General features: G+C 66.1%; 50 protein-coding genes (1 of these 50 running past the window's edge). 27 read left to right on the top strand and 23 right to left on the bottom strand.

The annotated features are described in order from the left end of the window. The 3 genes from ACYCAX_RS06860 to ACYCAX_RS06850 form a co-directional block, all read left to right on the top strand. A protein-coding gene (locus ACYCAX_RS06860) for an NIPSNAP family protein (protein WP_294978731.1) crosses the window boundary here: on the top strand, positions 1-493 show its 3' portion. The gene continues 209 nt to the left of window position 1, outside the view; 493 of the gene's 702 nt are visible here — the last part of the coding sequence; its start codon lies off the left edge, out of view; the stop codon is at positions 491-493. 87 nt (positions 494-580) lie between these two features. Then, positions 581-1477, top strand: a complete 897-nt coding sequence (locus ACYCAX_RS06855; RefSeq protein WP_015476950.1) for a SphA family protein — start codon at positions 581-583, stop codon at positions 1475-1477. Between the two features lie 47 nt (positions 1478-1524). Next, complete coding sequence (locus tag ACYCAX_RS06850; protein WP_460247664.1) at positions 1525-2034, top strand: antibiotic biosynthesis monooxygenase; 510 nt, start codon at positions 1525-1527, stop codon at positions 2032-2034. A 160-nt stretch (positions 2035-2194) separates the two neighbouring features. Here ACYCAX_RS06850 and zapE read toward each other — a convergent pair whose 3' ends face one another. The 5 genes from zapE to ACYCAX_RS06825 all read right to left on the bottom strand — a co-directional run bounded on the left by zapE (position 2195) and on the right by ACYCAX_RS06825 (position 6530). Continuing rightward, positions 2195-3280: a cell division protein ZapE gene (gene zapE, locus ACYCAX_RS06845; RefSeq protein ID WP_041711915.1), complete on the bottom strand. Its 1086-nt coding sequence runs from the start codon at positions 3278-3280 to the stop codon at positions 2195-2197. After that, complete coding sequence (pcaG, locus tag ACYCAX_RS06840; protein WP_015476947.1) at positions 3270-3875, bottom strand: protocatechuate 3,4-dioxygenase subunit alpha; 606 nt, start codon at positions 3873-3875, stop codon at positions 3270-3272. The genes zapE and pcaG overlap by 11 nt, the downstream gene beginning before the upstream one ends. A 12-nt stretch (positions 3876-3887) precedes the next feature. After that, the gene (gene pcaH, locus ACYCAX_RS06835; protein WP_460247663.1) at positions 3888-4607 is read right to left on the bottom strand and encodes a protocatechuate 3,4-dioxygenase subunit beta; all 720 of its coding nucleotides are present in this window, start codon (positions 4605-4607) and stop codon (positions 3888-3890) included. Between the two features lie 117 nt (positions 4608-4724). Continuing rightward, complete coding sequence (pcaQ, locus tag ACYCAX_RS06830) at positions 4725-5654, bottom strand: pca operon transcription factor PcaQ (RefSeq protein WP_015476945.1); 930 nt, start codon at positions 5652-5654, stop codon at positions 4725-4727. Positions 5655-5660: 6 nt separating this feature from the next. Next, a complete protein-coding gene (locus tag ACYCAX_RS06825) occupies positions 5661-6530 on the bottom strand; it encodes a helix-turn-helix domain-containing protein (RefSeq protein WP_041712547.1) in 870 nt (289 codons plus the stop codon). A gap of 120 nt (positions 6531-6650) precedes the next feature. On the opposite strand from ACYCAX_RS06825, the gene pobA reads away from it, so the two are divergent. The 4 genes from pobA to ACYCAX_RS06805 all read left to right on the top strand — a co-directional run bounded on the left by pobA (position 6651) and on the right by ACYCAX_RS06805 (position 12033). Further along, a complete protein-coding gene (gene pobA / locus ACYCAX_RS06820; RefSeq protein WP_015476943.1) occupies positions 6651-7835 on the top strand; it encodes a 4-hydroxybenzoate 3-monooxygenase in 1185 nt (394 codons plus the stop codon). Between the two features lie 315 nt (positions 7836-8150). Beyond that, positions 8151-8549 carry a sigma-70 family RNA polymerase sigma factor gene (locus ACYCAX_RS06815; protein ID WP_015476942.1) on the top strand — a complete coding sequence of 133 codons (399 nt, stop codon included), beginning with the start codon at positions 8151-8153 and terminating at the stop codon, positions 8547-8549. A gap of 147 nt (positions 8550-8696) precedes the next feature. After that, positions 8697-10604 carry a di-heme-cytochrome C peroxidase gene (locus ACYCAX_RS06810; RefSeq protein ID WP_015476941.1) on the top strand — a complete coding sequence of 636 codons (1908 nt, stop codon included), beginning with the start codon at positions 8697-8699 and terminating at the stop codon, positions 10602-10604. Positions 10605-10878: 274 nt separating this feature from the next. Further along, entirely contained in the window at positions 10879-12033 is a 1155-nt protein-coding gene (locus ACYCAX_RS06805) for a catalase family protein (RefSeq protein ID WP_294980834.1), read from the top strand. 76 nt (positions 12034-12109) lie between these two features. Here ACYCAX_RS06805 and ACYCAX_RS06800 read toward each other — a convergent pair whose 3' ends face one another. Further along, positions 12110-13120: an AraC family transcriptional regulator gene (locus tag ACYCAX_RS06800; RefSeq protein WP_294980837.1), complete on the bottom strand. Its 1011-nt coding sequence runs from the start codon at positions 13118-13120 to the stop codon at positions 12110-12112. 133 nt (positions 13121-13253) lie between these two features. On the opposite strand from ACYCAX_RS06800, the gene ACYCAX_RS06795 reads away from it, so the two are divergent. The 3 genes from ACYCAX_RS06795 to ACYCAX_RS06785 are packed head-to-tail and all read left to right on the top strand — an operon-like array spanning position 13254 to position 17737. Continuing rightward, complete coding sequence (locus ACYCAX_RS06795) at positions 13254-14861, top strand: FAD-dependent oxidoreductase (RefSeq protein ID WP_294980840.1); 1608 nt, start codon at positions 13254-13256, stop codon at positions 14859-14861. 21 nt (positions 14862-14882) lie between these two features. Further along, the gene (locus tag ACYCAX_RS06790) at positions 14883-16055 is read left to right on the top strand and encodes an L-lactate dehydrogenase (RefSeq protein WP_294980843.1); all 1173 of its coding nucleotides are present in this window, start codon (positions 14883-14885) and stop codon (positions 16053-16055) included. Between the two features lie 23 nt (positions 16056-16078). Then, positions 16079-17737, top strand: coding sequence for an acetolactate synthase large subunit (locus tag ACYCAX_RS06785; protein ID WP_460247662.1), 1659 nt, complete (start codon positions 16079-16081; stop codon positions 17735-17737). Between the two features lie 148 nt (positions 17738-17885). On the opposite strand, the gene ppk2 is transcribed toward ACYCAX_RS06785, so the two are convergent. The 5 genes from ppk2 to ACYCAX_RS06760 form a co-directional block, all read right to left on the bottom strand. Further along, entirely contained in the window at positions 17886-18803 is a 918-nt protein-coding gene (ppk2, locus tag ACYCAX_RS06780; RefSeq protein WP_294979444.1) for a polyphosphate kinase 2, read from the bottom strand. Between the two features lie 418 nt (positions 18804-19221). Further along, a complete protein-coding gene (locus ACYCAX_RS06775; RefSeq protein ID WP_460247661.1) occupies positions 19222-19674 on the bottom strand; it encodes a PaaI family thioesterase in 453 nt (150 codons plus the stop codon). Positions 19675-19825: 151 nt separating this feature from the next. After that, complete coding sequence (locus ACYCAX_RS06770) at positions 19826-20215, bottom strand: hypothetical protein (RefSeq protein WP_015476933.1); 390 nt, start codon at positions 20213-20215, stop codon at positions 19826-19828. A gap of 546 nt (positions 20216-20761) precedes the next feature. Then, on the bottom strand, positions 20762-20920 hold the full coding sequence (locus tag ACYCAX_RS06765; RefSeq protein ID WP_015476932.1) for a hypothetical protein: 159 nt from the start codon (positions 20918-20920) through the stop codon (positions 20762-20764). 283 nt (positions 20921-21203) lie between these two features. Beyond that, on the bottom strand, positions 21204-22325 hold the full coding sequence (locus ACYCAX_RS06760; RefSeq protein ID WP_460247660.1) for a M14 family metallopeptidase: 1122 nt from the start codon (positions 22323-22325) through the stop codon (positions 21204-21206). A gap of 209 nt (positions 22326-22534) precedes the next feature. On the opposite strand from ACYCAX_RS06760, the gene lpdA reads away from it, so the two are divergent. The 4 genes from lpdA (at position 22535) to ACYCAX_RS06740 (ending at position 25894) form a co-directional block, all read left to right on the top strand. Continuing rightward, positions 22535-23935 carry a dihydrolipoyl dehydrogenase gene (gene lpdA, locus ACYCAX_RS06755; RefSeq protein WP_460247659.1) on the top strand — a complete coding sequence of 467 codons (1401 nt, stop codon included), beginning with the start codon at positions 22535-22537 and terminating at the stop codon, positions 23933-23935. Positions 23936-24180: 245 nt separating this feature from the next. Continuing rightward, on the top strand, positions 24181-24450 hold the full coding sequence (locus ACYCAX_RS06750; protein WP_015476929.1) for a hypothetical protein: 270 nt from the start codon (positions 24181-24183) through the stop codon (positions 24448-24450). A 174-nt stretch (positions 24451-24624) separates the two neighbouring features. Next, positions 24625-25629 (top strand): GlxA family transcriptional regulator, encoded by a 1005-nt coding sequence (locus tag ACYCAX_RS06745; RefSeq protein WP_460247658.1) that lies wholly within the window; start codon positions 24625-24627, stop codon positions 25627-25629. Between the two features lie 22 nt (positions 25630-25651). Then, positions 25652-25894, top strand: a complete 243-nt coding sequence (locus ACYCAX_RS06740; RefSeq protein ID WP_294979425.1) for a DUF1272 domain-containing protein — start codon at positions 25652-25654, stop codon at positions 25892-25894. A 118-nt stretch (positions 25895-26012) separates the two neighbouring features. On the opposite strand, the gene nfuA is transcribed toward ACYCAX_RS06740, so the two are convergent. Together nfuA and ACYCAX_RS06730 are read right to left on the bottom strand one after the other, a co-directional pair. Next, positions 26013-26597 (bottom strand): Fe-S biogenesis protein NfuA, encoded by a 585-nt coding sequence (gene nfuA, locus ACYCAX_RS06735; protein WP_015476926.1) that lies wholly within the window; start codon positions 26595-26597, stop codon positions 26013-26015. Between the two features lie 198 nt (positions 26598-26795). Then, positions 26796-29084, bottom strand: a complete 2289-nt coding sequence (locus tag ACYCAX_RS06730) for a fatty acid cis/trans isomerase (protein WP_294979422.1) — start codon at positions 29082-29084, stop codon at positions 26796-26798. Positions 29085-29254: 170 nt separating this feature from the next. Between ACYCAX_RS06730 and metH the strand changes: the two genes are divergently transcribed. The 7 genes from metH (at position 29255) to ACYCAX_RS06695 (ending at position 38636) form a co-directional block, all read left to right on the top strand. Then, positions 29255-32947, top strand: a complete 3693-nt coding sequence (gene metH, locus ACYCAX_RS06725) for a methionine synthase (RefSeq protein ID WP_460247657.1) — start codon at positions 29255-29257, stop codon at positions 32945-32947. 263 nt (positions 32948-33210) lie between these two features. Further along, positions 33211-33561: a YggL 50S ribosome-binding family protein gene (locus ACYCAX_RS06720; protein WP_015476923.1), complete on the top strand. Its 351-nt coding sequence runs from the start codon at positions 33211-33213 to the stop codon at positions 33559-33561. A 283-nt stretch (positions 33562-33844) separates the two neighbouring features. Continuing rightward, entirely contained in the window at positions 33845-35170 is a 1326-nt protein-coding gene (locus tag ACYCAX_RS06715; RefSeq protein ID WP_460247656.1) for an MATE family efflux transporter, read from the top strand. 45 nt (positions 35171-35215) lie between these two features. Then, positions 35216-35431 (top strand): DUF2970 domain-containing protein, encoded by a 216-nt coding sequence (locus tag ACYCAX_RS06710; RefSeq protein WP_015476921.1) that lies wholly within the window; start codon positions 35216-35218, stop codon positions 35429-35431. Positions 35432-35745: 314 nt separating this feature from the next. Next, complete coding sequence (locus ACYCAX_RS06705) at positions 35746-36240, top strand: PaaI family thioesterase (protein WP_015476919.1); 495 nt, start codon at positions 35746-35748, stop codon at positions 36238-36240. Positions 36241-36490: 250 nt separating this feature from the next. Continuing rightward, entirely contained in the window at positions 36491-38149 is a 1659-nt protein-coding gene (locus ACYCAX_RS06700) for a nitrite/sulfite reductase (RefSeq protein WP_460247655.1), read from the top strand. Further along, positions 38133-38636, top strand: a complete 504-nt coding sequence (locus ACYCAX_RS06695; protein WP_015476917.1) for a DUF934 domain-containing protein — start codon at positions 38133-38135, stop codon at positions 38634-38636. The genes ACYCAX_RS06700 and ACYCAX_RS06695 overlap by 17 nt, the downstream gene beginning before the upstream one ends. A 174-nt stretch (positions 38637-38810) precedes the next feature. On the opposite strand, the gene ACYCAX_RS06690 is transcribed toward ACYCAX_RS06695, so the two are convergent. Further along, complete coding sequence (locus ACYCAX_RS06690) at positions 38811-39389, bottom strand: TetR/AcrR family transcriptional regulator (protein ID WP_015476916.1); 579 nt, start codon at positions 39387-39389, stop codon at positions 38811-38813. Between the two features lie 140 nt (positions 39390-39529). Between ACYCAX_RS06690 and ACYCAX_RS06685 the strand changes: the two genes are divergently transcribed. Further along, positions 39530-40384 (top strand): alpha/beta hydrolase family protein, encoded by an 855-nt coding sequence (locus tag ACYCAX_RS06685; protein WP_460247654.1) that lies wholly within the window; start codon positions 39530-39532, stop codon positions 40382-40384. Positions 40385-40405: 21 nt separating this feature from the next. Here the strand turns inward: ACYCAX_RS06685 and ACYCAX_RS06680 are convergent, their stop codons facing one another. Beyond that, complete coding sequence (locus ACYCAX_RS06680; RefSeq protein ID WP_460247653.1) at positions 40406-41398, bottom strand: YhdH/YhfP family quinone oxidoreductase; 993 nt, start codon at positions 41396-41398, stop codon at positions 40406-40408. A 52-nt stretch (positions 41399-41450) separates the two neighbouring features. Continuing rightward, positions 41451-42479 (bottom strand): protease SohB, encoded by a 1029-nt coding sequence (sohB, locus tag ACYCAX_RS06675; RefSeq protein WP_015476913.1) that lies wholly within the window; start codon positions 42477-42479, stop codon positions 41451-41453. 211 nt (positions 42480-42690) lie between these two features. Between sohB and ACYCAX_RS06670 the strand changes: the two genes are divergently transcribed. From ACYCAX_RS06670 to ACYCAX_RS06655, 4 genes are all read left to right on the top strand, one after another. After that, positions 42691-43401 (top strand): histidine phosphatase family protein, encoded by a 711-nt coding sequence (locus ACYCAX_RS06670; RefSeq protein WP_460247652.1) that lies wholly within the window; start codon positions 42691-42693, stop codon positions 43399-43401. A 59-nt stretch (positions 43402-43460) separates the two neighbouring features. After that, a complete protein-coding gene (locus ACYCAX_RS06665) occupies positions 43461-43772 on the top strand; it encodes an SCP2 sterol-binding domain-containing protein (RefSeq protein ID WP_015476911.1) in 312 nt (103 codons plus the stop codon). A gap of 318 nt (positions 43773-44090) precedes the next feature. Next, positions 44091-45158 (top strand): phosphotransferase family protein, encoded by a 1068-nt coding sequence (locus ACYCAX_RS06660; RefSeq protein ID WP_015476910.1) that lies wholly within the window; start codon positions 44091-44093, stop codon positions 45156-45158. A 27-nt stretch (positions 45159-45185) separates the two neighbouring features. Next, positions 45186-45953, top strand: coding sequence for an SDR family oxidoreductase (locus tag ACYCAX_RS06655; protein WP_015476909.1), 768 nt, complete (start codon positions 45186-45188; stop codon positions 45951-45953). A 154-nt stretch (positions 45954-46107) separates the two neighbouring features. Here ACYCAX_RS06655 and ACYCAX_RS06650 read toward each other — a convergent pair whose 3' ends face one another. Further along, positions 46108-46752: a hypothetical protein gene (locus ACYCAX_RS06650; RefSeq protein WP_460247651.1), complete on the bottom strand. Its 645-nt coding sequence runs from the start codon at positions 46750-46752 to the stop codon at positions 46108-46110. Positions 46753-46910: 158 nt separating this feature from the next. Here ACYCAX_RS06650 and ACYCAX_RS06645 point away from each other — a divergent pair, with 158 nt between their 5' ends. After that, complete coding sequence (locus ACYCAX_RS06645) at positions 46911-47693, top strand: TSUP family transporter (RefSeq protein WP_460247650.1); 783 nt, start codon at positions 46911-46913, stop codon at positions 47691-47693. Positions 47694-47717: 24 nt separating this feature from the next. Here the strand turns inward: ACYCAX_RS06645 and nudC are convergent, their stop codons facing one another. From nudC to ACYCAX_RS06615, 6 genes are all read right to left on the bottom strand, one after another. Next, entirely contained in the window at positions 47718-48557 is an 840-nt protein-coding gene (gene nudC, locus ACYCAX_RS06640) for an NAD(+) diphosphatase (protein ID WP_460247649.1), read from the bottom strand. Beyond that, positions 48557-50230, bottom strand: a complete 1674-nt coding sequence (locus ACYCAX_RS06635) for a ferrous iron transporter B (protein ID WP_460247648.1) — start codon at positions 50228-50230, stop codon at positions 48557-48559. The genes nudC and ACYCAX_RS06635 overlap by 1 nt, the downstream gene beginning before the upstream one ends. Positions 50231-50272: 42 nt before the next feature. Next, the gene (locus ACYCAX_RS06630; protein ID WP_460247647.1) at positions 50273-51085 is read right to left on the bottom strand and encodes a crotonase/enoyl-CoA hydratase family protein; all 813 of its coding nucleotides are present in this window, start codon (positions 51083-51085) and stop codon (positions 50273-50275) included. Between the two features lie 233 nt (positions 51086-51318). Beyond that, entirely contained in the window at positions 51319-52662 is a 1344-nt protein-coding gene (locus ACYCAX_RS06625) for an amino acid permease (RefSeq protein ID WP_460247646.1), read from the bottom strand. A 215-nt stretch (positions 52663-52877) separates the two neighbouring features. Further along, the gene (locus ACYCAX_RS06620; RefSeq protein ID WP_460247645.1) at positions 52878-55064 is read right to left on the bottom strand and encodes a putative bifunctional diguanylate cyclase/phosphodiesterase; all 2187 of its coding nucleotides are present in this window, start codon (positions 55062-55064) and stop codon (positions 52878-52880) included. Between the two features lie 100 nt (positions 55065-55164). Next, positions 55165-57417: an arginine/lysine/ornithine decarboxylase gene (locus ACYCAX_RS06615; protein ID WP_294977378.1), complete on the bottom strand. Its 2253-nt coding sequence runs from the start codon at positions 57415-57417 to the stop codon at positions 55165-55167. Positions 57418-57671 lie beyond the last annotated feature (254 nt).

Genomic DNA, 57671 nt, shown 5'->3' with positions numbered 1-57671 from the left:
CTACGGGCAGACGCGCCTGCAACCATATTTCCGCGTGATCCGCCCACTCATCGCGCGCCAGGAGAGCAAGTTCCTGCTGCCCGCGCCGCTGCCCGAACTGACCCCGCACTGGGGCAACGGCCAGGACTGGCTGCCAGCCCAGGGCGCGCTGTTCGGCGCGGACAGCCTGGTCGAGCAGACCACCCTGAGTTTCTCCGCGGGCGGCGTGCCAGCCTGCTGGGAGGCCTTCCGCCAGCACGCCCTCGATGACGACCCGGTGGCGCTCAACGGCGTATTCGCCGCCTTCAGCTCCATCGCCGGCGCACTCAACGAGGTACTGATCTACCGCCGCTTCCCCCATCTCGAGGCGCTGCGGGAACACCGCCAGCAGCTACGCCATTCCTCCGCCTGGACCAGCTTCCTGCGCAGCCTCGCACCGCTGACCGTCGCCAGCGACGTGCGCCTGCTGGAACCCTCGCCGGTAGCGGACATGGCACCGCTGTTCGCCCACTAGCCCGCCACGCCACCGCCCGCCATTGCCAACGCCGGGCGGAGGGACGCACGCGTCCCGACCACCGATCAATGTCAGGAGACAATAACAATGAAAGCCTGCACCTTCTCCCGCTCCACCCTGCTGCTCGGCCTCTTCGGCATCACGCCCCTGGCCTTCGCCACCGAAGGCGGCGGCACCGTCTACGCGCCGGGCGTCAACGGCTTCGGTTGCTGCGCCCTGCCGCCGCCGGGCACCTACATGATGGTCGACGTGCAGCACTACCGCGCCGACGAACTGAAGGGCAACGACGGCCGCAGCGTGCCGGTGCAGGGCTTCAAGGTCCGCGCCGACGCCATCGCGCCACGCTTCATCTGGGTCACCCCGCAGGAACTGCTGGGCGGCACGCTGGCGCTGCACACCATCGTGCCGGTAGTCACCCTCGACGTCTCCGCCGGCGGCCACTCGCAACGCAACACCGGCGTCGGCGACATCGTCTTCGGTCCCTCGATCGGCTGGCACCACTCGCCGAACCTGCACACCGTGGCGGCCATCGATTTCTTCGCGCCGACCGGCGAATACGACAAGGACGACCTGGCCAACATCGGCCGCAACTACTGGGCGACCCATCTGGTCGGCGGCATCTCCTGGATCGACGCGAAGGGCTTCAACGCCGACGCCAAGGTGATGTACGGCATCAACGCACGCAACGACGACACCGACTACCGCTCCGGCGACGAATTCATCGTCGACTACGCCGCCGGCTGGGCCTTCGGCAACGGCTGGACGGTGGGCGTGGGCGGCTACTTCTACCAGCAGATCACCGACGACGAGCAGGACGGCCACACCGTGCGCGACAACAAGGGCGCCGCCCGCGCCATCGGCCCCTCGGTGCGCTACGACAGCGGCCAGGGCTGGTTCCTCACCGCCAAGGCGTACCAGGAAACCGGCGTGCGCAACCGCGCCGAGGGCGACACGCTGTGGCTGCGCGCCGTGTTCCCGCTCTAGGAGACAGCAATATGCACGATGCCGTGACCCTGCTCATCCGCCACTAGGTGACGCCGCAACACCGGGACGACTACGAGGCCTGGATCCGCGAGATCTCCAACGCCTCGCGGCAGTTTCCGGGGCACATGGGCGTGGCGATCATTCGCCCGCACGGCGCCCAGGCGCCCTACTCCCTGGTGCTGCGCTTCGATACCCACGAACACCTGCGGGACTGGATCGAGTCCCCCACCCGCCAACGCCTGGTGGAGCGCGCGCGGCCGTGGTTGCAGTCCATCGAGGAAGGCGAGATCGAGACCGGCCTGGAGTTCTGGTTCACCCCCTCCCGGCTGGCGCCGCTGCACGCCCGTCCGTTCAAGCAGTTCCTGATCACCCTGTCGGCCATCTACCCGCTGACCCAGTTGCTGCCGTGGATACTGCATCCGTTGCAGAACTGGATCGCGCCGCTGCGGGAGCCCTGGCTGTTCGGCCTTCTGGTCGCGACCGTCCTGGTGCTCCTGATGGTCTACCTGGTGATGCCCCGGTATACGCGGTTCGCCGCCCGCTGGCTGTTCAGTTGAGCGGGCCCGGAACGGCGCGATTCGCGCTTCACTGCGTCGCCCCTTGCCATCCTTCGCCCTCTCGGTGAGCAACGGCGAGGAAGACCTCGCCGGCGCGAAGAGCAACCTCGGCGCGGACAGCGAGCTTGCTCGCGAACAGACACCCCAATCGAGGCCACACTCAGGAGGATGACGCCGACAACGGCTCCCGCTTCAACTGCCGCAACCGGCTCAGCGTCCGCGCAAAGTCCGCCGCCGCCCCGCCCGCGGCCAGTTCTTCCAGCGAAACGGCGGCGAACAGTTGCAATCTCAACTGGCGGTCGTAGGCGATGTCGATGAAGTTGAGGAAGCGCATGCTCACGTCCGGCGGATAGTCCGCCAGCGGGCCGAGGCCGCTCACCGCCATGCGCGGGTAGTGCTCGATCAGCCACAGGTAGTCGCTGGCCGAGCGCGGGCGTTCGAACATCTCGCTGAAATCCATCCACGCACAGTGATCATCGTGGGCATGCACCTTCAGCGGGTGGTGATTGACGCTGAGCACCTCGTCGAACTTCGCGTCCGCCGCCAGCCCCAGTCGGGAGCCGATCAGCTCGAGGTCATCGGCGCGCGCCGGCCAGAGGAAGCTGCCCCACTCTTCCAGCGAACTGCTGTGCTCGCGGTAGTCCTGCCCGGCATCCACCGAAATCACGTCGAAACGCTTTTCGATCAGCTCGATGGCCGGACGGAAACGTTCGCGGTACAGCGGGTTCGGGCAGAGGTTTTCCGGCTGGTAGTTGGACGTGCAGACCAGGCCTACGCCTTCGTCCACCAGCACCTTCAGCATACGCCCCAGGAGCATGGCGTCGCCGATGTCGTGGACGTGGAATTCGTCGAAGCACAGCAGTCGGGTTTCTTCGGCGATGGCGCGGGCCACGCGCACCAGCGGGTCGGACTGTCCGGTGATCGCCAGCATGCGCCCCTGCAACTCCTGCAGGAAGGCGTGAAAGTGCACGCGGCGCTTGGCCTGGGTCGGTGCGGCGGCGAAGAACTGGTCCATGACGAAGCTCTTGCCGCGCCCTACGCCGCCCCACAGGTAGACGCCCGCCACCGGCTTGCGCAGGAAGCCGTGGCGGCCGGCGAGGAAGTCGTCGAGCCAGGTGGCGAGGTGATCCACCGCCGCCATCTGTGCATCGTCCGCTCGGTAGCCGCGCTCGTCGAGCGCGGCGGCGAAGTGCCGCCGGACACGGTCGGCGACCGGTTCGGCGGATGTCTCGAGGTTAAAAGTCAAAGAATACCGTTTCCGCATCACCCTGAACGCGGATATCAAACCGGTAAGCGAGCTTCCCGTCCACCTCGCAGCGCTTTGCGATGAGCGTTTGCCGACGCTCGTGCTGCTCGATGAGGTTCAAAACCGGATCCACGGAGTTCGCCTCTGCTTCATCTTCGAAGTACAGGCGGGTCTGCAGATGAATGTTAATGCCACGGGCGAACAGCGAGACGTTGATGTGCGGCGCCATCGGCACGCCGGCGGCATTCTTCACCACGCCGGGTTTGATGGTGCGCACCTGCCATTCGCCGGCATCGAAGGTGGTCGCCGTGCGGCCGAAGCCGTTGAACGGCTTTTCCAGGTCGTAGACGCTGTCGTAGCGGCCTTCATGATCGGCCTGCCACAGCTCCAGGAAGGAGTCACGGATCAGGTGGCCATTACCGTCGTACACGTTACCGATCAGCACGATGTGTTCGCCGGGCGCACCAGGCTTGGCCATTTCGCTCCAGATTTCCTGGTCGCGGGCCGGGTTGCCGGCGGCGGCCAGGGCGAGACCGATATGGACGTAGGGGCCGGCGGTCTGCGAGGGGGTTTCCGGCAGCAGTTCGATAGGCATGGTCGGTCCTCCTCACTTGTTCTCGAAATGGGTCTTGCGTTGGCCGCGCAGCACGATGTCGAAGCGGTAGGCCAGGCAGTCCATAGGGTTGGCGTTGCTCATGTCGAGCTTGGCGATCAGCGTCCGCACCGCGTCCGGGTTGGCGATGGACTTGACGATGGGGCACATCGGAATCAGTGGATCACCCTCGAAATACAGCTGGGTGATCAGCCGCGTGGAGATCGACGGGCCGCTGATGGAGAAGTGGATGTGCGCCGGGCGCCAGTCGTTGGGACCATTGCGCCAGGGGTACGGGCCGGGCTTGACGGTGCGGAAGCAGTAGCGCCCCTCGCTGTCGGTGATTGCCCGGCCGACACCGCCGAAGTTGGGGTCCAGCGGCGCCAGGTAGCGGTCGTTCTTGTGCCGGTAGCGACCGCCGGCGTTGGCCTGCCACATCTCCACCAGGGTGTGCGGCACGGGCTTGCCGTACTGGTCCATGACCCGGCCGAAAACCAGGATGCGCTCGCCAATGGGTAGGCCGCCGTGGTTGAAGTTGAGCAGCAGATCGCTGTCGTGTTCGCCCATCTTCAGGTGCGAGAAGTCCGGGCCGCTGGTCTCGGAGATCGACTGGGGAATGCTCACCAGCGCCTGACGCGGGGAGCGGGTGATGGAGGTCTTGTAGTCGGGGGTGAAGGCCTTGGGGTGCCAGTTTCGGTCACGAATGACGAAGCGGCTGTTCTCCGCGTCGGACATGTCGGTCTCCTTTTTTTGGATTTATAGGAGCCTGTTGCATCAGGCAGTGCGGCGGAGTGTCGCCCGTCTGCCCGGCGCGGAACATTGAAAAGATGCCCGGAATCCATAACCAATTGGTTATGGATACATCCCCTCGCGATACGCCTCGCCTACCTCGCGCAGCACCTCCAGGCACCAGTGCGCACCGAGTGACAGCGGCAGCGTCGAGTTGCTGCACACCCCCACCGAACCGCCCGGCTCCTGCACGTCCAGCGGCAGCTCGAGCATCTCGCCGGCACGCAGGTCCAGGCGCACCGAATCCAGCGGAGCGATCCACAGCGCGTCGCTGCTCAACACATAATGGCGACTGAGCACCGTGGACAGGGTTTCCAGTCGCCGGCGCGGCTGGCCGAGGCCGCTCTGCACCAGCAGGCTGTCGGCGGACTTGCGGATGGTGGTGCCGGCCAGAGGCAGCACCAGCGGCCAGTCGTCCAGCGCCGAGGGCGGCAGCGGTCGGCCCAGCAGCGGGTGGCCGGCGCGGGCCACCAGGGTCATGGACTCGCTGTACAGGTGCTCGAAGGCCAGCCCCTGGATCTGCGGACTTTCGGTCATGCGGCCGACCACCAGGTCCAACTCGCCGACCCGCAGTTGCGACAGCAGGTGAGCACTCGGCCCGGTGATCACGCTGACCACCAGCGCCGGATGCCGCTCGTGCAGGCGCCGCACCACTTCCGGCATCAGCAGGCTTTCCACGGTGGAGAGCACGCCCAGCCGCGCCACGCTGGAGGCGTACTCGCCGCCGCGCAGGCTGTTCACCCCGTCGCGCAGCGCCTGCACGCAGGGGCCGGCGTAGCGCAGGAAGGCCACGCCCGCCTCGGTCAGGCTGGCGCCGCTCTTGCCGCGCACGAACAGGCTGGCGTCAAGCAGGTCTTCCAGCTCCTTCAGCGTCTTGGAAATCGCCGGCTGGCTCACCGCCAGCGCATCCGCGGCGCGAGCCAGACTGCCCTGCCGGGCCACTTCGAGGAAACACACCAGGTGGCGGAACTTGATACGCGAATCGATATTCATGGCGGCTCAACGCGGCTGGCGGAACGCGCGGGGCGAAACCCCGGCGTAGCGCTTGAAGAATCGGGAGAAATACGCGGGCTCGGAAAAGCCCAGGCTGTCCGACACCTGCTGGATGGTCATGGCGGTGTACACCAGGTGGCGCTTGGCCTCCAGCAGCAGACGCTGGTGGATCATCTGCAGCGCCGACTGCCCGGCCAGGCGCCGGCACAGGGCGTTCAGGTGCGCGGCGCTGATGCCCAGCGACGCCGCGTAATGCTCGATCGGCCGGTGCTCACGGAAGTCGCGCTCCAGCAGGCGGGCGAACGCCTGCACGTGCTCGATGCCACGGTCCTGTTGGCTGGCCTCGGCACGGGACTGCTCCAGCGCCCGGCGGCCTAGCCAGACCAGCAGCACGTTGAGCAGCGATTGCAGCATCAGGTCGCGACCCGGCGCCTGCCCGGCATACTCGCGGTCGATGGATTCGAACAGCGAGTCCAGGTGGTGCTTGTCCTCGCCCACCGCGAAACACGCCGGCTGTTCCAGCACCGCGCTTTCCAGCACGCGGCCGAGCTGTTCGGCCAGCGGCAGGCCCATGCTCAGCACCCAGCCCTGCACGTCCTCGGCAAAGCGGAAGCCATGCACCGCCAGCGCCGGCGTGACCTGCAGCGAGGCCTCGCGAACGGGCAGCACCCGCCCCTCCACTTCCAGCTCCGCCTCGCCGGAGTGCACATAGAGCAGTTGCACCAGGTCGCCGTGGCGGTGCGGGCGGATTTCCCAGTCGTGCAGACGGCTGCGCGAGGCGATGGATTCGCAGTGGATCAGGTCCGGCGTCGGCCAGGCGGTGGTCTCGCCATACAGGCGGAACACCGGGACCGGAGTATCAGCACGTTGTTCGATCACCGCCCACATCCATGAAAAGTCCAAGAAGACTGTTGGAAATTACCTTCAAAGCCCAATCCAATCCACAAAAAATGCAGGTGACAAAAACAACAGGCCCACTCGACAAGGACCTCCATCATGAAAACCCAGGTTGCCATCATCGGCGCCGGCCCGTCCGGCCTCCTGCTCGGCCAGCTGTTGCACAAGGCCGGCATCGACACCGTCATCCTCGAACGCCAGACCCCCGACTACGTACTCGGCCGCATCCGCGCCGGGGTGCTCGAGCAGACCACCGCCGACCTGCTGCGCGAAGCCGGCGCGGGTGCGCGCATGGACGCTGAAGGGCTGCTGCACGACGGCTTCGAACTGGTCCTCAACGGCCGCCGCGAGCGCATCGACCTCAAGGCCCTCACCGGCGGCAAGCAGGTGATGGTCTACGGCCAGACCGAAGTCACCCGCGACCTCATGGAAGTCCGCGCCGCCAGCGGCGCCATGAGCGTGTACGAAGCCGCCGACGTGGAGCTGCACGACGTCACCGGCGAGGCGCCCTACGTCACCTTCACCCACCAGGGCGAGCGCGTGCGCCTGGACTGCGACTACATCGCCGGCTGCGACGGCTTCCACGGCGTGGCGCGGCGCACCATCCCGGCCGAACGCCTGAGCGTCTTCGAGCGCGTCTACCCGTTCGGCTGGCTCGGCCTGCTCAGCGACACCCCGCCGGTCAACCACGAACTCATCTACGCCAGCAGCGAACGCGGCTTCAGCCTGTGCAGCCAGCGCTCCGCCACCCGCAGCCGCTACTACCTGCAGGTGGGACTGGAAGAAAAGGTGGAAGACTGGTCCGACCAGCGCTTCTGGGACGAACTCAAGCGCCGCATTCCCGAAGACGCCGCGCGCCAGTTGGTCAGCGGCCCCTCGCTGGAAAAAAGCATCGCCCCGCTGCGCAGCTTCGTGGTGGAGCCGCTGCAATATGGCCGCCTGTTCCTCGTCGGCGACGCCGGCCACATCGTCCCACCCACCGGAGCCAAGGGCCTGAACCTGGCGGCCAGCGACGTGAACACGCTGTACCGCATCCTGCTGAAAGTCTACGGCGAAGGCCGTACCGCGTTGCTGGAGCAGTACTCGCCCATTGCCCTGCGACGCATCTGGAAGGCCGAACGCTTCTCCTGGTGGATGACCTCGATGCTGCACCACTTCCCCGAGAACGACGCCTTCACCCGGCGCATGCTGGAGACCGAGCTGGACTACTTCGTCGGCTCCGAGGCCGGACGCACGACCATTGCGGAAAACTACGTGGGGTTGCCGTTCGAGGACGTGATCTAACGGCGAAGCGCCGCCCTTATTGTAGGAGCGAGCTTGCTCGCGAACAGAGCTTGCCCGGCACTCCGCTGCCATGCGGTTCGCGAGCAAGCTCGCTCCTACGAAGAGCAACCCGGAGCCGCGTCTGAATAGTGCGCACAACCATTGCCGGGATGAAGGAAAGCCGAGGCAGGAAGCACTGCGCACCCCACCATCTATCCTTACCCTCCACACGCAGCCCCGCTCGCCGCGACACCGCCGGAGACCACCATCGACCAGGACGAAGCCAACTTCCTCAGCCACCTGCTCGCCGAAAGCGGCGACGGCGACCTGCGCGCCTTGGCTACCCTCTACCGCTGCACCGCCCCGCGCCTGTACCCGTTGGCGTTGAAACTGAAGACCGATCAGGCGGACGCCGACGCCCTGCTGATCGACACCTTCCTCCACGTCTGGACCGACGCCGACGGCTACCACCCCACCCGCAGCGCCGCGCTGGACTGGATGGTCGCCCTGCTGCACCAGCGCGCCGGCCTTCCGCCGACCGCTCCCAGCGACGAACCCTGGCCGGAACTGCCGCCGCCGGACGAACTCTGGCCCGCCATCCGCGCCCGTCTGCCCGACGATGAGGACGACAGCCGCAGCCTGCGCTGGCCGCTGATCATCGCCTGCGTGCTTGGCGTGCTGATCGGCGTACTGCTCAGCCTCAGCCTGCTGTTCGACCTGCGCCCGGTCCATTAGCGCTGTACCCACCGAGCCCCAGCCCCTCAAACCGACACCACCCCATAAAAACCCTGGTCACCGTGCGCCATCACCTTGCCAATCCGCCACGCACTTGGCATAAACGTCCGAATCTCTTTCGCACATATAACTAACAAGGAAGTCTCGATGCGCATTCTCGGACGCGTCCTACTTGCAGTCCTGTTGCTGCTTCTCCTGATCGGCGCCGTCATCGCCTGGTACACCGCGCACCCCAACCTGCCGCAGTACACCCCGCCGGAAAAGATGATCCACCTCGACCAGTGGACCCAGGCCGACCGCGAAACCTACTACTACACGCCCCAGGGCACCCAGGTGAAAGGCCTGCGCTACGACTGGTTCACCCACCTCGAACAGCCCTTCTCCCGGGACAAGTTCGCCAGCCCCGAGAACCTCGCGCGCTTCGGCTTCCTCATCGAGCCCGAGCAGATCGGCCGCGACGCCGACGACACCCGGGCCGCCAATGCCAGGAACCCCGGCAACCTGCCGGTCGGCTTCGCCCGCCACCAGGACGGCGAGACCGGCGCCTGGTACCTCGACATCACCTGCTCCGCCTGCCACACCGGCGAGCTGCGCTACCAAGGCACCGCCGTGCGCATCGATGGCGGCGCGGCCATGCACTCCATCGCCTCCACCGTGCCCACCCTGCGCGGCGGCGCCTTCGGCCAGGCGCTGGGCGCCAGCCTCGGGGCCACCTACTACGTACCGTGGAAGTTCGACCGCTTCGCCAAGGGCGTGCTGGGCGACCGCTATCCCAAGGGCAAGGCCGCGCTCAAGCGCGACGTGCGCAACGTCCTCGGCACCCTGCTCTCCACCGCCTGGAACGACACCCACCGCGGCCTCTATCCGACCCTCGAAGGTCCTGGCCGCGCCGACGCCTTCGGGCGCATCGCCAACAGCGTGTTCGGCGACGGCATCGACCCGGCCAACTACCGCGTCGCCAACGCCCCGGTGAACTATCCGCAGGTCTGGGACATCTGGAAATTCGACTGGGTACAGTGGAACGGCTCGGCCATGCAGCCAATGGCCCGCAACATCGGCGAAGCCCTCGGCGTGGGTGCCACCCTGCGCATGTTCGAAGGCGACGGCAAACCAGTGATGGGCGATGAGCGCTACGCCTCCAGCGTGCGCCTGCGCGACCTCTACACCCTCGAGGAAACCCTCAAGCAACTCAAGCCGCCGACCTGGCCCACGGACGTCTTCGGCGAAATCGACCTGAAAAAAGCCTCCCAGGGCCGCGTCCTGTTCCAGGCCAACTGCGTCTACTGCCACGGTCCGCACGTGAAGGAACCCGGCGCACCGGACTACATCGCCCCGGCACGGGTGCCCGAGTGGCGCATGAAGATGGTCCCGACGAAGGAGATCGGCACCGACCCGACCACCGCCGACAACATCGCCGACAACACCTTCGACGTCCGCGCGCTGAAGCTCAAGCCTGAAGAACTGCAAGGCATGAACGTCCACCTCTACCCGCAGAGCGACACGCCGCTGGACCTGTCGAAGATCTCCGCCGCCAAGGGCCTGGCCTACGTCACCGCCTTCGTCGAACAGCGCGCCTACCGCGACGCGCACATCAGCCCGGAGCAGCAGCAGGAAATGAACGGCTACGGGCTGCCCATCGGCGTGCAGGAGCTGCGTGCCTACAAGGCACGCCCGCTGGACGGCATCTGGGCCACCCCGCCCTTCCTGCACAACGGCTCGGTGCCCAACCTGTTCCAACTGCTCTCCCCGGTGGCCGAGCGCGACAGCCAGTTCTGGGTCGGCACCTTCGAGTACGACCCCAAGTACGCCGGCTACCGCACCGAACGCTTCCCCGGCGGCTTCCTCTACAAGACCAGCATCACCGGCAACGGCAACGGCGGCCACGAGTTCCGCGACGGCTGCCGCAAGGACGGCGCCATCGGCCGCGCTCTCACCCCGGAAGAACGCTGGGCGCTGGTGGAATACCTGAAGGTGCTGGGCAACCCCGAGTACGAAAGCAAGCTTGACCCGAACGTCCCCACCCAACCGTGGACACCCGGGCCGAAGTGCGAGTGAGGCTTCGCTTTTCGTAGAAGCGAGCTTGCTCGCGAACAAATTCCCCGGCAGCACCAAGTGAAGCAGGTTCGCGAGCAAGCTCGCTCCTACAAGAAGAGCAGGCCTCACTCCGAACCAGCGCTCCACCCCCTCTCCCCTTGGGAGAGGGCCGGGGTGGGGGCAAGCCCCCGCTCCGATCCATCCAGCAGTCCCCTCTCTCCAGAAGAGAGGGTCAGGGAGAGGGAAGCCCCTGAAGCCCTCTCCATAAAAAGAGAACACGAAAGGACCCCGTGCCATGCGCTCCCTGCTCACCCGAACCTGGCTCTTCCTCGGCAAACTGCTCGGCCGCCTGCTGCTCGCCGTCGCCGCCATCGGCCTGCTCGGCTGGGGCATCGGCAGCCTCTACTACGCCTGGAAATTCTCCGGCCCCGTCTCCGCCCAGGAAGAAATCCCGCCGGGCGAAGCCCAGCTCACCCAGGCCATCATCGAAGACGCCGTGCGCATCGTCGAACAGCACCGCGACAACACTCGCGTATTGCGTGACGCCCACGCCAAGGCCCACGGCTGCGTGAAGGCCGAAGTCACCGTCAGCAACGACCTCGCCCCCGGCCTGCGCCAGGGCGTGTTCGCCGAACCGGGCAAGAAATGGCAAGCGATGGTGCGTTTTTCCAACGGCAACGCCTACCCGCAGTTCGACAGCACCCGCGACGCCCGCGGCATGGCCATCAAGCTGCTCGACGTCCCCGGCGCCAAGCTGATGCCCGGCAAGGGCCACGACACCGAGCAGGACTTCGTCATGTTCAACCACCCGGTGTTCTTCGTCCGCGACGTCGCCGAATACCGGCAGAACTTCGCGGCGCAAGCCAGCGGCCAGAAAGTCGCCGCCTTCTTCCCCAGCTGGAAGCCCGGCACCTGGGAAATCCGCCACCTGGTCATCGCTCTGCAGACCCTCGCCCCCGCCCCCGACAGCCCCCTGCAGGCCGGCTACAACGGCATCGCCCCGTACAAGCTGGGCGAGGAAAACAACATCAAGTACCGCGTCATCCCGCAGAGCGCAGGCTGCCCGGCCTACGAGCTACCCCAGCTCAACGAAAAGCTCCCCAACTTCCTGCGCACCGCCCTGTACCAGCAACTCTCGGTCGACCGCGTACCCGCCTGCTTCGCCCTGCAGGTGCAGAAACAGGACCCGAGCAAATACATGCCCATCGAAGACACCAGCGTCGAATGGAGCGAAAAGGACGCGCCCTTCCAGACCGTCGCCACCGTCAGCATCCCACCCCAGGACTTCGACAGCCGCGAGCAGAACCTCGCCTGCGACAACCTCTCCTACAATCCCTGGCATGCACTGCCCGAGCACCGGCCGATTGGCGGCATCAACCGGCTGCGCAAGGCGGTTTACGAGGCGGTGAGTGTTTATCGGCATCAGCGCAATGGGGTGGAAGGCGAGTGATCTTCAACTATTGCGCGAGCATCGGGTAAGAAGGCGGGTTCGCGAGCTCGCCCCTACGCAGGGCGTACGGGTATCGCTAGTCGCCTTCGGCTGCGGCGTCCGCTTCGGTCGTCGCCTGCTGCCGCCATTGCGCGGGGGTCACTCCGGTCCAGCGCTTGAAGGCTCGCCAGAAGGTACTGGGCTCGGCAAAGCCCAGGCTCTGGCCGATATCCGCCAGCGCCTGCGAACTGCCGGCCACGGCGTGCAGGGCGGCGTCCCGGCGGGCCTGGTCGAGCAGCGTGGAGAAGTCCAGCTGTTGCTGCTGCATGCGCCGCGCCAGTGTGCGCGGGCTCAACCCCAGCGCCTGGGCGGCGCGGCTACGGGTCGGCAGTTGGGCATGCAGTTGCGAGTCGATCCAGCGACGCAGTTCCTGGATCAGCGCATCCGCCGGCGACAAGGCCGACAGCCGCGCGGCCGCGTGCTGCTGATGGACCCTGGCCAGTTGCGCGTCGGCCTGCGGCAGCGGCGCATCCAGCAGGGCGTTGTCGATCAGCACGCCGCTGAAGGCCTGGTTGAACTCCACCGGACACTGGAAGACCGCGTGATAGCCCGCCATCGGGCCAATCCGCGCCTGGCTGAACTGCACCTTGACCGGCGGCTGGTAGCTCCCCGAGTTCCAGTGCGCGAAAGCCACCACGGCGGCCAGCACGGCCTCGATCTGGTGCGGACTGAACGGCAGCCGATCCTGGCAGGGGTGATACACCAGCCAGCTGGCGTGCACGCCGGGAATCATCTGCAGGCGCCCACCATCGCTGATCAGGCGCTGGTACTTCTGAACCACGGCGATGGACTCGCGCAGGGTGGGCGCCGACTGCAGCAGGTAGCTGACCACGTTGAAACTGGCCGGGCCGACCAGCGCTCCCGCCTTCAGGCCGAACCCCGGATCGCCGGTGAGGCGCACCGCCGCCCGCCACAGCCGAGTGATGTGGTCGACCGGCCAGCGCTCCTGCGCCATCTCGGCGGACGCGATGCCGGCAGCCTTGAGCAGCGCATCGCGCTCTATCCCCAGGCGCTGCGCCGCGCCGAGGACGGTGTTGACCCAACTCATGGAGACACTGGCCTGCAAGGTCAATTCCCCTGTCCTCCCAAGTCAATCCCTGCGGATCATAGGCAGTTATCGTCGACCTGGACAAGACGCATCCCGGGCAAGCCGGGCCTGCGAGCACAACGGGATCGACACCATGCACCTGCAATCCGATCTTGTGGTAGCCGGCGGTGGACTCGCCGGCATCGTGACCGCGCTGGAAGCCCTGCGCGCCGGCCAGCGCGTCACCCTGGTCGACCGCGACAGCCCTGGGCGTTTCGGCGGCCTGGCCCTGTGGGCATTCGGCGGCATGGCGCTGGTGGGCACGCCACTGCAGGCCCGGCTGAAGATTCCGGACACGCCGGAAGTGGCCTTGCGCGACTGGCTGCGCTTCGGCGAACTGGCGCCGGATGACGAATACCCCCTCCAGTGGGCACGCTATTACGTCGAGCGCTCGTGTTCCGAGGTGCATGACTGGCTGCTGGGCGAAGGGCTGAAGTTCATGCCGGCGGTCAACTGGGTGGAGCGCGGCCGACAGGGCGAGGGCAACAGCCTGCCGCGCTATCACGTGCTCTGGGGCACCGGGTACACCCTGGCCCGGCAACTGGTCGCCGCGTTGCACGCTGCCAACAGCGCCGGGCGCCTGCATCTGCTGCACCGCCACCGCATCACCGGGTTGGAGCACCAGGCCGGCAAGGTCTGCGGTGCAGTGGCCGTCTGCGAGGACAGCGCTGCCGAAGTCCGCCTGCAGGCGCCGGTGGTGGTGCTGGCGATGGGCGGCATCAATGGCGGCCACTCCCAGGTCCGCGCCAACTGGCCCGCCACCCGCCCGCTACCGGCCACCCTGCTCAACGGCGCCCACCCCTACGCCGACGGCCAACTCCACCATTGGGTGGCCGAACACCTGGGAGGCCGGATCAGCCACGCCGGCGAGATGTGGAACTATGCCGCCGGCTTCCCACACCCCTATCCGCATTTCGAAGGGCACGGGCTCTCCACCATTCCCTGCAAGTCCGCCCTGTGGCTGGATCACCGCGGCCGGCGCATCGGCCCCGAACCGCTGGTCACCGGTTTCGATACCCACTGGCTGTGCCGGCGCGTCGCCGAACAGGAAAAACCCTGGACCTGGCATCTGCTGAACTGGCGTATCGCCGCCAAGGAGTTCGCCATCTCGGGGGCCGAGCACAATCCGCGCATCCGCGACCGGCAGTTCCCCGCCTTCCTCTGGGAGACCCTGGCCGGCAACCACCGCCTGGTCCGGCAGATGCAGCACGAGAGCCGGCATTTCCTGGTGGACGACACGCTGACCGGGCTAGCCGGGAAGATGAACGCGCTGACCTGTTCGCTGGACATCGACCCGCACGTGTTGCAGGCCACCGCCGACGCCTTCGATGCCAACTTCGCCGGCGGCCGGCGGTTGCACAACGACGATCAGCTCCGCCGCATCCTGCATGCCCGCCAGTGGGGGCCGGACCGCCTGCGCACCTGCAAGCCTGCACCCTTGCAGATGCCCGGCGCCGGCCCGTTCATCGCCATCCAGGCACAGTTGATCACCCGCAAGAGCCTGGGCGGCCTGCGCACCGACCTGCAGAGCCGCGTGCTGGACGCTGCCGGCCGTCCAATCGACGGCCTCTACTGCGTGGGCGAGGCCGCCGGTTTCGGCGGTGGCGGCGCCAATGGCAAGCGCTCGCTGGAGGGGACGTTCCTCCCCGGCTGCATCCTTACCGCGCGCGCGGCGGCCCGCAGCATCAGTCATGGCAGTTGAGCCATCCACCAGGGAGAGTACATGAGCAGGCCACCCTATCCCGCCACGAGCGCCGACTACCAGGCGCTGGCCCGCGCCCGGTTGCCGGCGTTCCTCTGCGACTACGTCGACGGCGGCGCCAGCGACGAACAGACGCTCCAGGCCAACACCCGCGACTGGCAGGACGTCCACCTGCGCCAGCGCGTACTGGTCGACGTCGAGCGGATCGACACCCGCACCACCCTGGCCGGACAGCCTTGTGCGCTGCCGCTGGCACTGGCGCCCGTCGGCCTGGCCGGCCTGATGGCGCGTCGCGGCGAGGTGCAGGCAGCCCGCGCGGCCGAAGCGCTGCAGGTGCCCTTCAGCCTGTCCACCGTCGGCATCTGTCCGGTCGACGAGGTGCACGCCGCCACTACCACACCCTGCTGGTTCCAGCTGTACATGCTGCGCGACCGCGGCGTCGTCCGCGCCATGCTGGAAAAGGCCTGGGCCAGCGGCTGCCGGACCCTGCTCTTCACCGTCGACCTGCCGCTGCCCGGCATGCGCCACCGCGACACCCGCCACGGCCTGGACGCCGGCGGTCCGGGTCCGGCGCTGAGCAGGGCATGGCAGGTGCTCGGCCATCCCGGCTGGTTGTGGCAGGTCGCATTGCGCGGCCGGCCGCTGACCTTCGGCAGCCTCAGCGCGCAGGTTCCGCATGCGCGCAATATCGATGCCTTCAAGGCCTGGGTCGACAGCCAGTTCGACCCGGGCGTGACCTGGGCGGACATCGAATGGCTGCGCGGTCTGTGGCCGGGGATGCTGATACTCAAGGGCATCCTCAACGCCGACGATGCGCGCCAGGCGGTGCGTGTCGGGGCCCAGGCGCTGGTGGTGTCCAACCACGGCGGACGCCAGCTCGACGGCGTTCTCTCGACCGCCCGCAAGCTGCCGGAAATCGCCCAGGCGGTCGGCGCCGACATCGAAGTCCTGGTGGACGGTGGCGTGCGCAGTGGCACCGATCTGTTCCGCGCCGTGGCGCTGGGCGCCCGCGGCGCGCTGATCGGCCGGCCCTGGGTTTGGGCGCTGGCCGGCGCCGGCGAAGCCGGCGTCCGCGCACTGATCGCCAGTTGGCAGCGCGAGCTACTGCTGGCCATGACCCTGGCCGGCGTCACCCGGATCGCCGACATCGACGCCTCCCATCTCGACCGCGTAGCCCCAGGCGCTACGCCCTGACGCATTAAAACAAGGAGAACCCCATGCCCAATGGCGCACAAGCCCTGATGAAGACCCTGGTCGATGCGGGAATCGAGGTCTGCTTCAGCAACCCCGGCACCAGCGAAATGCATTTCGTCGCCGCCCTCGACAGCGAGCCGCGCATGCGTGCCGTGCTCGCCCTGTTCGAAGGGGTGGCCACCGGCGCAGCCGACGGTTACGCGCGCATGGCCGACAAACCCGCCGCTACCCTGCTGCACCTCGGCTGCGGCCTGGGCAACGGCCTGGCCAACCTGCACAACGCGCGCAAGGGCAAGGTGCCGGTGGTCAACATCGTCGGCGATCACGCCACCTACCACACCCCGTACGATGCCCAGTTGCAGTCGGACATCGAGACCGTGGCGCGCAACGTGTCGCCGGGATTCGTGCGGACCTCCGTGCGCACCGCCGACCTATGCCGCGATGCGGTGGAGGCCATCGCCGTAGCCCGCGGCTATCCGGGCCAGGTGGCCACGCTGATCCTGCCGGCCGACGTGTCCTGGGGTGACGGCGGCGTGCCCTGCCCACCACCGGCGGCGCCCTGCCCCGAGGCGGCGGACGACGCCTGCGTGGCGGCCATCGCCGAAGTGATTCGCTCGGGCCGCAAGGTCGCCCTGCTGCTGGGTGGCCGCGCCCTGCGCGAAGCCGATCTGCTGGCCGCCGCGCGCATCGCCGCGCACAGCGGGGTCAAGCTGCTCGCCGAAGTGTTCCCCACGCGCCTGCAGCGCGGGGCGGGGCTACCGCCGGTGGAGCGCATCGCCTACATGGCCGAGATGGCCGGCGTGCAACTGGCGCAGTTCGAGGAGCTGATCCTGGTGGATAGCAAGTCGCCGGTGTCCTTCTTCGCCTATCCAGGCAAGAAGAGCGACCTGGTGCCCGAGGGCTGCCGCGTCCATACCCTGGCCACCCCGGCGCAGGACAGCACCGCCAGCCTGGAGAAGCTGGTCGCCGCGCTCGCCGCCGAACGGGCCACCCCCATGCTGCAGCCGGCGCAGCGCCCGGGCCGCCCACGCGGCAGGCTGACGGCGCCGAAGGTGTGCAAGGCGGTCGGCCACCTGCTGCCCGAAAACGCGATCCTGATCGACGAAGCGATCACCTCCGGGCTGATGCTCTCGTCGATGACCGCCGGCGCCCCGCGCCACGATCTCATCACCCTCACCGGCGGCGCCATCGGCCAGGGCCTGCCGAATGCCATCGGCGCCGCCATCGCCTGCCCGGACCGGCCGGTACTGGCGCTGATCGGCGACGGCACCTCGATGTACACCATCCAGTCCCTGTGGACGATGGCGCGCGAACGGCTCAACGTCACCTCGATCATCTTCAACAACGCCTCCTACTCCGTGCTCAACGTGGAGCTGGAGCGCGTCGGCGCGGAACAGGCCGGCCCCAAGGCCAGGTCGCAGCTGGACCTGCACGGCCCGGTGCTGAACTTCGCCCAGTTGGCACAGGGCATGGGCGTGCACGGGGTTCGCGTGAGCACCGCCGAGGAGCTGAGCAAAGCCCTGGAGTACGCGCTGGCGCATCCCGGCCCGCACCTGATCGAAGCGGTAGTGCCTGAATCGCTCAGCGGCGCCAGGCGCAAGCTGCTGCCTTATCTGCTGCGTGCCCTGCCCAACCTGCCGGCTCCGGTAGCCGGCGCGCTCAAGCGCAAGCTGGCGCCCTGAGCATACGGGGAGCAGAGTCCGTTTCCGCTCAGGTGCAGGAGCACTGGGGCAGGTGGGGTCTGGGCGATACCCATGCGCGGGGCAGTGATGGGTGTCGCTACGCTCCGTGCCATCGGGCAAAAGCCGCCCTGACTCCGCCGCAGCGGAGTCAGTAGACTTCCGGTACCTGCAGCTCCAGCGGCGTGGGGTGCCGCTGGTAGCCCTCGTGGCGCTGGCGTTCGGGGAGGCGGACGTTGGGCTGCCGTACTTCCTGGTAGGGAATCTGCTGGAGCAGGTGGTGGATGCAGTTGAGCCGGGCCTTTTTCTTGTCGTCGGCGTGCACCACCCACCAGGGCGCCTCGGGGATGTGGGTGCGCTCGAGCATGATTTCCTTGGCCTTGGTGTAGGCCTCCCAGCGCCGTCTCGACTCCAGGTCCATCGGGCTGAGTTTCCATTGCTTGAGCGGATCGTGGATGCGGCTGAGGAAACGGAAGCGCTGCTCCTCGTCGGAGATGGAGAACCAGTACTTGATGACCTGGATCCCGGAACGCACCAGCATGCGTTCGAACTCGGGCACGCTGCGGAAGAACTCTTCGTACTGGTCATCGGAACAGAAGCCCATCACCCGCTCGACGCCAGCGCGGTTGTACCAGCTGCGATCGAACAGGACGATCTCGCCCGCCGCCGGCAGGTGCGAGACGTAGCGCTGGAAGTACCACTGGGTGCGCTCGCGGTCGTTCGGCGCCGACAGCGCGGCGACGCGGCAGACGCGCGGGTTGAGGCGCTGGGTGATGCGCTTGATCACCCCGCCCTTGCCCGCCGCGTCGCGACCTTCGAAGAGGATCACCACCTTGTGGCCGGTCTTCACTACCCAGCTCTGCAGCTTTACCAGTTCGCCCTGCAGGCGGAACAGGGTGTGGAAGTAGCGCTGGCGCGCCAGGCGCTCTTCGTGGGATTGCAGGTTGCCGTGGCGCAGGCCGTCGAGATCGTACAGTTCGTCGAACAGTTCGAGTTCCAGCTCTTCGTCCTGGTCGTCGACCAGGTCGCTCTGGATACGCTGGGGGAAATTCTTGTCATCAAGCAGCATAGCGATTGCCTTGTGCCATCACTGGCGCAGTCATCCGTGGGTGACACTTTCATGACAGAAAAATGTAGTTACGCCATATGACGAAATCATTACAGCCAGGCACAGGCATCCCTTTCAGACCCGGCCTAGAGCCTTCTCAGGTCTGACAGAGGAAGGTTGAGAAGTCCTTAAGAAGCATCACGCACGGCTGAACCGTCGCGACCTGGCTCGATGGCCCGACTGCGGCATCGCAGGAATCAACATCCCGGCCGACCAGGTGACCGCCGCCGACGCGGATGGCGGAACGTCGGGTTGCGAAGAGCGGGATGGCCGCGCCTATCCCCCTGGAACAGGCGAGGGACCTGAACGGCAACGGCCGGCCGGATGCACGGCCCCCGAGGGCGGTTCCGCGCACTACGGCATGGCCGGACAGGGGGGATCAGGCGTCGGCCAGCGGGCGCGACGCGTTGACGTATTTGAAAGTGCCGGACGCGGAAGCGACCACCACGCCGGTGCTGTTGCGCAGTTCGGCCTCGCAGAAGGCGATGGAGCGCGTGTGGTGCCGGACCGTGCCGTGGGCTTCTAGCACCTCGCCCACTTCGCCGCCGGGACGCAGGAAGTTGGTCTTCATTTCGATGGTCACCACGCCGCGACAGGTTTCGTCCGCCGCGCTGGCATTGAGCGCCATCGCCACGTCGAGCAGGGTCATGATCAGTCCGCCGTGGGCGTTGGCCCAGCCGTTGAGGTGGTATGGCTCGATCCGCAGGACGACGCAGCCGGGCCCCGTGCCGTCCGCCGCCGGAGCGTGGCGGAACTGCAGGAGGTCGAGCAGGGGGATGGCGAGGCCGCGATGGGCGGTATAGAGCTTGAGCTGATCGATATCGAGGGGCATGGATGATTCCTGGAGCGAGGGTCGGGACCGGGCGATGTTCCCCGCTCCGGCCGGCGGACCGCAAGCCCGGCGATGCGTCATAGGCTCCGGGAATGCCGGACGATTGCAACGTACCGGGCTGCGGCGCACGCCCCTCGCGGCGGGTAGGTACTCAGCGGGACTTGCGGGTGCCGTTCTTCACGGTCTGGCGTTCGACGGCCTGGACGAAGAGTTCCTCGACCAGCAGGGACTGGATGGGCGCCTGGGTTTCCAGGGACAGGCTCATGGATTCGAGCTTCTGGTTGACGCCCAGGCGGGCGATGCCGCACAGCAGGATGCGCTGGCCGCCGAAGACCTTGCTCTTGTCGAGTCGCACTTCGCGCACCCGCTCGCCATCCTGGTAGGTCACCTTGAGGATGATGGGCGTTTCGTCGCGCACGCTGAGGTTGAGCCAGGTGGCGACGTTGAATTCGACCACCCAGCCCAGGCCGGTTTTCTTGGCCACGGCTTCGCGGACCAGATGCGCCGGTACCGGTCCGATGGGGGTGTTGTGGGTATCCATAGAGCGACGTCTGACTACCGGGGTAAAACGGATTGGTTGAGCGGAAGACCGATTCTATGTGATGCAGTTCAGGTTTTCAGGTGGTTTTTGCAGCAGGCGCGTGGACCGGCAAGCCTCAGACCACCCGCCAGGACCGCTCTACTCCGCGCATTCCGGCGGCTTGCGGTGAAAAGACGGGATATCCGCACGCCCGGTAACGGCGTGCGATCCGATGAAGGGTGTCGCCGCGTTAGCGGATTTGGACGTCGAGGTGGAAGTTGACCGGCTTGTTGCCCTGCCTGGCGCCTCCTCCGCCGGGAGCGCATCCTACGGACTGCCAGCGGGACAGCAGGATGGAAACTGCAGGCAAGCGATGCACGGTTGCGGCGGTGTTCCTCAGCCGTGCCATCGGGCTCCATATGTCATCTCGCCGGCGACGGACAGGTCAAGGGCGATGATGCGGAGATTCGGCCACGGAGGCCGATCCGGCGAGTGGCGCCGGAACGGCCCTGCCGTGTTTCCCGAGTTGACTTGCGCCAGTGGGGATGGGCCCTGGGGCCCCGTTGGTCAGGCCGCTGCGCCAGCGTAGGTGCGAGGCCTGTGGTCGCCCGAGCGGTTCTTGCGCACTTCACGGCGCTCTCTGAAGTCCAGTTCATCCATAGCATCCATGCGTTCCTGCAGGTCTTCGATCTCCTGCGGGGTCAATAGCTTCCGTTGTCGAGTCATATGCACCTCCTTGCGTGCGAATGCCTCATTCTTTGGACTAGCAGTTGCGTAGGAAGATTCAACGATTTCAATGGACGAATTGATCGAACGGTCAGTTCGGACATCTGTAGGAGCGAGCGTGCTCGCGAACGGACTCGTACCATGCCCAGCCAGTTCGAGAGCAAGGGCTGGGCGTCCCCCACGGTCCGACGAAAAGCACGACAGGCTTATCGGCGTAGCCCGTAAGCACGGTGTGCAGGAACAGGCCATTCCCGCGATATACGCCCGATGGGCGCCATCTCTCTCAGCGCAGGTCGTCGAGCAGGCTGGCGACCGTGGTCAACACCGCGCCAGCAAGCGCCTTGGAACGTGCGCCGTTCCAGCCGGTGCGGGCGTTGGGCGACAGGTTGTGGTCCTTGAACGGCATTTCCAGGGTCAGCGACAGGCAATCGTGGGTCTGGCCGACATGGTTGCAGGCCAGGGTCAGGTTGGCCTTTCCCGGCTCGTCCTTGGGATAGCCGTGCACGCTCTGGAACTCGCCATTGGCTTCCAGGCGCTGGCGGAACAGGCTTTCCAGGTGGTCCAGGCGCGAGGTGAAGCCGGGGTTGCCTTCGCAACCGGCAGCGAACACGAAGGGGATTTCCTCGTCGCCGTGAACGTCGAGGAACAGGTCCACGCCGTGCTTGGCCATCTGCTGCTGGACGAACAGCACTTCCGGGCTCTCTTCGGCGCTGGGCGCGGCCCAGGCGCGGTTGAGGTCCTTGCCGGCGGCGTTGGTGCGCAGGTGGCCGTGGAAGGCGCCGTCCGGGTTCATGTTCGGCACCAGGTAGAAGTCGGCGCGCTCCAGCAGGCGCTGGATGCCGGCGTCGCCGGATTGCAGGCGCTCGATCAGGCCTTCCATGAACCATTCGGCCATGTGTTCGCCGGGGTGCTGCTGGGCGATCAGCCAGAACTTGCGCGCACCCGCCGCGCCCTTGCCGATGCGCAGCAGGGGCAGCTCGCGGCCCTCCAGGCTGTGGCCGGTAGCGAGCCGTTCGGCGCCGTTGGCCTGGGCGTGCTTCACCAGTTCGGCGTGGCGTTCTCGGCTGTACGGCTCGAAGTAGGCGAACCAGGCCTGGGGCTGCTCGGCATCGAGGCTGAAGTGCAGGCCATCGGAATCGTAGGTACTCGGCACGCGGAACCACTCGCGCTGGTCGAACGACGCCACTGCGTTGTAGCCCGGCCAGCCGCCGGTGTAGCTGGAGCCAGGTGCGTTGGTCAGGCTGAACCGGTACTGCTGGCCGCTCTGCAGGCCCTCGGCCTTGAAGTGGAACCACTGGAAGTGCGGGCTTCTCGTGTCCGGGCGCAGCGCCAGGCGCACATGGCGCGGGTCGCTGTCGTCGATGACCTGGATGTTGCCGCTGTCGAAATCGCAGTCGATCTTCATGGATTCTCCGTAGGCGCACGAACCCGAGGCGCCAAAGCCCCGCATTTTCGCCCTCCCCGCCGCGCCTGTCATGTAGCGGCGACTTGCCCGAAGAAATATATTATACCTGTAATATAATCCAGGTAACGGAATTCCGGGGTTCTGCGCTGGTGATCCAACGACCACCGGCTAACCTCGATTGACCCTTTTCCCAACACGGAGAACCCTGCATGAGCGCATACGATGTGATCGTCATTGGCGGCGGCCCCGGTGGCTACAACGCTGCGATTCGCGCGGGCCAGCTGGGCCTGAAAGTCGCCTGCGTGGAGGGTCGCGAAACCCTCGGCGGCACCTGCCTGAACGTCGGCTGCATGCCGTCCAAGGCGCTGCTGCATGCATCCGAGCTGTATGAAGCGGCGGCCGGCGGCGAGTTCGCCAACCTCGGCATCCAGGTCAAGCCCAAGCTGGACCTGGCGCAGATGATGAAGCAGAAGGCCGAGAGCGTCGCCGCGCTGACCAAGGGCGTGGAGTTCCTGTTCCGCAAGAACAAGGTGGACCGGGTCAAGGGCTGGGGCCGTATCGACGGGCCGGGCAAGGTGGAGGTCACCGCCGCCGACGGCAGCAAGAGCACGCTGCAGGCCAAGGACATCATCATCGCCACCGGCTCGGAGCCCTCCCCGCTGCCGGGGGTGGAAGTCGACAACCAGCGCATCCTCGACTCCACCGGCGCGCTGTCCATTCCCGAGGTACCCAAGCACCTGGTGGTGATCGGCGCCGGAGTCATCGGCCTGGAGCTGGGCTCGGTGTGGCGCCGCCTGGGCGCCGAGGTGACGGTGATCGAATACCTTGACCGCATCTGCCCCGGCATGGACCTGGAAACCGCCAGGACCTTCCAGCGCGCACTGACCAAGCAGGGCATGAGCTTCAAGCTGGGCTCGAAAGTCACCCAGGCCAAGGTCAGCGGCAAGCAGGTGACCCTGAGCGTGGAGCCAGCCAGCGGCGGCACGGCGGAGCTTATTCAGGCAGATCGTGTGCTGCTCGCCATCGGCCGCCGCCCCTTCACCCAGGGCCTCGGGCTGGAGAGCGTGGGCCTGACCACCGACAAGCGCGGCATGCTGGAGAACCACGAGCATCGCAGCAGCGTGCCGGGCATCTGGGTGATCGGCGACGTGACCTCCGGTCCGATGCTCGCGCACAAGGCCGAGGACGAGGCCATCGCCTGCGTCGAGCTGATCGCCGGCAAGGCCGGGGAAGTGAACTACGACGTAATCCCCAGCGTAATCTACACCCACCCGGAGGTGGCCACCGTAGGCAAGACCGAGGAGCAGCTCAAGGCCGAGGGCCGCGCCTACAAGGTCGGCAAGTTCCCCTTCACCGCCAACAGCCGGGCGAAGATCAACCATGAGACCGAGGGCTTCGTGAAGGTGCTGGCGGACGAGCGCAGCGACGAGATCCTCGGCGTGCACATGATCGGCCCGAACGTCGGCGACATGATCGCGGAGTACTGCGTGGCGATGGAATTCCGCGGCGCCGCCGAGGACATCGCGCGGACCTGCCACCCGCACCCGACCCGCTCTGAAGCCTTGCGCCAGGCGGCGATGAACGTGGACGGCTGGGCCATGCAGGCATGACCGTTCGTCGCTCGTCACGAAAGGGACATGCGGCGCGATGGCGCACCCTCGATATCGCTGCAGGCCACGGCTGACGGGGTCTGCAGCGACCCTTTCGGATTAATTTGCGACTACTTTGTGTACAAACGCGACATGGGCTGTGACTTTCTTCGCTTCTGAAAACATCAATTGCGTGAACGAACACGATGGCGGATGGACCGCCGTCGCCATCTTCGCAATGGATTACCGCGCAGAGAGATCACACCATGAATGCGACCCTTCGTTTCAACGAGGCTCTGCTGATCACCGGACGAGCCTTCCAACCTTTCCAGTGTGTTACCTGGATTGACCAAGGGGGCGACGGCAGCCTCGACCTGTCCGTCATCGACCGGACCGGCACCCGTCTGCTGGGCTTGACCCGCATCCCCAGCTCCGCCTACTCCGACCCGGAACAGCTCGAGGACCTGCTGGTACAGGCGCGCGATGAGCTGAACCGTGAAGGCTACAACCTGCAAGACTGGCACATGCCTGCCTGATCCCAGGAACAGCCCGAGAAAGCCCGGCCACCCGTCGGGCTTTTTCATTTCCGCAACCGACCTTGCCGGAGCAGGCCCTGGCATGTGTGACGTGGCAAAATCCGTGGGGTGACCGGCATTGCCGCCAGCGCCGGGCACCGCCACACTCGCTCCATTGTTCGAACGAGACCCGTCATGGAATCGCCGCGCCAGGTCGCCTGCCTGCTCTACCCCGAAGTCATGAGCCTGGACGTCACCGGGCCGCTGCAGGTGTTCGCCTCCGCCAATGTCGAGCGCCAGCGCCAGGGGCTGGCGCCGGCCTATGAACTGAAGGTGCTCGGCGAACAGGCCGGGCCGGTGGCGACGTCCGCCGGGCTGCGCATCTGCGCCGACGCGAGCTGGCGCGAGCTCGACCCTGCCACCCTCGATACCCTGCTGGTGCCTGGCGGCCTCGGCGTCCCGGTGCAATGCAGGAACAGCGATCTGCTGCGCTGGCTCGCCACCGCGGAACCGCGGATTCGCCGCCTCGGCTCGGTATGCTCCGGCGCGCTGATCCTGGCCGCCGCCGGCGTACTCGATGGCCGTCCGGCGACGACCCACTGGGCGGACGTCGATGCGTTGTGCGCAGGCTTCCCCGGTGTACGGGTGCAGGGCGACCGCCTGCACACCTACGACCCGCAATGCCGCGACGGCGATGACCACGTCTTCACCTCCGCCGGGGTCACCGCCGGCATCGACCTGGCCCTGGCGCTGGTGGAGGCCGATCTCGGCCGAGCCCTGGCACTGGCCGTGGCGCGGCGGCTGGTGATGTTTCTCAAGCGCCCCGGCGGGCAGGCGCAGTTCAGCCACTGGTTGACCCCGGAGCCCAGCCGCACGCCACGCCTGGCCGCGCTGCTGGAGTGGATCCCGGCCAACCTGGGCGCTGACCTGTCGCTGGAGGTCCTGGCGAATCAGGCCTGCATGAGCCCGCGCACGCTCTCGAGGGTGTTCATCAGCGAGCTGGGCATGGGCCCCGGCCGCTACGTCGAACGGGTTCGTCTGGAAGCTGCCCGCGCGCTGCTGCAGGACGCCCAGGCGTCGATCAGCACGGTGTCCCGGCTGTGCGGCTTTGGCCACCCGGAGAATCTGCGGCGCACCTTCCACAAGCACCTGGCAATCAGCCCCCAGGAATACGCCGAACGCTTCGGCCAGTTGCTCTGACGCCCCCCCTGGAGGACTCGCCATGCTCGAACTGCGCCCCAACTGCGAATGCTGCGACCGCGACCTGCCCGGCGACAGCCCGGACGCGCGCATCTGCAGCTTCGAGTGCACCTTCTGCACCGATTGCGCCGACCAGGTGCTGCACGGCCGTTGCCCGAACTGCGGTGGCGAGCTGGTGCCGCGTCCGCGCCGGGCCGCCGAGAAACTGGCGGCAAATCCGGCATCGACCCTGCGGGTACTTAAGCCCAACGGTTGCCCGGGTTGAGGACGCAATATGCCGCTGCGCATCATGGCAGTCCGCTCGCGAACCCTGCTCCATCGAGAACCGGCTTCAAACGAAAAAGGCGACCCGGAGGTCGCCTTTTCGCTGCTCGATCACCCACTCAGTAGTAGGCGTTCTCGCGGTTGCTGTGGTCGGTGACGTCACGCACGCCGTTCAGCTCCGGGATGCGCTCCTTCAGGGTCTTTTCGACGCCATCCTTCAGGGTCAGTTCGACCGCGCCGCAGCCCTGGCAACCACCGCCGAAACGCAGCACGGCGATGTTGTCCTCGACCACGTCCACCAGGCTCACCTGGCCGCCGTGGCTGGCGAGCCCCGGGTTGATCTCGGTCTGCAGGTAGTAGTTGATGCGCTCGGTGAGCGGGCTGTCCTCGTTGACCATCGGCACCTTGGCGTTGGGCGCCTTGATGGTCAGTTGGCCGCCCATGCGGTCGGTGGCGTAATCGACGATGGCGTCTTCCAGGAAGGGCTCGCTGATGGCATCGATGTAGGCAGTAAAGGCTTTCAGGCCGACCGGGGTGTCTTCCGCCTTCTGCTCGCCCGGCTTGCAGTAGGCGATGCAGGTTTCGGCGTACTGGGTGCCCGGCTGGGTGATGAAGATGCGAATGCCTATGCCGGGCGTGTCCTGCTTGGACAGCAGCTCGGCCAGGTAATCCTGTGCGGCTTCGGTAATGGTGATAGCGCTCATGGCAACTCCTCGCAAACGTGGCGCCAGTTTACGCCATTCGGGGGTAAGGTAGAAAGCCCTACTATTTCAGTAGGAATAATTCGCAGCTGGGCTGCGTAGCCTTTGTAGGATCGAGGGGGACGCCCAGTCCTTGCTCGCGAACAGCACCGCGGCGGGGGCTGGTTCGCGAGCAGGCTCGCTCCTACAAAGTGGAAACCGTCAAAGGTTTTCGTAGCGGTTCATGTCCAGCACGCCCGCCTCCACCGGCTCGGTTTCGCGCAGGTATGCCTCCAGGTCGTGGAAGTAGAACCAGAACTGCGGGTGGCTGCGGCGGACACCCCAGTGGTCGGCAACCTTCTCGAAGTCTGCCGCGTTCTTCACCTGCTCCAGGGCCGTGACGAAATCATTCGCCTCGCCGGCCTTCAGGTTGAACATGAAGTTGGGGTAGCTGGAGAGCACGCCGGGGTAGATCGTCAGGGTGTCCAGCCCCGGCTGGTAGCGCAGCGACTCGCCGGCCATGAAGGCGACATTGCTGTGGGCGCGGTTGCGCAGCACGGTGTAGATCTCGCGCTGGCCGTCGGACATTTCCACTCTCAGCAGGGTCGCTTCGGGGAACTGGTCGATCACCGGGAGCCCCGCCGCCGGGCGGCTGACCAGTCGGCTGAAGGCCTGTTCGGCATCCTGCAGCGGCGTGGCGACGCTGTTGCGGTAGCAGGCGCCGTTCTCGCACAAGTTGATCGGGTCGGGCCGCGCGTTGAGCGCCACGTAGTGCTTGAGCAGTTGCTGGGCGAAGGCGTTCTTGGCGCCCTTCTCCGGCAGGAACAGCCCGGTCGGCGCATCGCTGTCATTGTCGTAGTAGTCGGCCCACATCTTGAATTTGCCGCTGTTCTGGTACCAGTCGTCCAGCAGGGGCTTGCGCGCGGCCGTCGGCATCAAGCGCAGGAAGTTCTGTTCGGCGCCGTTGCGGATCAGGTCGAAGTACAGCCGCGTCTGCGCCTGGTGGGCGACGTTGCCGTACACGTCGAAGTTGACCACCAACCCGTAGTAGGTGCGCTCGAACAGCGGGTAGTCCAGCCACCAGATGGTCTGTGGAATGCCGCCGATCAGGCCCTTGCGCACCGAGGCGCTGTCGTACTGGCGGAAGATGCTCAGCACGGCATTGTCGTTGCCGGCCCAGATATCGGCCCAGGTCGGCGCCGGCGAGTCGTCATAGACGTCCTGGCGCAACTCCTCGTAGGCGTTGCGCTTGTCGCGATAGGCACGCCATTGCGACAGCATCGCGCCCATCTCATCGATCTGCCCCGGCAGCGCCAGCAGCGGCGAGGCCTGGGCACGGAAGTCCGGATCGGTGACGTAGAGGTCGTGCTGCGGGTCCTGGAACAGCGCCCAGAAGTTGTCGCGGATCACGTCGGTGGCGATCTGCCCCCGGCACACCGGCCCTCGGATGAAGGTGCGGACGAAGTATTCGGCGTTGTCCAGCATGAACTGGTAGCGCGCCTGCGCGGGGATCGCGGCGAAGGTTGCGAAGGGGTTGGCGCGGTGCTGCAGGCCATAGCCGGGCACCTTGTCGGTGCTCCAGGCTGTGCCGTAGAACAGCTCCTGGGCGCGCGCCAGCTTGGCCGGGTTGAGCGGATAGGTGATGTGCGTCTTGTGCACGATCACGCCCTGGATCGGCCAGAGGCGGTAATAGAAGGTGTTGCCCGGATCGTCGTTCGGCCGGCGCGTGGCGATCGGGTCGATCGGCTGGCCGCTGGGGGTGCGCGAACGCACCAACTGGAAGAAATGCCCCGGCTCGCCGCGCTCGGTGAAGTACAGGTGCGCTAGGAACAGGTGCTCGTAGAGCCAGCGCGACACCAGGCTCTGGCGTGCGCCGGGCTGGTTCAGGAAGCTCTCCCAGCTGGCGATCTGCTCCGCCTCGCCAGCGCCCGGCTGCCAGGCCTGCTCGTCCACTGGCGCGCCCTGGGCCAGCCAGTCCTTGATGGTCGAGCGCTGCCGGTCGGTCAATCCGGTGACGGCGAAGGGCATGCCGCTGCGCGGATTCTTCGCGACGAAGTCGTCGATGGTCTCGGGCGTCGGGCACTGGTTGGTGCGGTTGATCGACAGGTCCAGACCTTCCGGGATCTTCGCGTTGGGCACCAGCGGGTGTTCATGGCCCAGGTCGATCATCCGCGCCATCAGCGCGGCCTGGCTGTCACGCCCATCGAGCACCGACCAGAAGTCCTTGCGCCGCCAGGCATCCGCGCCGTGGGCGTCGAGGAACAGCCGGGTGGTGTCCTGCGCGCGGGTTCGCGCGCCGTCGTACACCGGCAGTTTGTTGGCCCCGCGCTGCGCGCCTTCGGCGGCCGTCAGGTTGAGCTGGCACGGCGAGTCATAGCAGGCGTGGCAAGCCACGCACTTCTCGGTGAAGATCGGCTGGATGTCCTTGGTGTAGGACAGGCCGGCGGCCTGGGAAAACGCGGAAAGCATCAGGGATGCGATGAACAACGTGAAACGTGCTCGCCGGGACATGTGGGGCTCCAGACCTTCGGAATGAGCGGATTCTAGCGAGAACGCCGCCGTAGTGCTGCCTATCCAATAGCAGAACATGAGCGATTTTCATGTAAATCTCCGCAAGCTCAAATTTTCTACAGCTTTGTTATCATCAGCGACCCATTGTCACGCCTCTCTAGGTACCTCCGATGTCTGACCGCGCCGCACGCCTGCAAGCCCTCCAGCAAGCCCTCAAGGAGCGCATCCTGATCCTCGACGGCGGCATGGGCACCATGATCCAGAGCTACAAGCTGCAGGAAGAGGACTACCGTGGCGCGCGCTTCGCCGACTGGCCGAGCGACGTGAAGGGCAACAACGACCTGCTGCTGCTCAGCCGCCCGGACGTCATCCAGGCCATTGAGAAAGCTTACCTGGACGCCGGTGCGGACATCCTCGAGACCAACACCTTCAACGCCACCCGCGTCTCCCAGGCCGACTACGGCATGGAAGAGCTGGCCTACGAGATGAACGTCGAGGGCGCGCGCCTGGCCCGTGAAGTGGCCGACGCCAAGACCGCCGAGAACCCGGACAAGCCGCGCTTCGTTGCCGGCGTCCTCGGCCCGACCAGCCGCACCTGCTCGATCTCCCCGGACGTCAACGACCCCGGCTTCCGCAACGTCACCTTCGACGAACTGGTGGAGAACTACAGCGAATCGGCCCGAGGCCTGATCGAGGGCGGCGCGGACCTGATCCTGATCGAGACCATCTTCGACACCCTCAACGCCAAGGCCGCGATCTTCGCCGTGCAGGGCGTCTATGAAGAGCTGGGCGTCGAGCTGCCGATCATGATCTCCGGCACCATCACCGACGCCTCCGGCCGCACCCTGTCGGGCCAGACTACCGAGGCATTCTGGAACTCGGTGCGCCACGCCAACCCGATCTCCGTCGGGTTGAACTGCGCCCTCGGCGCGAAAGAGCTGCGCCCCTACCTGGAAGAGCTGTCGACCAAGGCTGGCACCCACGTCTCCGCGCACCCCAACGCCGGCCTGCCCAACGCCTTCGGCGAATACGACGAGACGCCGGCGGAAATGGCCGTGGTCGTGGAAGAATTCGCCGCGTCGGGCTTCCTCAACATCATCGGCGGCTGCTGCGGCACCACGCCGGGCCATATCGAGGCCATCGCCAAGGCCGTCGCCAAGTACACTCCGCGCGTCATCCCCGAGATTCCCCGCGCCTGCCGGCTGTCCGGCCTCGAGCCGTTCACCATCGACCGCAACTCGCTATTCGTGAACGTCGGCGAGCGCACCAACATCACCGGCTCGGCCAAGTTCGCCCGGCTGATCCGCGAGGAGAACTACGCCGAAGCGCTGGAAGTGGCGCAGCAGCAGGTGGAAGCCGGCGCCCAGGTGATCGACATCAACATGGACGAGGGCATGCTGGACTCGAAGGCGGCCATGGTTCGATTCCTCAACCTGATCGCGTCCGAGCCGGACATCTCCCGCGTGCCGATCATGATCGACTCCTCCAAGTGGGAAGTGATCGAGGCAGGCCTGAAGTGCATCCAGGGCAAGGGCATCGTCAACTCGATTTCCATGAAGGAAGGCGTGGAGCAGTTCAAGCACCACGCCCGCCTGTGCAAGCGCTACGGCGCAGCCGTGGTGGTGATGGCCTTCGACGAAGCCGGCCAGGCCGACACCCAGGCGCGCAAGGAAGAAATCTGCCAGCGCTCCTACGACATCCTGGTCAACGAAGTGGGCTTCCCGCCGGAAGACATCATCTTCGACCCGAACATCTTCGCGGTCGCCACCGGCATCGAGGAACACAACAACTACGCGGTCGATTTCATCGAGGCCTGCGCCTATATCCGTGACAACCTCCCCTACGCCCTGACCTCGGGCGGGGTGTCCAACGTGTCGTTCTCGTTCCGCGGCAACAACCCGGTGCGCGAGGCGATCCACTCGGTGTTCCTCTACTACGCCATCCAGAACGGCCTCACCATGGGCATCGTCAACGCCGGCCAACTGGAGATCTACGACGAGATCCCGCAGGAGCTGCGCGACAAGGTCGAGGACGTGGTGCTCAACCGCAGCCCGGACGCCACCGAGGCGCTGCTGGCGATCGCCGACAACTACAAGGGCGGCGGTGCGACCAGAGAAGTCGAAGACGAGGAATGGCGCGGTCACAGCGTCGAGAAGCGCCTGGAGCACGCGCTGGTCAAGGGCATCACCACCTGGATCGTCGAGGACACCGAGGAGTGCCGGCAGAAGTGCGCGCGGCCGATCGAGGTCATCGAGGGCCCGCTGATGTCCGGTATGAACGTGGTCGGCGACCTGTTCGGCGCCGGCAAGATGTTCCTCCCGCAGGTGGTGAAATCCGCCCGCGTGATGAAGCAGGCCGTGGCCCACCTGATCCCCTTCATCGAAGCCGAGAAAGGCGACAAGCCCGAAGCCAAGGGCAAGATCCTCATGGCCACGGTGAAGGGCGACGTGCACGACATCGGCAAGAACATCGTCGGCGTGGTGCTGGGCTGCAACGGCTACGACATCGTCGACCTCGGCGTGATGGTCCCGGCGGAGAAGATCCTGCAGACCGCCATCGCCGAGAAGTGCGACATCATCGGCCTGTCCGGCCTGATCACGCCGTCGCTGGACGAGATGGTCCACGTCGCCAAGGAAATGCAGCGGCAGAACTTCCAACTGCCGCTGATGATCGGCGGCGCCACCACCTCCAAGGCGCACACTGCGGTGAAGATCGACCCGCAGTACAGCAACGACGCGGTGGTCTACGTCACCGACGCCTCCCGTGCCGTGGGCGTTGCCACCACCCTGCTGTCGAAGGAACTGAAGGCCGACTACGTGGCGAAGACCCGTACCGATTACGCCGAAGTCCGCGAACGCACCGCCAACCGCAGCGCGCGTACCGAGCGCCTGAGCTATGAACAGGCCATCGCCGCCAAGCCGCAGTTCGACTGGGCCGGTTACCAGCCGCCAGTGCCCTCCTTCACCGGCGCGAAGGTGCTGGAAGACATCGACCTGAACGTGCTGGTCGACTACATCGACTGGACGCCCTTCTTCATTTCCTGGAACCTGGCCGGCAAGTACCCGCGCATCCTCACCGACGAAGTCGTCGGCGAGGCGGCCACCAGCCTGTTCAACGACGCCCAGGACATGCTGAAGAAGCTGATCGGCGAGAAGCTCATTCGCGCCAGGGCAGTCCTTGGCTTCTGGCCGGCCAATCAGGTCCACCACGACGACCTGGAAGTCTATGGCGACGACGGCCACAAGCTGGCCACCCTGCACCATCTGCGCCAGCAGACCATCAAGACCGACGGCAAGCCGAACTTCAGCCTGGCCGACTTCGTCGCGCCGAAGGACAGCGGCGTGAAGGACTACGTTGGTGGCTTCATCACCACCGCTGGCATCGGCGCCGAGGAAGTGGCCAAGGCCTATCAGGACCAGGGCGACGACTACAGTGCGATCCTGGTCAAGGCGCTGGCCGACCGTCTCGCCGAGGCCTGCGCCGAGTGGCTGCACGAGCGCGTGCGCAGGGAATACTGGGGCTACCAGCCCGAGGAGCACCTGAGCAACGAGGCGCTGATCAAGGAGCAGTACGTCGGCATACGCCCCGCGCCCGGCTACCCGGCCTGCCCGGACCACACCGAGAAGGGCACGCTGTTCAAGCTGCTCGACCCCAAGGGTGTCTCCGGCGTGACCCTGACCGAGCACTACGCCATGTTCCCCGCCGCCGCCGTCAGCGGCTGGTACTTCGCCCACCCGCAGGCGCAGTACTTCGCCGTGGGCAAGGTCGACAAGGACCAGGTCGAACGCTACAGCGCGCGCAAGGACCAGGAAATCGGCACCAGCGAGCGCTGGCTGTCGCCGAACCTGGGTTACGACGCGTAAGGCGGTTCCCCTGGCGCCACGCCCGGGACTGCCCGGCGCGCCCAGGGAAGACGGCGGGAAAACCTGCGCTGCACTAAACGCCCAGATACTGGATAATCCCGCCACCCTGGGCGCGTCCCTGCCGGCCTCGCCCCGCCAATTGCCGCTGGATGAGCGCCAGGCGCGCTGGCGCCGGCTCTGGTTCGCCGACGCACGAATCGCCCAGGACACCACGGATTGAAGCCCGGCCACCCGCCGGACTTCCCCTGACGAGAGAAAGACAGATGAAATACCTCACCCCCGAACAGATGGCCAAACCGCGCAAGCGCCGCCTGCAGAAGAAGCTGCGCCTGGGCGAGTTCCAGGAGTTCGGCTTCAGCCTGGAAGTGAACTACAGCGGCGACCTGGATGACGTGCTCGATCAGTGGATCGCCTTTGTCGAGTCCGAGGGCTGGGTCTTCGTCGGCGGCGCCACCGAAGATGGCGAGTTCACCGGCTACCTGTGCCTGAACGCGGTCGGCAGCCTGAGCGAAGCCGACCGCGAAACCACCCGCCTGTGGCTGGAAAAGCAGTCCTGGTGCAAGTCCTTCGAGCTGGGCGAGCTGAGCGACTGCTGGCACGGCCTGTTCGAGTAAGTACCGCTCAAGACCGGGCGCGGGCGGCCTCACCGGGCCGCCCACGCTTCGCGTCGATGCCTCACAGGGCTTGAGTCCGCTCCTCAAGGCGAAACCTCAGGCAGATCTCGGAGCTATCTCCAACTTCATTTCGCAATGAGATGAAGGAGATCAATGAAGTCGAAGAGTCCCCGACACAGGCAGGGCCACGACGGTTACGCTAGGCTTTCCCTCAGCGCCCCGACCGGCACGGGCACGCCCGCTCCCCACAACAGGCCGGAAGCACACTGCCTCCAAGGACGTCATGTTAGAGCGTCAGCGCCTCCAGAACATTCTCACCCTGAGCCTGCCGATCATCGGCGGAATGCTCAGCCAGAGCCTGCTCAACCTGGTGGATGCCGCGATGGTCGGCCATCTGGGGGAAAAGTCCCTGGCCGGCGTCGGTATCGGCAGCTACGCCAACTTCGTCGCGATCTCCCTGGTGATGGGGTTGGGCGCCGGCGTACAGGCACTGGTGGCCCGGCGTCGTGGCGAAGGCCGCATGGTAGACCAGGCGGCACCGCTCAACTGCGGCCTGCTGGTGGCGCTGGGGCTGTCGCTGCCGATCACCCTGATCTGCCTGCTGTTCGCCGAACCCATCGTCCGCGCCCTGTCCAACGACCCCGAGGTGCTGGCGGTCGGCCTCCCCTACTTCGAGTGGCGCGCGCTGTCGGTGCTGGCGGTAGGGCTGAACTTCTCCTTCCGCGGCTACTGGAACGGCACGCGGCGTTCGGGCATGTACATGCGCACGCTGGTGGTGATGCACCTGGCCAACGCGGCGATCAGCTACAGCCTGATCCACGGCCTGTTCGGCCTGCCGCGCATGGGCGCGGTGGGCAGCGGGCTGGGAACCACCCTGGCGCTCTATCTGGGCTCGCTGATCTACGCCTGGCTCACCTGGCGCGACGCCCGCGCCCAGGGCTTCCGCCCGCGCCTGCCGAGCGAGCGCGACATCCGCGTGATGCTGCGCCTGTCACTGCCCAACTCGCTGCAGCAGTTCTTCTTCGCCGCCGGCATCACCCTGCTGTTCTGGATCATCGCCCAGGTCGGCACCCGCGAGCTGGCGGTGGCCCACGTGCTGATCAACCTGGCGCTGTTCCTGATCCTGCCCGGCATCGGCCTGGGCATGGCCGCCACCACCCTGGTCAGCCAAAGCATGGGCGAGCGCGACTTCGACAGTGCGCATCGCTGGGGCTGGGATGTGGTGAAGGTCGCGGCCTGCGGCCTGGCGTTGCTGGGCGCGCCGTTCTGGCTGTTCCCCGAGGCGATCCTGCGGCTGTTCGTCAGCGACCCGGCGCTGATCGAACTGGGCCGCCTGCCGCTGACGCTCACCGGGCTGGGCATGGTGATCGACGCCACCGCGCTGGTGCTCACCCAGGCCCTGCTCGGCGCGGGCGCCACCCGCACGGTCATGGCGGTCAGCCTGGGCAATCAGTGGCTATTCTTCCTGCCACTGGCCTATCTGGTGGGACCGGTTCTCGGCGGTGGCCTGCTGGCGATCTGGAGCATGCAGATCCTCCAGCGCGGGCTGGCCTCGGTGATCTTCGCGATGATGTGGCAGAAACGCGAGTGGACACAGATCGAACTCTAGAAACCATGCTCCAGAATCAGGCTCCAAACATAGGAGGCGCGAACGATGGACGATCAACAGAACAAACCGCCAAGCTTCTGGCAGATGCTGCACAGCGTGCTGGCCGCCGCCTTCGGTGTGCAGAGCGGAAAGAACCGGGCGCGCGACTTCAGCCAGGGCAAGGCCAGTCACTTCATTGCCCTGGGTATCCTCTTTACGCTGATCTTCGTGCTGCTGCTCTACTCCCTGGTGCAACTGGTGCTGCACTTCGCAGGGATCTAGAACGGCGCGGCGCCGGACGGGCCGCAGCGCGGCCCGCCGGAACCATTGTCACTGATGGCTGACCCAGTACACCGCGGTGGCAACCACCAGCAGGATCAGGATGAATGCGGCACGCGCATCGACGACGCTGTCGCGATCCTTGCTGGACTCTTCGCTCATGCTTCCCCCTTGTTCTCGTTGTTTGTCGAAGGACCACAGGCAAGAGTTAAGACCAGCTCCGCCCGCCCCTCAAGCGACCGCCCCTTTCCGCGACGCCACGAAAGCCGTTAGGCTGCGGCTTCGACAAGAACAAGCGAGAAGGATAAGGAAGGGCCATGCACGTGGATTCACTGCAAGATACCGTCGCGCCGGAAGGCGTCTGTTATGGCTGCGGCGGCAGCAACCCGCACGGGCTGCATATCAAGAGCCGCTGGCACGAGGACGGTATTCACGTCGTCGCCGAGCACCTGCCCGAAGCCAAATACTGCGGCTGGCCGGAGCTGGTCTACGGCGGACTGATCGCCATGCTGGTGGACTGCCACTCGAACTGGACCGCAATGGCCTACCACTACCGCGCCGAAGGCCGCGAACCGGGCAGCCTGCCGCGCATCGACTGCGTCACCGGCAACCTGGGCATCAAGTACATCAAACCGACCCCGATGGGCGTGCCGCTGACGCTGAAGGCCCATGTCGAGGGCGAGGTCGGGCGCAAGAGCCGGATCATCTGCGAGGTCTACGCCGGCGACGTGCTGACCTGCGTCGGCGACTCCATCTTCGTGCGCGTCGACACCTCGCAACTGCGTGACGCCGCCCACGGTCGCGAAGCCTGATTCATCCCGCCCGCGCCGGTGAAACGCACCGGCGCTTCGCGAGACCGCGACACCCGCTCGAGGCGGCGGCCCGCCTGTGCTTCAAGCTCGGCGCGGCATAGATCGAAAAGTTCTCGCCATATACTCAAACATCACTTTTACGCATATTCCCTAACTGGTATCGTGCGCCCCACTCCGCGTGGAGCGCGCTGCCGTGCGCGCTGGGATACGCAGTACGCCTGAGCGCTATAGCCTGACAGCAGGATGATTCATGTACGTATATGACGAATACGATCAAAGGATCGTAGAGGATCGCGTCAAGCAGTTCCGCGATCAGACCCGCCGCTACCTGGCCGGTGAACTGACCGGCGAGGAATTCCGCCCGCTGCGTCTGCAGAATGGCCTGTACATCCAGCGCTATGCGCCGATGCTGCGTATCGCCGTGCCCTATGGTCTGCTGGCCTCCCGGCAGGTCCGCAAGCTGGCGCAGATCGCCCGCGACTACGACAAGGGCTACGCGCACATCAGCACCCGCCAGAACGTGCAGTTCAACTGGCCGGCCCTGGAAGACGTGCCGGAGATCCTCGCCGAGCTGTCCACCGTGCAGATGCACTCGATCCAGACCAGCGGCAACTGCGTGCGCAACACCACCACCGACCAGTTCGCCGGCATTGCCCGCGACGAGCTGGTGGATCCGCGCCCCTGGTGCGAGATCATCCGTCAGTGGTCGACCTTCCACCCCGAGTTCGCCCACCTGCCGCGCAAGTTCAAGATCGCCGTCAACGGCGCCGCGCGCGACCGTGCCGCGATCGAGGTGCACGACATCGGCCTGGAAGCGGTGAAGAACGAAGCCGGCGAGCTGGGCTTCCGCGTGCTGGTCGGCGGCGGCCTGGGCCGTACCCCGATCGTCGGCAGCTTCATCAACGAGTTCCTGCCCTGGCAGCACCTGCTGTCGTACCTGGATGCCATCCTGCGCGTGTACAACCGCTATGGCCGCCGGGACAACAAGTTCAAGGCGCGCATCAAGATCCTGGTCAAGGCACTGGGCCCGGAAGTCTTCGCCGAGAAGGTCAACGCCGAATGGGCGCACCTCAAGGACGGCCCGAGCACCCTGACCGACGCGGAAGTGCAGCGTGTTTCCCAGCACTTCGTCGACCCGGCCTACAAGGCCCTGGACGACCAGGAGGCCGCCCTCGCCCAGCTCGACGCCGAGCATCCGGGCTTCGCCCGCTGGCGCCAGCGCAACACCTTCGCCCACAAGAAGCCCGGCTACATCGCCGTGACCCTGTCGCTCAAGCCGACCGGCGTGTCCCCTGGCGACGTCACCGACAAGCAGCTGGACAAGATCGCCGAACTGGCCGACCGCTACAGCTTCGGCGAAGTGCGCAACAGCCATAACCAGAACATCATCCTCGCCGACGTCGAGCAGTCGCAGCTGTTCACCCTCTGGGGCGAACTGCGCGAGTACGGTTTCGCCAGCCCCAACGTGGGCCTGCTGACCGACATCATCTGCTGCCCCGGCGGCGACTTCTGCTCCCTGGCCAACGCCAAATCGATCCCGGTGGCCGAAGCCATCCAGCGCCGTTTCGACGACCTGGACTACCTGTTCGACATCGGCGACATCGACCTGAATATCTCCGGCTGCATGAATGCCTGCGGCCACCACCACGTGGGCCACATCGGCATCCTCGGCGTGGACAAGAAGGGCGAGGAGTTCTACCAGGTGTCGCTGGGCGGCAGCGCCAGCCGTGACGCGAGCCTCGCGCAGATCCTCGGCCCGTCGTTCGCCCAGGACCAGATGGCCGACGTGATCGAGAAGATCATCAACGTCTACGTGGAACAGCGCACCGAGGAGGAAGCCTTCCTCGATACCTTCCGCCGCATCGGCATCGACCTCTTCAAGGAACGCGTATATGCAGCGAATCATTAAGAACCGCGAAGTCGTCGACGACCGCTGGCACCTGCTGCCCAAGGACGCGACCCTCGAGACCGTGCCCAACTGCGACGACGTGATCATCCCGCTGAACCTGTGGCTGGAACACGGCCCGGCCCTGCGCGGCCGCGACGGCGGCCTGGGCGTGTGGCTGGATTCGGACGAAGAGCCCGAGGCCATCGCCGAGGACCTGGACAAGTTCCAGGTGATCGCGGTGAACTTCCCGGCCTTCACCGACGGCCGCGGTTTCAGCACCGCGCGCCTGCTGCGCGAGCGCTTCGGCTACAAGGGCGAAGTGCGCGCCATCGGCGACGTGCTGCGCGACCAGCTGTTCTACATGCAGAGCTGCGGCTTCGACGCCTACGCCATCCGCGCCGACCGCGACCCGCATGACGCGCTGGCCAGCCTGGAGGACTTCTCCGAGGTCTACCAGACCTCGGTGACCCAGCCGCAACCGCTGTTCCGTCGTCGCCAGCTCGCCTGACCCGGCCGACCTGAAAAAGCCCCCACGCGGGGCTTTTTAATTTCTGCAGGAGAGCGCCTTTCGTAGGAGCGAGCTTGCTCGCGAACCCACCTAACTCCGCGGCAACCGGAAGCCCCTGTTCGCGAGCAAGCTCGCTCCTACAGGCTGCACACCTCGGCCCCCTGTGCGCGCAACTCAGGCCCGCACACTCTCCCAGGCAATCTGCGCCAACTGATCGCGGCAATCGATCAGGTCCACCTTCGTCCGCCCGGCCAGCCAGTTGCGTGCATAGTCCTGGCTCGGGCCGATGACCACCGAGTTGAACAGCTCCGGCGCCAACTGCTTGAAGGCGCCAGCCTTGCGGTGCTCTGAAAGCAGCGCTGCAATGCGCCGGCCCTGCTCACGATTGGCCTCACGCAACGCCTCACCCACCTCCCCGGCCTCGACCCGACCGCGGCTGTGCAGGATGAAACGCGCCCACTCCGGATTGGCCGCAACCCAGTCGACGTAGCAGGTGACGAACAGCTTCACGCAGGCCTCCGCGCTCATTCCCTCCTCGATTCCAGCGTCCAGCAGCGCCGCGTACTGGCCAACGCCGGTCAGGTACAGCGCGCCGATGATCCGTTCCTTGTTGCCGTAGTGATGGTAGAGGCTGCCGATACTGGCGCCGGAGCGGTCACGGATCATCTCGATGGTAGTGGCGTCCACGCCGGATTCGCTGAAGCAGGCCAGCGCAGCCTGGAGGATGTCGTCTTTGCGGGAAGGTCGGGCCATGAGGTTCCTGTCGAGATTGCCGTCTCGAATAAAATTCTAGAATAATTTTCTAGAATTAATTTCTAGTCTTCGTATACTGCCTGGGCGCGCATCCATCTTCAATCCTGCCCTGCTCATTCCAAGCCTTTTCGGAGTCCGCCATGATCACCCCGCTCCCCCGCCCCCTGGACAACGGCAACGGCCACAACCTGTCCAGCCACTGGTACTACCCGCTCGGCGAAATCCGTGGCGCGGTGCTGATCGTCCCCGCGATGGGCGTCGAGCAGCGCTTCTACACGGCCTTCGCCCACTGGCTGGCCGAGCGCGGCCATCTCACCGTGACCTTCGATTACGTCGGCATGGGCAAGTCCCGCAGCGGCCACCTGCGCGACCTGGATGTGGATGTACTGGCCTGGGGCAAGCATGATTGCAGCGCGATGCTCGACGCGGTGGTCGAGGCCGCCGGCGACCTGCCGGTGTACTGGGTCGGACACAGCCTGGGCGGGCAGATCCTGCCCTTCGTGCGCGGCAACGAGCGCATCCATCGCGCCTTCACCATCGCCACCGGCAGCGGCTATTGGCGCGAGAACACCAAGGGATTGCGGCACAAGGCCTGGCTGCTCTGGTATTGCCTGGCGCCAACCCTCACGCCGCTGCTGGGCTACTTTCCGGGCAAGCGTCTGGGCGTGGTCGGCGACCTGCCGCGTGGGGTGATCGAGCAATGGCGGCGCTGGTGCCTGGACCCGGAATACGCCGTGGGCGCGGAAGGCGGCGCGGTGCGCGAGGCCTATTCATTGGTGCGCACGCCCATCACCTCCATCTCCTTCACCGACGACGAGATGATGTCCGGGCGTAATACCGAATCGCTGCACGGCTTCTATCGTGGTGCGCCGAAGACGGTGAAACGCATCGCTCCAGAAGATATCGGCGTGAAGCGCATCGGCCACTTCGGCTTCTTCCGCAGCCAGTTCGCCGATTCGCTGTGGGCGGACTACCTGCTGCCGGACCTGGGCTGACACCCAGGCCCGGCGCGGGCATTAGCCGAGGTTCACCAGCACCCGGCCGACCAGCTTGCCGGCAAGAATCTGGTGGATGGCGGCAGGCAGGTCGTCGAGGGTGACCTCGCGCACCGCCGCTTCGAGGTTGTCGAGCTTCCACTGCAGGGACAGCTTGTCCCACATGGAAGCCTTGACCACCAGCGGCAGCTCCACCGAGTCCACGCCCAGCAGGTTCACGCCGCGCAGGATGAAGGGCAGCACGGTGGCCTTGAAGGCGGCGCCGGCGGTCAGTCCGCAGCAGGCGACGCTGCCGCCGTACTGCAGCGACTTGACCACATTGAACAGGATGTCGCCGCCCACGGTGTCCACCGCGCCGGCCCACTGCTCGCGCAGCAGCGGTTTGTCGATGCCATCGGAGACGGTGGCGCGGTCGAGGATCTGCCGCGCGCCGAGGCGGTTCAGCAATTCGGCCTGCTCCAGCTTGCCGGTGGCGGCTGCCACGGTGTAGCCCAGCCGTGCCAGCAGCATCACCGCGATGCTGCCCACGCCGCCGGTGGCGCCGGTGACCAGGATCGAGCCTGAGGACGGCGTCACGCCGGCGCGCTCGAGCTTGTCGACGCACAGCGCGGCGGTCAGGCCAGCGGTGCCGAGAATCATCGCTTCGCGTAGCGACAGGCCCTGCGGACGCTTGATCAGCCAAGCCGCGGGCACGCGGATGTACTGGCCGAAACCGCCCGGAGTGTTCATGCCCAGGTCATAGCCGGTGACGATGACCTCATCGCCGACGGCGAACTCGCCCACCGAGGACGCTTCAACCACGCCGGCGGCATCGATGCCAGGCGTGTGCGGATACTTGCGGGTGACGCCACGGTTACCGCTGGCGGACAGCGCATCCTTGTAGTTCAGCGAGGAATACTTCACCCGCACCAGCACTTCGCCTGCCGGCAAATCGGAAACCTGCCGTTCGGTCACCTGCAGGTCGTACACGCCGTGTGCCGACTCGGTGACCCACAACGCCTTGAATGCACTCATCTCGCCCTCCTCGTTCGATAACTTGACGGGCGCACTCCCGCGCCCGCTGGATTCATTGCCAGAAGCGGCTGCGCCCCAGGCGCTCCCACCAGGTCACCAGCACGCGGTCGATCACGCCGCTGACGCCCACGCCGAAGCGTTCCTGGATGGATTTCTTCTGTACGTAACTGAGCTGATAGACATCCGACTCACGAGCACGTTCGGCCAGGTACTCGTCGCTGGTCTTGAGTTCGTCCACCAGTTTCCTGCCCAGCGCCGCCTGGCCCAGCCAGACCTCGCCGGTGGCAATCTCGTCGATGGCCAGTTGCGGGCGGTAATGCACGACGAAGCGCTTGAACAACTCGTGGGTGGTTTCCAGGTCTTCCTGGAACTTCTCGCGGCCCTTGTCGGTGTTCTCGCCGAACACCGTCAGGGTGCGCTTGTATTCACCGGCGGTGAGCACCTCGAAATCGATGTCGTGCTTCTTCAGCAGGCGGTGCACGTTCGGCAGTTGCGCCACCACGCCGATGGAGCCGAGGATGGCAAAGGGCGCGGAGAGGATACGCTCGCCGATGCAGGCCATCATGTAGCCGCCGCTGGCGGCGACCTTGTCAACGCAGACGGTCAGCGGCACGCCGGCCTGGCGGATGCGCGCCAGCTGGGAGGCGGCCAGGCCATAGCCGTGGACCATGCCGCCGCCGCTCTCCAGGCGCAGCACCACTTCGTCGCGGGGGGTGGCCAGGCTCAGCAGCGCGGTGACTTCATGGCGCAGCTGCTCGGTGGCCGAGGCCTTGATGTCGCCATCGAAGTCGAGCACGTAGACGCGACTCTTCTCGCCGCTCTTCTTCTTTTTCGCCTCCTTCGTCGACTTGGCCTCGGACTTGCGCAGGGCCTTGAGCTTGGCCTTTTCCAATACGCTATGTTGCAGGCGCTCGCGCAGGTCCTTGTAGAAGTCGTTGAGCTTGTGCACCTCCAGGTGCCCACTGCCACCGCGCCGGCCACGGCCGCGCAGCGCGGCGATCACCACCAGGACGATGACGATGGCCACCACCACGGTGAAGGTCTTGGCCAGGAAACCCGCGTAATCCGCTAGAAACTCCACTCACATCCCCTTTTACAATTCTGGTCGCACCCGCCTGGCGGGAGCAGCGAATCCCGCAAGCATACCCACGCCGCAGGCGCGCCACCAGCGCTGGCAAGACGCTGTATCAGTCCAACGAATGGCATTCAAACAAGCGTATGTTTTTTCGTTGACAGCCCCAGGTGATCCTCATAACCTCGCCGGAACTTTCAGCCCTGCCGAGATACTGCGCGTGGGAAGCATCTACCTGATTCGACATGGCCAGGCATCGTTCGGCGCCGACGACTACGACGTGCTCTCGCCCATCGGCGTGCGCCAGGCGGAAATCCTCGGCGAGCACCTGGCCAGCCTGGGCCAGTGTTTCGACCGCTGCGTCAGTGGCGACCTGCGCCGCCAGCGCCATACCGCCGAAGCGGTGATGGGCCGGCTGAACGACGCCGGCATCGCGACCCCCGCGCTGGAAATCGACCCCGCATTCAATGAATTCGAAGCCGACGCCGTGATCCGCGCGCACCTGCAGGACCTGCTCGAAATCGAACCGCAGGCGCTGCACATCATGCGCAACGCCGCCGACCACCGCACCGAGTTCCAGCGCCTGTTCTCCACCGTGATCTCCCGCTGGGTGTCCGGCGAGCACGACAAGGACGGCCTGGTGAGCTGGGCCGAGTTCCTCGACACCGTGCATGGCGGCCTCAAGCGCCTGCTGGAGTCGGCCAGCGGCAAGGACAGCATCGGCGTGTTCACCTCCGGCGGCACCATCACCGCGATGCTGCAACTGGTGACCGGCATTCCGCCGCTGAACGCCTTCGAACTCAACTGGCAGATCGTCAACACCTCGCTCAACCGCCTGAAGTTCCGCGGCAGCGAAGTGGCCCTGGCTTCCTTCAACAGTCACGTGCATCTGGAACTGTTGAGGGCGCCGGAACTCATCACCTATCGTTGAGTACCGGCCCATTGCGACCTCGAGCGTCGCGCGAGAAAACCTAGAAAAGGAATAGAACCATGAGTGTTGCTGACATCGTTTCCACCATGAAGAGCAAGTTCAACGCCAGCGCGGCCGCCGGGCTGGATCTGGTGTTCCAGTTCAACATCGAAGACGGCGACAACCACTACCTGGTCGTCAAGGACGGTACCTGCGAAGTCGTACAGGGCGACGCCGAGACCCCCAACGTCACCCTGATCATGGACAGCGAGACCCTCAAGGGCATCACCAGCGGCGAAACCGACGGCATGCAGGCTTTCATGGCCGGCAAGCTGCGCGCCGAAGGCGACATGATGCTGGCAATGAAGCTGGGCGAACTGTTCCCGGTCTGATCCGAGGCGACCTGCCCGAGCAGCATGAAAAACCGGAGTCCATGACTCCGGTTTTTTTATGCCCGCGCCCCGCCGCAACCCGCGAATCAGGCAGCCTGATCGGGGTGCAACACGGACGCCAATAACGGCTCTGCGTGCTTGTGACGGACGGGCACGGACATTAGATTAGCCAATGATCACCCGGCGCCATCATTGCTCTGCCTGATCCTGCCGCAACCCATCGGGCAAGAAACGGCCGCCGGCCTGCGCGCACCTCGCCAGGAGCCTTGGGCCCTCGTGAGGACGATTCGTAAAAGCCCGTACAAGAAAGGGACCAGCATGTCGTTGACCGACCAGACCATCCGCTCCCGCGAAGGCGAAGAACTCGATGCCGCCGTGATCGACGGCTTCCTCAAGGACCACGTTCCCGGCCTGCAGGGCCAACCGCGCATCAGCCAGTTCCCCGGCGGCGCGTCGAACCTCACCTACCTGATCCAGTACGACAACCGTGAGCTGGTGTTGCGCCGCCCGCCATTCGGCAAGAAGGCCAAGTCAGCCCACGACATGGGGCGCGAGTACCGCATCCTCAACCAGCTCAACGACGGTTTCCCCTACTGCCCCAAGGCCTATGTCTACTGCACCGATGAGTCGGTGATCGGCGCCGAGTTCTACGTCATGGAGCGGGTCAACGGCATCATCCTGCGCGCCGAACTGCCCAAGGAGCTGAATTTCAGCACCGAGCAGACCACCGCGCTGTGCAAGAGCTTCATCGACAAGTTCGTCGACCTGCACAACGTCGACTACAACGCCTGCGGCCTGGGCGACCTGGGCAAGCCCGAGGGCTATGTGCAGCGCCAGATCGGCGGCTGGATCGATCGCTACGAGAAATCCCTGACCCCCGATGCGCCGGCCTGGGAACAGGTGAAGGTGTGGCTGCGCGAGAAGATGCCGGCCGATCACCACAAGCCGGGCATCGTCCACAACGACTACCGCTTCGACAACGTCATTCTCGACCCGAACAACCCGATGCAGATCATCGGCGTGCTCGACTGGGAAATGACCACCCTCGGCGACCCACTGATGGACCTGGGCAACACCCTCGCCTACTGGATCCAGGCCGACGACCCGCAGCCGATGCAGATGCTGCGCCGCCAGCCGAGCCACGAGCCGGGCATGCTGACCCGCCAGCAGTTCGCCGACTACTACGCCGAGCGCGCCGGAATCCAGATCGACAACCTCGATTACTACTACACCTACGGCCTGTTCCGCCTGGCCGGCATCATGCAGCAGATCTACTACCGCTTCTTCCACGGCCAGACCCAGGACAAACGCTTCGCCACCTTCATCCATGCCAACAAGCTGCTGGAACAGGTGAGCCTGCAGGTCATCGGCAAGTCCCGCCTGTAACGACGCCCTAGAACAAGGAGAACTCCCATGTCCAAGACCCAACTGTTCGACCTCGAAGGCAAGATCGCCTTCGTCTCCGGCGCCAGCCGCGGCATCGGCGAGGCCATCGCCAAGCTGCTGGCCCAACAGGGTGCCCACGTGATCGTCTCCAGCCGCAAGATCGACGGCTGCCAGGCCGTGGCCGACGAAATCGTCGCCGCCGGCGGCAAGGCCACCGCGATTGCCTGCCACATCGGCGAGATGGAACAGATCCAGGCCGTCTTCGCGCAGATCCGCGAGCAGTTCGGCCGCCTGGATATCCTGGTCAACAACGCCGCCACCAACCCGCAGTTCTGCAACGTGCTGGACACCGACCTGTCGGCCTTCCAGAAGACCGTCGACGTGAACATCCGCGGCTATTACTTCATGTCCATCGAAGGCGGCAAGCTGATGAAGGCCAACGGCGGCGGCAGCATCATCAACGTCGCCTCGGTCAACGGCGTCACCCCAGGCGAGTTCCAGGGCATCTACTCGGTGACCAAGGCCGCGGTGATCAGCATGACCAAGGTCTTCGCCAAGGAATGCGCGCAGTTCGGCATCCGCTGCAACGCCCTGCTGCCGGGCCTGACCGATACCAAGTTCGCCTCGGCGCTGGTGAGCAACGACGCCATCCGCAACGTCGCCCTGCAGCGCATCCCGCTCAAGCGCGTGGCTGACCCGAGCGAAATGGCCGGCGCCGTGCTCTACCTCGCCAGCGATGCCTCCAGCTACACCACCGGCGTGACGCTGAACGTGGACGGCGGCTTCCTCGCCTGAGCGTTATCGCGAAATGAAAAAGGGAGCCGGTGGGCTCCCTTTTTCATGGACGGCGATCGGACCTTCTGTAGGAGCGAGCTTGCTCGCGAACCCGCCTCACTCGGATTCCGAAGGGGGACGGTTCGCGAGCAAGCTCGCTCCTGTATAAAAGCGTTCACTGCCAGTCTTTCAGGGCCTGGTTCGCCGCCGGGTTCATCGGTTCGGCGGTCAGCCCGCCCGGTCCGTAGCGCACGGCGAACACCGCCTGGTCGGCCATCGGCAGGTAGTTCACCCGCCCGGCTCTCGCCACGAAAGTCAGCAGGTCATGCCGGCCTTCACGCAGCCAGCGCCACAGGTCGATGCCCGCCACCTTGCCGGCCAGCGGCACCTTGCGCCCCATCGACTGCTGCTCCACGGCGAGGAAGCGGCCACTGAGGTCCTGCAGTCGATACCCCGGCGCCAGGCCGATCAGCCGCGCCAGGCCCTTCCACTCCAGCACCCGTGCATCCAGTTGCCAGAGATCGCCCGCCAGTTCCACGCGGCGCTCCTGGTCCCCCTCCAGCAACGTCACCTCGAAGTGCTGCGGGCTCAACTGCTTGAAGCTCAGAGTGGCCAGCGGACGCTCCTGCGGCAACGGGTCGTAGCTGTGCAGGTCCCAGGCCACCAGCGCAACCAGCGCCGCGAGCGCAATGAACGCAAGGCCCGCCATGCCCCGCAGCCAGCCGAGAAACCAGTGACGATCAAACAGAATGCGGGCCGCCACCAGCAGGGCCAGCAGCGCCACGAAGGCAATGACCCAGGCCAGACCGTCGTACTGCATCGAATGATTTCCTTCCACGTAGAATTGCCGGCATTATGCGCACCGCGTACCTGCGCGGCCAGCCAGACCGTCGCAGCTTTCGGGCCCGTTAACGTTTCCCATGCCACCCGCTCTTTACAAAAGAGTGGCGCCGCGGGCTCCTGATCAAGGCCTACCCCATGCCCTTCGAACTCGTCGTAGACCCTACCACCCTCGTCATCCTCGCCGGCGTCGCCTTCCTCGCCGGCTTCATCGACGCCATCGCCGGCGGCGGTGGCCTGCTGACCATCCCCGCGCTACTCACCGCCGGAGTACCGCCGCACTTGGCGCTGGGTACCAACAAACTGAGTTCGACCTTCGGCGCCGCCGTCGCCAGCTACACCTTCTACCGGCGCAAGCTGTTCCATCCGCGCCAGTGGCGCAACGGCATCATCGCCACCGCCATCGGCGCCGCCCTGGGCGCGTGGGCCGCGCACCTGATGCCGGCGGAATGGTTGAACCGCATGCTCCCGGTGGTGATCTTCGGCTGCGGCCTGTACCTGCTGTTCGGCAAGACCCCGGAAGCCCCGCTGGACGCCGATCCGCACATCGCCCAGCATCGCCAGTGGCCGCAGGGCCTGGGCCTGGGCTTCTACGATGGTGTCGCCGGCCCCGGCACCGGCGCCTTCTGGACCGTCAGCACCCTGCTGATGTACCCGCTGGACCTGGTCCGCGCCAGCGGCGTGGCACGCAGCATGAACTTCGTCAGCAACGTCCTCGCCCTGGCGGTGTTCGTCGCCTCCGGCCAGGTAATCTGGGTGATGGGCCTGTGCATGGGCAGCGCCCTGATGATTGGCGCCTACTTCGGCGCGCGCACCGCAATTGGCGGCGGCGCCAAGTTCATCCGTCCGGTGTTCATCCTGGTAGTGCTGGCGCTGACCGTGCGCCTGGCCTGGCAGCACTGGTTCGCTGCCGCGACCTGAAGAACGCCGACGCTGCGCCTGGAGTCAGGCGCCGCCGGGCAGGACGGGATCGGGACGACCGGCGCGGCGCGCCAGGTAGACCTCGATCAGGTAGCGGGCGATGGAGCGCTCGGCCGGCAGGCGCGGCAGCTCGTCGATGTGGAACCAGCGGGCATCCTCGATCTCGTCCGGCTGCATGACGATCTCGCCGCTGACGTACTCGGCGTGATAGCCGAACATCAGCGAATGCGGGAACGGCCAGGGCTGGCTGCCCATGTAGCGGATGTTGCCGATCTCGACGCCCACCTCTTCGCGCACTTCGCGCGCGACGCAGTGCTCCACCGACTCGCCCGGCTCGACGAAGCCGGCCAGGGTGCTGTACATCCCCGGCACGAAGCGCGGCGAGCGTGCCAGCAACACTTCATCGCCACGGGTCACCAGCACGATCATGCTCGGCGACAGCAGCGGGTAGCGCTGGATGCCGCAGCTCTCGCAGTGCATGGCGCGGTCGCGGGGCATGCGCTGGTTGGGCTGGCCGCAACTGCTGCAGAAGCGGTTCTGCCGCCACCAGATGCCGATCTGGCTGGCGAAGCCGAGCATGGCGAAGATGTCTTCCTCGGCCTGCATCATGAACTGGCGCAGGCCGATCCAGCTGGCGCCTTCCAGCGGGTCCGTACGGTCGATCTCCAGCAGGTACACCGGCTCGCCGTCGAAATGGCCGACAACGTGCTCGGAAAGCACCGGCAGGTCCTGACGTTTCAGCCAGTCACGGGGGAACAGCACACCGTTGCTGTCGGCGAGGAACTGCTGCTGGCAGTGGGCGACCGCCCAGCCGCCGTTCGCAGCCCCCTCGAACAGCGCCGATTCCCAGCGTCCGGTACGCATCAGGCGGCCACCGTCAGGCCCAGGGCCTTGACGCTCTCGCTGGCGACATCCAGGACGTCGGGTTGACCTTCAGGCCGCATCATGGCTCCACCCTCCAGGTAATACTCCAGGCCGGTCAACGCATCGGCCAGGGTTTCCAGCATCTGCTCGGACGGCATCTGCGTCGTCTCGATCATCCGCTGTTGAATATAGTCGGCACATGCACCCACCAGCAGCGCCGCGCGTTCCTGGCCGAGGAACCAGAGACCGCCGCGCACCGCCTGCAGGCTGAGGGGTACGTTGGCCAGGTGCAGCTTGTCGCCGTTGGATTCGAGATAAGCGGTGATCGCCCGCTTGGCCAGTGCAAGACCGGCCTGCGCCTCGTCGATCACCACGATACGGGCTTCGGCCAGCTGGTGTACGGCAAAGGATTCATCCTCGCCCAGCGGCGCCGCGCGTGCGCTCAGCCGCTCGCCGCGCTGCAGGTTGCCCACCATGCTCTCGACATAGAGCAAGGCATCGGCCAGCGCATTGAGCGCCGCCGGCCCCTCCACGGCCCCCTTGGCGACCCAGCCGGCAACCACGCCATGCTGATGCTGCAGCGCGGTGGAGGCGGAGTTCAGGCCAACCATGCCCAGTGTCTTGGCCAACTTGCCCAGCTGGGTATGCAGGATGCTCAACGCGTCGGCCTGGGATACGCCGCGCTCGATCAGGTCGAGCTGGTCCTTGACCGCCGTGAGTTCCTCGCGGATCGCCACCGACAGCGAACGCATCACCGACTGGCCGGGGCCGGACAGGCGCTGCGACTCGTCTTCGAGCAGGTGATCGGTGAACGGCAGCGGCGCCAGGCCGAACACCTGGCGCAGTTCGCTGGCGCGCGGACCGCCGGTATCGGCCAGCGCGGTGAGATACAGCAGCTCCTTGAGCAACTGGCGCGGCGTCTCGTATTGCGGATTGGCGATCAGTTGCTTCAGCTCGCGATCCACGCGTGCGAAGACCTGCTTGCGCGTCTTGCGCGGCAGCATCTGGGCGTCGACCAGTGCCTCCAGGGCACCTGCGCCGACCCAGCACAGGCGGGTACGCGAGGCGCTGCCCAGCAGCAGGTCGAGCTTGGCCAGGGCGCGACTCATCAGCTTCAGGCTGGGGTAGAGATTCTGCTCGCGGATCAGCCCGAGCAGGCCGATCTGGTACATCTGCCGCAGGCGGCGGACTTCACGGGCAGGATCCTCCACCTGCGGCGCGGTCACCGCGCGCAGCGGGCGCGGCAGGTCCAGCCGCGCGCTGAAGAAGAAACTTTCCGGCAACGCCGGCTGGCCGGCAGCCTGGCGCACGTCGTTGATCGCCGGCAGCAGCAGCTCGGGGATTTCCTGGCGATGCGCCTCGAGGTTTTCCAGGTAGCGGCGCAGCACGTAGAGCGCGTTGCCCAGCGCCGCCAACTGACCGTCACGGTCCTCGCCGACACCGGCGGGAATGTCGGTGGCCAGATCGAGCGCTTCCTGGGCCAGCAGCTCCGCGCCGGCCAGCTCGATGAGGTTGAGGGTGCCGCGAATCTGGCTCAGGCACTCGACCGAGTGCTGCAGCAGGCTGCCGTTCTGACGCTCGGCGATGAAGTGCTCGAGATTCTGCTCGGCCTCTTCCATCGTGGCGAACAACTCGTCGCGAACCAGACTGAGGGACGTGGCTCCGGTAACCATCGGCCTAGTGCGCCTCCTGCGCGCAAGAAGAATGAAGGGACATCAATCGGCGAACTCGGGGTTCTTCTTGCTCATGTGCGCCATCATGGCGGTCTGCAGGTCGGTCGACTGCAGCATGGCGGCATTCCAGGTGGCGATGTAGTCCAGGCCGTCCTCGACTCGGTGGTCGCGGGCGTAGCCGATCATTTCCTTGGTGCCGCGAATGGCGATCGGCGACTTGGCCGCGATTTGCCGGGCGATCTCCATCACACCGTCCATCAGCGCGGAGTGATCGGCGTACACGCTGTTGACCAGGCCGATCTGGCGGGCCTCCTGGGCGTCGGCATTGCGGCCGGTATAGGCCAGCTCGCGCATGATGCCGTCACCGATCAGGCGCGGCAGACGCTGCAGGGTACCGACGTCGGCGGCCATGCCCATGTCGATCTCCTTGATGGAAAACTGCGCGTCGGCGCTGCAGTAGCGCATGTCGCAGGCCGAGATCAGGTCGATGCCGCCGCCGATGCAGTAGCCCTGGATCGCCGCGAGCACCGGCTTGCTGCACCGGTCCACGGCGTTGAACGAGCCTTGCAGCTCGAGGATGGTCTTGCGCAGCGCGCGGGCGTTGCGACCGACGTCCTTGCCAAGGCGGCTGCCGGCCTGGGCCAGCAGAGCGAGGTCGATACCGGCGGAGAAGTGCTTGCCGGCACCGCTCAGAACCACCACGCGCACCTCATCGGTGTCGTCGACCCACTGGAAGATATCGATGATCTCCTTCCAGAAGTCGGTGTTCATGGCATTGAGTTTTTCCGGACGGTTGATCTGCACATGGGCGATCTTGTCCGCCAGTTCGACGCGGAATGCTTTGTACTCGGTCACGGGATGTCCTCGGATGCCCTGCTTCACGTCAGGGTGCGGCACTCGGCTGTTGGAGCCTGGGCCAACGGTTCTTATTAGTGTCGGAAACGAATGTCAGAAATCGCGCCACTATAACAAGGCAAGGCCAAAAGTCGATGCCGCGGTCTGTGACACAGGCCACGGCATCGGGTTCGAGCTGGCGCGCAAAACCGCCATCACGTCGCGGATCTGACGGGATCGTGATGGCAGCGGGCTCAGTCGCCCGCCGCCAGCGGCAGCCCTTGGGCGCGGTTGCGGTACTGCCGCCAGGTGTACATCGGAATACCGGCCATGAACACCAGGAAGCCCCAGAAGATCGCCTGTTCGCCGGTGCCGTAGAGCGCCCACAGCGAGTAGAAGAAGCCCAGGCAACCGATGGCCAGCACCTGCGGGCGCGAGCGCGGCGAGAAGGACTCCGGCTTCACCGCCAGCAGTTGCAGCAGCGCCGCGGTACAGAAGGCATAGGGCACGACGCCAGTCATGGTGCCGAGCAGGATGATGACGTTGAACACATCCACCAGGTCGCCGTGGCCGTCGACCATCACCAGCGCGGTGACCAGCAGGCCCGACGCCAGCAGGCCGTTGGCCGGCGCGCCGTTCTTGTTGAGCTTGCCCAGGGATTCGGGGAACAGCCCGTCGCGGGCCGGCGCCACCGGAATCTGCCCCTGCAGCAGCACCCAGCCGTTGAGCGCGCCCAGGCACGCGATCACCGCACCCGCCGCCACCAGGTAATAGCCCCAGTCGCCCAGCAAAATGCGCGCCGCATCGGCGAACGGCGAGGTGGACCTGGCCAGCAGCTCGGGCGGCATCAGCCCCTGCACGGCGGTGATGGACAGGATGTACACCGCCGCCGCCGCCAGCGTGCCGAACAGCGTGGCGCGGGGAATGGTCTTCTTCGGGTCGCGCACGTCGTCCGCCGGCACGGTGGCCGACTCCAGGCCGATGAAGGACCAGAGCGTCAGCGCCGCCGTAGTGGCGATGGCCTGGGCGTAGCCCATGTTCGGCAGCTCGCTGGCCGCGGGGATGCTCAGGTAATCGGGGTTGAAGTGGAACCAGCCGAGGACACCGATCAGCAGCAGCGGAATCAGCTTGAGCGCGGTGAGCAGGTTCTGCACCACGGCGAAGGCGGTGATGCCGCGCAGGTTGATCAGGGTGCACAGCCAGATGGAGCCAATCGCCGTGGCGACCATCAGCAGCGGGTCGGCCAGCGCCGGAAAGAACACCCGCAGGTAACCCACCAGAGTCACGGCGATGGCCGCGTTGCCGATCCACGCGGCCTTCCAGTAGGTCCAGGCGCAGAGGTAGCCGGCGAAGCTGCCGAAGCCGTCACGGGTATAGGCGTAGGGACCGCCGGCACCGGGATTGAGCCGCGCCAGTCGGGCGAAGGTGAAGGCCAGCAGCACGGCCCCCGTGGTCGACACCAGCCAGCCGAACAGGCTGAGCCCGCCGTACGCCGCCAGGCTCGACGGCAACAGGAACACGCCCGAGCCGACCATGTTCCCCACCACCAGCGCGGTGCAGCTCCAGAATCCCATGCTGCCCTTCTTCGCTTCCGCCATCTGCGCTCCTTAAAGTCTGCGGCTTGTTCTATTGGTTCCCACCTGACGCGCCGGTCATGGCGAAGGCCTCTGGATTCGGAGGCCACATCCGATCTGTCCTACAGGGTAGTCAGCACGAGGCAAAGGAGGAAACAGTTTCCGCCGCGAATACGCAGGCTTCGAACGTTTTCCCCATGCAAGATCAATCCGTACCGCGAAAATTCGCCTCGCGTCGCTCAGGCGGAGCCGACCTGCCGGCCGCCGATCCCGAAGACCTGTTCGAACAGGTTGGCCGGCATCGGCTTGGCGAACAGGTAGCCCTGCCCCTCCGCGCACCGCTCGTTGCGCAGGCGATCACGCTGGGCCGACGTCTCGATGCCCTCGGCGATGCTATCCAGGTCGAAGCTGCGGGCCATGTCGAGGATCGCGCGGATCACCGACAGATCCTGCCGGGACTCCAGCATGCCGGTCACGAAGGAGCGGTCGATCTTGATCCGGCTCAGCGGATAGGTCTTGAGCAGGCTGAGCGACGCATACCCGGTACCGAAGTCATCGAAGGCGATCCCCACGCCGTGGCTGCGCAGCGTGCGCAAGGTGTCGAGCACCACGTCGTCATGGTTGAGCACGATGTTCTCGGTGATCTCCAGCTCCAGCGCGTCGGCCGGCAGGCCGTGACGCTCCAGCGCCTCGATCACCTGGGAAACCAGGTTGCCCATGCGGAACTGCGCGCCGAACAGGTTCACCCCCATGCGCATCCGCGCCGCGCCGTTGCGCCGCCAATAGGCGGCCTGGGCGCAGGCCTCATCGAGGATCCAGGCGCCGACGATCGCCGCCAGCGGCCCACCCTCCAGCGACGGCAGGAACGCCGCCGGCGCCAGCAGCCCACGCTGCGGATGCTGCCAGCGCAGCAGCGCCTCCGCGCCGCACAGCGCACCGTCCTTCAGACTCACCTGCGGCTGGTAGAACAGCAGGAACTCGCCGTGGGCCACCGCCCGGTGCAGTTCCATGCCGTACAGGTGCCGCGCCGCCGCCTCCATCTTCAGCGCCGGCACGAAGACGAAGGCATGGCTGCGCCCGCTGCTCTTGGCCTTGAACAGCGCAAGGTCCGCGTCGCCGACCAGCTCCAGCGCCTCCTGGGCATGCAGTGGCGCCAGCGCCACCCCGCAACTGGCCGCCACCCGCACGTCATCGGCATCGATGACGATGGGCTCGGCGATACTGGCAATCGCCGCCAGGGCCAGGCGCATCGCCTGCTCGGGCGAAATCAGGTTCGGCTCGAGGATGGCGAATTCGTCGCCGCCAATGCGCGCCACCGTGGCATCCGCACTGGCCAGGCGTTCCAACCGCCGGGCGACCTCGCGCAGGATGCCGTCGCCCACCGCATGCCCCAGCGAGTCGTTGACGTCCTTGAAGCCATCCAGATCGATCATCAGCACCGCCGCCGGGCGCGACTGCACCAGGAGGTCCTCGGTGACCCGGTAGAAACGGCCACGGTTGGCCAGGCCGGTCAGCACGTCGACGCTGGCCAACTGGCGCAGTGCCTCCTCTTCCCGCTGCCGTGCGGTGAGGTCCTTGAGCACCGCCTCGAACTTGAGCTTGCCCTTCTCCGTCCAGCAGAACAGCGTGAGCCCGAGGGCCAGCTCGGTGCCGTCCTGGCGCACGCCGGTGATTTCCGCCGGCACGTCCATGCCATCCAGCGACGTGGCATCGATGGCGCGGTTGATCAGACTGCGGAAGGCGGCACGGTTACGCTCCGGGAGCAGCAGTTCGAACGACTGTCCCGCCCCCTCGTCCAATGCGTAGCCGTAGAGCGTGGAGGCCGCCTCGTTCCGGGCTACGATTTCGCCCCAGCAGTCGAACCAGACCACCGGCGTCGGCGAACTGCCGGCGTACTCCTCGAACAACGGCCGGGTGCGCGCCGACGCCACTTCGATACGGCGCAGCTCCAGACGATCGGCAGCCATGCGCGCCAGTTCGCGCAGACGCTCGCGGTCGTCGCCGGAGAAGTCCTCGTGGGGCTGGCTGTCGATGATGCACAGGGCGCCCAGCGGATGCCCCTCCACCGACAGCAGCGGCACCCCGGCGTAGAAGCGCACGCCGGATGGCCGGGTCACCAGCGGGTTGTCGTGGAAGCGCTCGTCGCGGCTGGCATCGGGCACCACCATCACCTCGTTCCGGGTGATGGCGTGGGCGCAGAAGGACACATCGCGGCCCATGTCCACGTCGCCCACCCCGGTGGCCGCGGCGAAGAACACGTGGTCGCTGCCGATCATGTTCACCGCCGCCACCGGCATGCCGAACATGCGCACGGCGATCTGCACCACCGGGTCCAGGCTGGGCAGCAGGGCTTCGTCGTCGAATCCATAGTCGGAAAGCGCGCTCAGGCGTTCGCTTTCGTTCGGCAATGTCGCGGGACAGCGCATGGGGAAACCTCCCTTTTTCCTCGTTTCTCCCTTCAGCAATCCCGACAAGGATAGTTGGACTTTGAAAAAGCGGCGGGTCCCGCATGCCGGGACCCGCACGTCACTTGCAGCACTCCACCGTGTAGCGCCGCTCGCCATTCACCTCGTGTACCTGCAGGCCATGCACATCCGAGTCGAAGCCCGGGAAATTACGCTCGAAGCTCTGCGCGAAGGCCAGGTAGTCGAGGATGGAGCGGGTGGACTCGGTGAAACGCTCGCCCGGCATGATCAGCGGGATGCCCGGCGGATAAGGCACCAGCATGACCGCCGCGATGCGTCCCTCCAACTGGTCGATGGGCACCGCCTCCACTTCGCCGCGCACCAGTTGCGCATAGGCGTCGGCCGGGCGCATGGCGATTTCCGGCAGCACGGTGTACATGCGCTTCATCGCCTTGGCGGTGGCATGGTCGCGGTAGCAGCGATGGAGCTCGTCGCACAGGTCGCGCAACCCCATGCCGGCGTACCGGCCGCCGCCGGCCTGGGCGACGCTGGGCAACGCATCCGTCAACGGCTCGTTGTCGTCGTAGCTGCGCTTGAACTCCAGCAACTCGGTGACCAGCGTGCTCCATTTGCCCTTGGTCACGCCCATCGAGAACAGCACCAGGAAGGAGTACAGGCCGGTCTTCTCCACCACCAGCCCGCGCTCCCAGAGGAAGCGGCTGACCACCGCGGCGGGAATGCCCCGGGCGTCCAGCCGGCCACCGGCGGTGAGGCCTGGCGTAGCGAGGGTGACCTTGATCGGGTCGAGCAGCACGTAATCCTCGACCGCATCGCCGAAGCCATGCCAGTCGGCGTTGGGCTCCAGCACCCAGTCACGGGTCTTGACCTCGTCGGTGCCCTCCACGCCCGGCGGCTGCCAGACGCAGAACCACCAGTCGTCCTCGGCGAGATTCTGCTGCACGTTGGCCAGGGCGCGGCGGAAGCTCAGCGCCTCGTCGAAGGTTTCCTGGATCAGCGAACGCCCCGCCGGGCCCTCCATCATCGCCGAGGCCACGTCCAGCGAGGCGATGATGCCGTACTGCGGCGAGGTGGAGATGTGCATCATGAAGGCTTCGTTGAAACGCGCCCGGTCGAAGCGCCGGGCGCCGCCGTCCTGCACGTGGATCATCGAGGCCTGGCTGAAGGCGGCGAGCATCTTGTGGGTGGAATGGGTGGTGAACACCAGCGGGCCGCTGTCCTGGCGGCGGGTACCCATGCCGTAGCGCCCGTCGTAGAAGTCGTGGAAGGCCGCATAGGCGTACCAGGCTTCGTCGAAATGCAGCACCTCGACGCTGTCCCCCAGCGCCTGCTTGATCATCTCGGCGTTGTAGCAGAGGCCGTCGTAGGTGGAGTTGGTCACCACCGCCAGCCGGACCTTGGGTTCGCGCCCCCGCGCCAGGGGGCTGGCGGCAATCTTCGCGGCAATCGACTCGCGGCTGAACTCGGACAGCGGGATCGGCCCGATGATGCCCAGTTCATTGCGCTCCGGCATCAGGTAGAGCGGAATCGCGCCGGTCATGATGATGGCGTGCAGGATCGACTTGTGGCAGTTGCGATCCACCAGTACCAGGTCGTCGCGGCAGACCATCGAGTGCCAGACGATCTTGTTCGCGGTCGAGGTGCCATTGATCACGAAGAAGGTGTGGTCGGCGCCGAAATTGCGCGCCGCACGGGCCTCCGCCTCCGCCAGCGGGCCGGTGTGGTCAAGCAGCGAGCCCAGTTCCGGCACCGAAACCGAGAGGTCCGAGCGCAGGGTGTTTTCCCCGAAGAACTGGTGGAACGCCTGCCCCACCGGACTCTTGCGATAGGCCACGCCGCCGCCGTGGCCGGGGGTGTGCCAGGAATAGTTGGACTGCGCGGTGTGCTCCACCAGCGCGCGGAAGAACGGCGGCAGCAGGCCTTCCAGGTACCTGCGCGCGGCGCGGCTGACCTGGCGGGCGAGGAAGGGCACGGTATCTTCGAACAGGTAGAGGATGCCGCGCAGCTGGTGCAGGTCGGACATGGACTCGGCCGGCGCGTTCTCGATGGTCATCTGCTCGCCGAGGGCGAAGATCGGCAACTGCGGCGCGCGCACCCGCGCCATGCGGATCAGCTCGACCACGTCCTGCAGCAACCGCTGGTTCTCCCCCGCCCCCTCGGCGGCGACCAGGATGCAGGCGAGCCCGTGGTGGGTGGAAGCAACGATGCGCCCCTCGGCGGAACTGGCGGTGGAGAGGATGCTGAAGCCGTCCTGCTCCAGCTCGCGGGCGATGTCACGGACGCGGTCGCCGGCCACGGTGTCGGCCTTGATGTCGCGATGAACGATGAGAATGGGGAATTTTAAGTCTTTATACATTGTGAGCCCCTGAGGCGGACGCTCTGCTGGCGTCGATCCTTACCAGAGTATGGACTCACGGAATATAGGGGAATGCGCTCGGCTGACGGCTGTAATAAAACGTCGCGTTGGCGACAGGCCTGCGTCCTGTGTAGGAGCGAGCTTGCTCGCGAACGGATTATCCGATGACAGCGGAGCTGAGCGGTTCGCGAGCAAGCTCGCTCCTACAATGTCTAGTCCTGAAATAGGTTTACACCTCTGAGGGTTGGCACCAG

The organism is Pseudomonas sp. MT3 (assembly GCF_054720805.1).
This window is presented reverse-complemented; position numbering and strand designations above follow the sequence as displayed.

Coding starts and splice junctions, on each gene's coding strand:
- ACYCAX_RS06855 (WP_015476950.1), top strand. CDS start 581: ATGAAAGCCTGCACCTTCTCCCGCTCCACCCTGCTGCTCGGCCTCTTC.
- pcaG (WP_015476947.1), bottom strand. CDS start 3,875: ATGCCTATCGAACTGCTGCCGGAAACCCCCTCGCAGACCGCCGGCCCC.
- pcaH (WP_460247663.1), bottom strand. CDS start 4,607: ATGTCCGACGCGGAGAACAGCCGCTTCGTCATTCGTGACCGAAACTGG.
- pcaQ (WP_015476945.1), bottom strand. CDS start 5,654: ATGAATATCGATTCGCGTATCAAGTTCCGCCACCTGGTGTGTTTCCTC.
- pobA (WP_015476943.1), top strand. CDS start 6,651: ATGAAAACCCAGGTTGCCATCATCGGCGCCGGCCCGTCCGGCCTCCTG.
- ACYCAX_RS06810 (WP_015476941.1), top strand. CDS start 8,697: ATGCGCATTCTCGGACGCGTCCTACTTGCAGTCCTGTTGCTGCTTCTC.
- ACYCAX_RS06805 (WP_294980834.1), top strand. CDS start 10,879: ATGCGCTCCCTGCTCACCCGAACCTGGCTCTTCCTCGGCAAACTGCTC.
- ACYCAX_RS06800 (WP_294980837.1), bottom strand. CDS start 13,120: ATGAGTTGGGTCAACACCGTCCTCGGCGCGGCGCAGCGCCTGGGGATA.
- ACYCAX_RS06795 (WP_294980840.1), top strand. CDS start 13,254: ATGCACCTGCAATCCGATCTTGTGGTAGCCGGCGGTGGACTCGCCGGC.
- ACYCAX_RS06790 (WP_294980843.1), top strand. CDS start 14,883: ATGAGCAGGCCACCCTATCCCGCCACGAGCGCCGACTACCAGGCGCTG.
- ACYCAX_RS06785 (WP_460247662.1), top strand. CDS start 16,079: ATGCCCAATGGCGCACAAGCCCTGATGAAGACCCTGGTCGATGCGGGA.
- ppk2 (WP_294979444.1), bottom strand. CDS start 18,803: ATGCTGCTTGATGACAAGAATTTCCCCCAGCGTATCCAGAGCGACCTG.
- ACYCAX_RS06775 (WP_460247661.1), bottom strand. CDS start 19,674: ATGCCCCTCGATATCGATCAGCTCAAGCTCTATACCGCCCATCGCGGC.
- ACYCAX_RS06770 (WP_015476933.1), bottom strand. CDS start 20,215: ATGGATACCCACAACACCCCCATCGGACCGGTACCGGCGCATCTGGTC.
- ACYCAX_RS06765 (WP_015476932.1), bottom strand. CDS start 20,920: ATGACTCGACAACGGAAGCTATTGACCCCGCAGGAGATCGAAGACCTG.
- ACYCAX_RS06760 (WP_460247660.1), bottom strand. CDS start 22,325: ATGAAGATCGACTGCGATTTCGACAGCGGCAACATCCAGGTCATCGAC.
- lpdA (WP_460247659.1), top strand. CDS start 22,535: ATGAGCGCATACGATGTGATCGTCATTGGCGGCGGCCCCGGTGGCTAC.
- ACYCAX_RS06750 (WP_015476929.1), top strand. CDS start 24,181: ATGAATGCGACCCTTCGTTTCAACGAGGCTCTGCTGATCACCGGACGA.
- ACYCAX_RS06745 (WP_460247658.1), top strand. CDS start 24,625: ATGGAATCGCCGCGCCAGGTCGCCTGCCTGCTCTACCCCGAAGTCATG.
- ACYCAX_RS06740 (WP_294979425.1), top strand. CDS start 25,652: ATGCTCGAACTGCGCCCCAACTGCGAATGCTGCGACCGCGACCTGCCC.
- nfuA (WP_015476926.1), bottom strand. CDS start 26,597: ATGAGCGCTATCACCATTACCGAAGCCGCACAGGATTACCTGGCCGAG.
- ACYCAX_RS06730 (WP_294979422.1), bottom strand. CDS start 29,084: ATGTCCCGGCGAGCACGTTTCACGTTGTTCATCGCATCCCTGATGCTT.
- metH (WP_460247657.1), top strand. CDS start 29,255: ATGTCTGACCGCGCCGCACGCCTGCAAGCCCTCCAGCAAGCCCTCAAG.
- ACYCAX_RS06720 (WP_015476923.1), top strand. CDS start 33,211: ATGAAATACCTCACCCCCGAACAGATGGCCAAACCGCGCAAGCGCCGC.
- ACYCAX_RS06715 (WP_460247656.1), top strand. CDS start 33,845: ATGTTAGAGCGTCAGCGCCTCCAGAACATTCTCACCCTGAGCCTGCCG.
- ACYCAX_RS06710 (WP_015476921.1), top strand. CDS start 35,216: ATGGACGATCAACAGAACAAACCGCCAAGCTTCTGGCAGATGCTGCAC.
- ACYCAX_RS06705 (WP_015476919.1), top strand. CDS start 35,746: ATGCACGTGGATTCACTGCAAGATACCGTCGCGCCGGAAGGCGTCTGT.
- ACYCAX_RS06700 (WP_460247655.1), top strand. CDS start 36,491: ATGTACGTATATGACGAATACGATCAAAGGATCGTAGAGGATCGCGTC.
- ACYCAX_RS06695 (WP_015476917.1), top strand. CDS start 38,133: ATGCAGCGAATCATTAAGAACCGCGAAGTCGTCGACGACCGCTGGCAC.
- ACYCAX_RS06690 (WP_015476916.1), bottom strand. CDS start 39,389: ATGGCCCGACCTTCCCGCAAAGACGACATCCTCCAGGCTGCGCTGGCC.
- ACYCAX_RS06685 (WP_460247654.1), top strand. CDS start 39,530: ATGATCACCCCGCTCCCCCGCCCCCTGGACAACGGCAACGGCCACAAC.
- ACYCAX_RS06680 (WP_460247653.1), bottom strand. CDS start 41,398: ATGAGTGCATTCAAGGCGTTGTGGGTCACCGAGTCGGCACACGGCGTG.
- ACYCAX_RS06665 (WP_015476911.1), top strand. CDS start 43,461: ATGAGTGTTGCTGACATCGTTTCCACCATGAAGAGCAAGTTCAACGCC.
- ACYCAX_RS06660 (WP_015476910.1), top strand. CDS start 44,091: ATGTCGTTGACCGACCAGACCATCCGCTCCCGCGAAGGCGAAGAACTC.
- ACYCAX_RS06655 (WP_015476909.1), top strand. CDS start 45,186: ATGTCCAAGACCCAACTGTTCGACCTCGAAGGCAAGATCGCCTTCGTC.
- ACYCAX_RS06650 (WP_460247651.1), bottom strand. CDS start 46,752: ATGCAGTACGACGGTCTGGCCTGGGTCATTGCCTTCGTGGCGCTGCTG.
- ACYCAX_RS06645 (WP_460247650.1), top strand. CDS start 46,911: ATGCCCTTCGAACTCGTCGTAGACCCTACCACCCTCGTCATCCTCGCC.
- nudC (WP_460247649.1), bottom strand. CDS start 48,557: ATGCGTACCGGACGCTGGGAATCGGCGCTGTTCGAGGGGGCTGCGAAC.
- ACYCAX_RS06635 (WP_460247648.1), bottom strand. CDS start 50,230: ATGGTTACCGGAGCCACGTCCCTCAGTCTGGTTCGCGACGAGTTGTTC.
- ACYCAX_RS06625 (WP_460247646.1), bottom strand. CDS start 52,662: ATGGCGGAAGCGAAGAAGGGCAGCATGGGATTCTGGAGCTGCACCGCG.
- ACYCAX_RS06620 (WP_460247645.1), bottom strand. CDS start 55,064: ATGCGCTGTCCCGCGACATTGCCGAACGAAAGCGAACGCCTGAGCGCG.
- ACYCAX_RS06615 (WP_294977378.1), bottom strand. CDS start 57,417: ATGTATAAAGACTTAAAATTCCCCATTCTCATCGTTCATCGCGACATC.